Consider the following 57671-nt stretch of genomic DNA (forward strand, 5'->3'; position numbering starts at 1 on the left):
GGCTTCGCAGGAGAGCGGTCAAGTCGCCGGGAATCTCGGACACCGGCGCCACGTACGCGGCGAGCGCGGGATCGCCGGCGACGTCGCGATGGATGACGACGGCGGCCTCCCGGATGTCCGGGTGCCGCAGCAGCGCGTGTTCCACCTCGCCGGGTTCTACGCGGTGTCCCCGGATCTGCACCTGTGCGTCGAGCCTGCCGAGGTAGCCGAGCGTGCCGTCCGAACGGCGGCGGACCTCGTCGCCGGTGCGGAACCAGCGTTGCCCCGGAGCCGCCTTTCCCGGCACCGGAAGGAAACGCGCGGCCGTCTCGGCGGGACGCCGGTGGTAGCCGAGAGCCAGCCCGGCACCTCCGACATGAAGTTCTCCGGTCCCCAGAGCGGGCACGGGGTCGCCGTGCGGGGTCAGCACCTGCGTGACCACGCCGTCGATGGCGGTGCCGATCGGAACTGCGGCCGGGTCGCCGCCGGGTTCCGTTTCGTGCCCGGTCGCGTCCGCCGCGACCTCGGCGCATCCGTAGAGGTTGAGCAGCCGCCGTCCCGGCAGCCGCCGGTGGAACCGCTCGGCGAGCCCGGTGCCGAGCGTTTCGCCGCTGCTGACCCAGGTGTGCAACCGGGGCAGTTCGCGGGACAGCTCCGGCCGGTCGTCGAGGAGGATGCGCAGCAGCGCCGGAACGGCCACCAGCCGGGTCACCCGCCGGGCGGCGAGCGCGGCGACCAGTCCGGCCGGGTCCGCGGCGTCCTCGGCGCTCACCAGGACCAGCGGCACGCCGGACAGCAGCGGGCCGAAGACCTCCCAGATCGCGTCGACGAAGCCGGGAGACGTTCTCGCCGCCCAGACTTCCGTCTCCCCCGCCGGATAGGCCCGGCTCGTCCACCGGAACCGGTTCGCCAGGCCGCGATGCGTGCCGAGCACGCCCTTGGGCTCGCCGGTCGAGCCGGAGGTGTAAACCAGGTAGGCCACCGAATCGCGGTGCACGGGCCGGGAGAGCCGGTGCGCGGGACCGGACGCGAGCCGGTCTCCCAGCTCGTCCGTAATCCACAGTGGACTGTCCACTGTAGAGCATTTAGCGCGGAGCGCGGCGGTGGCGAGCGCGCACGCGGGCCGCGCGTCGGAGAGGATCCGGCGCACCCGATCCGCGGGCTGATCCGGGTCGAGTGCCACGAAAGCTGCTCCCGCTTTGAGCACCGCGAGCATCGCGAGCACCGATTCGGCCGAACGCGGCAGACAGCAGGCCACGCGGTCGCCCGGGCGCACGCCGTGCTCGGCGAGCAGTCTCGCGAGCCGGTTCGCCCGCTGGTCCAGCGTCCGGTAGGTGACCGTGCGCGCGCCGTCCACGAGCGCGACCGCGTCCGGGGTGCGGTCCACCTGGTTTTCGACCAGGGCGGCCACGCTTTCGGTGCGGTCTGCCGGCCACGCGGGCGGGGCGAGCGATGCGGCCAGCAGCTCGGCTCCGGTCCGGCTGACGTCCCGCGCGGCACCGGCGAGCACCGTGCGCAGGTGCCCGGCGAACAGCCGGATCGTGGCCTCAGCGAACAGGTCGACGTCGTACTGGAAGGAGATCCGGATCCCGCCGTCCCGTTCCCAGATCTCCACCAGCAGGTCGAACTGGGCGGCGCCGAGTTCGACGTCTTCCCGCTCCGCGGTCAGGCCCGGCAGGTCGAGGGACGGGTGCGGCTGCTGGGCCACGCAGAGCACGCGGACCGGCTGGCCGCCGCCGCCCGCTTCCCGGTGCAGTTCCAGCAGTTTCTCGTAAGGCAGCTCCTGGTGCGCCAGGCTCTGCCGCACCGATTCCCTTACCCCGAACCAGGTTTCCCGGAAACTGCGGCCGTCCGCGACGGTCAGCCGCAGCAGCACGACGTTGACGAAATACCCGACGAGGCGCTCGAACTCCGGCCGGTCGCGCCCGGACACGAGAGTGCCGACCGCGAGCTCGGACTGGCCGGTCGTCGCGCGCAGCACCACCGCCAGCGCGGTCAGCACCAGCATGAACAGCGAGCCGCCGGTCCGCTCGCGCAGTTCGCCGAGCGCGGCGGCCAGTCCCGCGCCGAGTTCGACGCTGAAGCTGGCTCCTTCTCCGCGGCTGGCCGCCGGACGCGGCCGGTCGGTCGGCAGCTCGGTCCGCGGCAGGCTCGCGATCCGCTCGCGCCAGAAGGCGGCCAGCTCCGCGAACTCCGGTCCCTCGGCCCGCTCCCGTTGCCGGGCGGCGTAATCGCGGTAACCGACGGCGGGGGCCCGCAGGCGTACCGGCCGCCCGGCCGCGAGGTCCCGGTAGCAGGCGGAAAGATCCGCCGCGAGCACGCCGTTGGACCAGCCGTCGGTGACCGCGTGGTGGACGGCCAGCAGGACCAGGTGGTCCGCCGGGCCGAGCCGGAACACCACGGTCCGGAGCAGCGGCCCGCGGCCCAGGTCGAACCCGCGTCGGGTCTCGGCGCGCACGAGCCGGTCGAGCAGCTCCCCGGCCTCGCTCAGCGGCGCGAGATCGACAAGGCGGAAGGGGACCGCGACCCGTTCGGCGACCTCGCTGGCCAACGTCCCGTCCTCGGCCTGGATCAGGGTGGTGCGCAAGGATTCCTGGCACCGCACGACCGCGTCGACCGCGGCGCGCAGTGCGACCGCGTTGAGCGGGCCGCGCAGCCGCACGGCGGTGGCGTAGGTGTAGGCGCCCGGAGCGAGTTCGCCGAGCACCCACATCCGTTCCTGCCCGAAGGACGGCCGCGCCGGGCCAGCGGTGCCGGTCAGCGCGTCCGCCGCCAGTCCCTCGCGAAGGACTCGCTCGAACACGGCCCGGCCTTCCGGGGGCAGCGCGGCGATCCGCCGTTCCAGGTCGGCGTCCGCCGTCCCGGCGAGCAGGTCGTCCACGCGCGGCTCAGTCATGACCGGCCCCCACGGTCTGCCCGGCGTCGGCGGTCATCCCGAATTCGGCGGTGAGCACGCTCGTTCCGGCCACCAGGTGCAGCAGGCGGTCGCTGCCCGTCCGCGGCTCGGCCAGGAGCCGCCGCACCGCCGCCGGATCGAAGAAAGGGTTGTCGCGCAGGGCCGAATCAGCGTCCAGCGCGCGAAGGAAACCGCGCAGCCCGGCCTCGGGCGGAGCGAAGAAGCCGCGTTTGCCGCCCGCGTAAACCTCTTCGGACAGATCGTCCCGCGCGGCTTCGCGGAGCACGTGCTTGGTGCGGCCTTCCGGCGAGTACCAGGAAAGCGCCGCGCTCCGGGCGACCGCGAACAGGCGGTGGTCGAAGAACGGCAGCCGGACCTCGACCGCGTGCGCGGCGTCCAGCCGTTCCGCGGCGAGGATGTAGTTGGCCAGCCAGCTCTTGGCGAACAGGTAGATCGACTGGTGCAGCGGCGCGCGCCCGGCGAGCTGAGCGCGCGACTGGTCGAGGAGCGGGCCGCCGGCGTCGGTCTCGTCGAGGAGCCGGGCGAATCCGGGACGTAGCAGGGACCGCGCCGGGGCCAGCACGGCGAGGTGCCGCTCGGTGATCCAGTTCGGCAGGAAGCCGATCCGGTCCAGCACGGCGCGCAGGTGCCGGGGCGCGCCGAACTCGGCGAGCTTCCGGTAGCCCGCCCTGGCCCGTTCCAGCGCCGCGGGATCCTGGCTCAGCGCCAGATCCCGCTGGAACTGCGGGTACCCGGCGAACAGCTCGTCCCCGCCCTCCCCGGCGAGCGCGGCCTTGAACCCGCGGGCGCGGATCGCGGCGCTGTGCCGGAATCTCGCCACGCCGTGCGAGTTCTCCTGCACCATCTCCCCCGCCCGGAGCGTGGCGGCCAGGTGCTCGGCGAACGACGCCGGATCGAGGTCGACGCGGTGGTTCGGCACGCCCAGCCGGGCCGCGGTGCGCGCCGCGACCGGGCTTTCGTCCAGCGCGACGTCGGCGAAGCGGACGGTGAAGGCGGTGACCGCCGCGTGCCGGGCGGCCGCCGCGGTCATCGCCGAGGAGTCGATGCCGCCGCTGAGGTGGCAGGCCAGCGGCACGTCGGCGACGGTGCGCAGCCGCACGGCTTCGTCCAGCCCCGCCCGGACCTCGGCGACGTGCTCGGCGAGCGACTTCCCCGGCCGGGCCAGTTCCGCGGCCGTCGGGTAGTCCAAGTCCCAGTACCGGTGGACGGCGATCCCGCTCGCGCTCGCCCGCAGGAAACAGCCGGGCGGGAGCTGGCGGACCCCGGCGAACAGCGTCCGGTCCGGGGGCAGCGCCAGTTGCAGGTGCGCGGCGAACGCGCCCAGATCCCACCTCGCCGGGACACCGCAGGCCAGCAGCGCTTTGATCTCCGAAGCCAGGTACAGCCTGCCGTCCAGCTCGGCGTAGTAGAGCGGTTTGACGCCGAACCGGTCCCGCGCCGCGAACAGTTCCCCCCGGCGTTCGTCCCACAGCGCGAAGGCGAACTCGCCGCGGAGTTCGGCCAGCGCGCGGCGCCCGTCCCGCTGGTAGAGGCGCAGGGCGAGTTCGCTGTCGCCCTCGGTCCGGCAGGGGTGTCCCGTCCGGGCGAGGTCGCGGCGAAGCCGCCGGTAGTCGTAGAACTCGCCGTTGACCACGACCTGGGTCTCGCCGGACTCGTCGCCGATCGGCTGGGCGCTGCCCGCCGGGTCGACCACCGCGAGCCGGGTGTGGCCGAGCACCGCCCGCCCGGACGGCGCGGCCCAGACACCGGCTCCGTCCGGTCCCCGGGGCCGCAGCACCGCCATCGCCGGAGCCACGACGGAGGCCGAAAGGCCGCCGCCCGCGAAAACGCCGATGATTCCGCACATCCCGGTCACCGCCCCGCTTCGACGGCGTGCCCGGCGGACGTACTGTCCGAAGCGGACTGTCCCGGTCGCGGGACGCGGAAGCTCAGCACGACCGCCGGTTCGGCGCCCCGGTGCCAGCGTTCCCGCTCCAGCCCGTCGTCGAAGATCAGGCAGCCGCCCTCGGGCCAGGAACCGGTCTTCCCGCCGATCCGGATCCCGCTTTCCGCCGGGACCGCGATGCCGAATTCGACCCGCAGGAACGCGTTGCTCGGCCCGCAGCTCGGCGGAAGGCGCACCGGCGGGCGCAGCTGCCACAGTTCCACGGTCGCGCCGGGGAACACCAGCGCTTCCGGGATGCCGTCGAGGACCCCGGTGGTGATCGGCAACGCTGCCGCGGCGGCGGTCCACGCGCCGTCCCGGTAGAGCAGCACCGGCGCTCCGGCCGGATCCACCGGCGCGGCGCGCACCTCCGCCGCGATCGCCTCGTGCCGCCCGGCGAGATGCGCGGTGAACCAGAAGTCCGCGGCGTCGTGGTCCGCCCGCACCGGCAGGTCGCGGCGGTACTCGACCGGGCGGTGCAGCGGAGACGACCACAGCCCTTGGCGCACGGCGAGTTCCGCGCACTCCATCGCGGCCTCGCGCTGGCCGTCGGCGTGCAGTTCGTCGATGAGCGCGCGGTAATGCCGCCGACCGCGGACCGCGGCCTCCTCGCCGACCCGCGCGCCGGTCTCCGGCGCGCTCTGCCGTCCCCGCGCGATGCGGGCCGCGAGCTTGGCGGCCTCGGCGGCCCGCTCGCGGCCGGTGCGCAGGAACAGCGCGTGGTCGGCGAAGGATTTCTCCCTCGTCATGCGGTGCCGCTGGTAGGTCTCGTCGAACGGGGCCTTGTAGTCCTGGTAGTGCCGGTGCTCGACGAAGATCCCGGAAACCGGGTACAGCCTGCCCAGCCGCTCGGCGAGGTCGAAGACCCACTGCTCGACCTCCCACTGCTGGAAGATCGTCGGCACGAAGTAGCCGAGCGTCTCGTACCAGGCCCGGCTGACGATCGGGAAGTCCCGGCCGTCGCCGGGGTACTGCGCGGCGTCGAAGTACAGGCAGAGCACGGAATCCTCGTGCAGCGCGGCGAGTTCGCCCGCGCGCCGGTCGAGGGCGGCGTCCCAGCCGTGGTCGACGTAGAGCTGGTCGTCGTTGGCCATCAGCAGGAACTCGCCGGTCGCTTCCGCGGCGAGCCGGTTCCAGGCCGCGGCGACGCCGATCGGCGGGCCCACGCGCAGTGCGCACCGCCCGAGCGGCCCGCGCCGCTGGCGCACCCCGCCGAACAGCTCCCGGTAGCCGGGCAGCGCCGGATCGTCCTCGTCGACATAGCACAGGACTTCGATCCGGCCGGGCGCCGCCGCCGTCCGCTGCACGCTGCGCAGGAACTCGGCGAGGCCGTCCACCCGGTTCCGGGTCGGGCACAGCAGCGACAGCGGCCGGGGGCGGGCCGGGACGGCCGCCGGGAACGCCAGCTTGGTCCGCAGCCGCCGCGGTTCCAGCCGCAGCGCGTAGGCCAGTTCCCGCCGGAACCGGATGGTGCTGTTCAGCGCGCCGATCATCCACGCGCGGCCGCCCTCGTCGTCCCGCAGCGCCTCGGTGACGACGTCCTGCAGCTTCCCGTCGCGGCACCGCCGGAAATGGCCCAGCAGCAGCCTGCCGAAGTCACGGGCGTTCCCGCGCGGGCTCATCGCGCGACCCGCTCTTCGGCGCGGCCGGCGGCGACTTGTTCTTCGATCCAGCGGTAGGTGCGGCGCAACCCGTCGTCGAGCGCCGTGCCGGGCTGCCAGCCGAGCAGCTCGCGGCACCGCGTGTTGTCCGAGACCCGGCCTTTCGGCCCGACCGGTTTGTCGCTCCGGTAGCGCGGGACGATCTCCTTGCCCGCGATCGCCGCGATCCGGCCGACCAGGTCGGCGATGCTCACCCGTTCCCCGGACCCGATGTTCACCGGCTCGTCCGCCGCGGACTCCGCGAGCCGGAGCAGGCCGGTGACGCAATCGTCGACGTAGCAGTAGGACCGGGTCTGGGTGCCGTCGCCCCACACCTCGATCTCGCCGCCGCGCCCGGGGACCGCGGCGACCTTGCCGCAGAGCGTCGACAGGGATTTCGCGCGCAGCCCGGTGAAACTGCCCCGCGGGCCGTAGACGGCGTGCAGCCGGGCGACCTTGATGTCCATCCGGTGGGTCCGGCGGTAGGTGGCGCACAGGATCTCGGCGGTGAGCTTTTCCCAGCCGTACTGCATGTCCGGCTCCGCCGGGAACACCGGCGTTTCGCGCAGCGGCGGGCTGTCCGGGCGGTCCTGCAGCGAGTTCGGGTACACGCAGGCCGACGAGGTGTAGACGACCGTGCCCGCCCCCGCCGCCCGGCAGGCGTCCACGGTGTTGACCGAGATCAGCAGGTTGTCGTGCAGGATCTCGGCGGGCGCGGCGTGCGTCCAGCCGATCCCGCCCATGTTGGCCGCCAGCGCGAACACGACGTCCGCGCCCGCCACCGCCTCCGCGCAGCGGGCCTGTTCGCGCAGGTCGGCGATCAGGAACTCGTCGGCCTCGCTCGGCCCGTACTCCGGAGGCCGCAGGTCCACCCCGCGCACCCGCGCCCGCGGATACCGCTCGCGCACCGCGCGGACCAGATGGCTGCCCACGAATCCGCCCGCCCCGGTCACCACCACCGTCGTCATGACCCCTCCCCCGCGTGTGTTCCGCCGATGTCCGCCGCGCCGCGCCGCCGCGCTGTCCGCAGTTGCTGTCCCGCGCTGTCCCGGCGGTCGAGGAATTCCTGCTCGCGGCTAAGCCGGTGCCGTTCGGCCAAGCGGGCGCGCAGCCGGCAAACCGGCTGCGCCGGATCGGCGACGAGCGCGTCGAGGCATCCGGTGCAGGCGTCGAGCATTCCGCGCACCTCCGCGGCGGTCAGCCGGGACGGATCGTGCCGGGCCCGCAAGCGGATCTCCGCGCCCGGAACCGCTTCGAGCACCAGCGGATAGCCTTCGTCGACGAGCGTGCGCACGTCCCCGATCGCCAGCGCGCCGGACGTCCCGCCGGTCACGGCGACGGGGAAGTTCTCGATCACGACGATGGTGTCGAACAGGGTCTCGCCGCGGTTCAGGCCGATCGCACGGGTGATCCGGGACAGCGGAAGATGGCCGTGCTCGCGCATTCCGGCCAAGCGGTCCCGCAGTTCGCGCAGCCAAGGCAGGACCGCGGCCTCGCCGGTGCAGCGCACCCGCAGCGGCAAGGTGTTGATCAGCATGCCGACCAGCTCGGTGGCACCGGGCAACGAAGGCGGGCGGCCGGAAACGGTGACGCCGAAGACAACGTCGGCACTGGCGCACAGTTCGCCGAGCAGGAGCCCCCAGACGCCGTACAGAACGGTGCTGACGGTGAGCCCGTGCCCGCGGCACAACGAGTTCAGTGCGGCGGTCGCGGATTCCGGCACGGTCACCGCGACCTCGCCGCGCCGAGGCGCGAGCACCTGGCCCCGGACGCATCCCGGCCCGGCGATCCTGGACGGCCCCGGCAGCCCGGCGAACTGCCGGCCCCAGAAAGCGAGGTCGGCGGCGGCGTCTCGCGGCCGGAGCCAGTCCAGGTAGTCCGGCATCGCGGGCCGCCGCGGCAACCGGGGTTCGGCGCCGGTCTGCAGCGCCGCGTAGCTCGCCAGGACGTCCGCGAGCACGAGCTGTTGCGACCAGCCGTCCAGGATCAGGTGGTGGTGGGTCCACACGCAACGCCATCCGGTCGCGGATTCGCGCATCAGCGCCAGCCGGAACAGCGGGGCCCGGCCGAGGTCGAACCCGCGTTCGCGGTCCCGGTCGAGGTACTCCGCCAGCGCCTCGGCCCGCTCCGGAACGCCGCGGTCCCGCCAGTCGAGGAACTCGACGTCCGGTTCGGCCGTCGCGGCGACCACCTGATGCGGCTCGGCGCGGCCGGCCCAGCCGAACGACCCCCGCAGCGCCGGGGTGGCGGCCAGCACGGCGGCCCAGGCGGCGCGGAACGCCGCCGGGTCGAGTTCCCCGGTCAGCGAACAGCAGACCTGCACCACGTAAGCGCCCGGGCCGCTGCCCCCGGCCGAGTGGTAGAGCATGCCCTCCTGCATCGGGCCGAGCGGATGCTCGGTGCGCGACGGGCCGGCCGCCACGGACGGCACCGCGCCGAGGACGGCCCGTTCGGCGACGCCGCGCACGGTGGCCAGGTCGAACAGGTCCTGCGCGGTGATCCGCAGTCCGGCCTCTTCCAGCTTGGCCACGATCACGATGGCGTGCACGGAATCCCCGCCCAGCGCGAAGTAGTCGTCGTCGCGCCCGACCTCGCCGAGGTCGAGCACCTCGCGCCAGATCGCGGCGACGGTCCGTTCGGCGCCGGTCTCCGGCGCCGCGGCGGCGGGACTGCCGGCCAGCCACCGGGACAGCAGTTCCCGTTTCGTCCCGGACAGCCGCTCGACGCGCGGATCAGGCTCGGCCATCGTGACCTCCGGCTCGCGACGGGTTCCCCGGCTCGCTCGCTTCTTCGCCCAGCAGCTGGGCCGCTTCCTCCTCGGTGAGCCGTTCGAGCCGGTCCACCAGCCGTTCCCGGTGTTCCGGCCGCAGCGCCAGCGCCGCGTGGTCGACCTTGCCGCCGCGGGTCAGCGGCAGCGCGGCCAGCCACCGGATCTCGGCGGGCACGAGCCGGGCGGGCAGCCGCCGCGCGACCCAGCTCCGCAGTTCCGCCGCGGGCCGTTCCGGTTCCCCGCTCCAGTAGGCGACCAGCCGCGGGGATCCGGCCGGCGTCTCCCGGAGCAGGACAGCGGCCAGCGCCACGGCCGGGTGCGCCGCCAGCGCGTGCTCGATCTCGCCGAGATCCACGCGGTATCCGCGAAGCTTGACCTGCCGGTCGGCCCTCCCCCGGAACACGAGCGCGCCCCCGGGGAGGCGGTGCACCAGGTCGCCGGTGCGGTAGCGCCGGGCGCCGGGACGATCCGGATCGGGCACGAACACCGCGGCGGTGTCCGCGGGCCTGCCGAGGTAGCCCCTGGTGACGCCGAAGCCGCCGACCGCCAGTTCGCCGGGCGTCCCGGGGAGCACGGTCGCGGAGGCGCCCGGGATCGGCCCGCCGATCGGGACCGGGCCGTCCGCCGCGCCGACCGGGTGCACGCAGCAGCCGACGACGGTCTCGGTCGGGCCGTATTCGTTGTACAGCAAGGCGTTCGGGACGGCGGACCGCAACGCGACGACCTGCTTTCCGTCCAGCTGCTCACCGCCCGCCACCACGGTGAGGCCGTCGAGCGCGCGAGGCCGCGCGGCGAGCTGCCCGGCCAGTGCGACCAGATGCGACGGGGTGATCTTCAGCAACGTGTGGCGGCCGGTCAGCGCCTTGCCCAGCCGGGTGACTTCGTTGCCGGGCAGCAGATGCGCGGTTCCCCCGGCGACCAGCGGGGCGAGCAGCGACGTGACGGTGAGGTCGAAGGCCGGCGCGGAGTGCACCGGGGCGACGGTGCGTTCGGTGAGCCCGTAATACGGCACGCACCAGCGCAGGTAACCGGCCAGGCCCCGGTGCGGCACGCCGACCAGCTTCGGGCGTCCGGTGGATCCCGAAGTGGGCATGACGCAGGCCAGGTGTTCTCCGCGCAGTTCCGGCCGCCGGTATCCCCGGCCGGGCCGGTGGAAGTCCGCGCGCAGCACGGTTTCCGGCTCGACGCCGCCGGGAGCCGGAACATTCGGAGGCAGCACCAGCGTGACCGCGCCCGCCTCGGCGAGCAGCGCGGACACTCGCTCCGGCGGGGTTTCCGGATCGATGGGCACATAGGCCGCCCCGGCGCGCAGGACGGCCAGCAGCGCGACGACGTACTCGACGCTGCGCTCGGCCCAGAGCCCCACCACCGTGTCCGGCCCGGCGTGGGCCGCCTGCAACGCTCCCGCGAGACGCGCCGAAGCGGTCCACAGGCCGCGATAGCTGAGCTGCTTTCCGTCTTCGAGCAAGGCGATCCGATCGGGTCCGTTGCGGACCGCCGCTTCGATCAGCTCGTGCACCGCACCGTCCGGTGGCGCCCCAGCGGGAGTCTCCGTCGGCCCAGGCTCCACCGCGGACTCGTGCGGACGCCGAGCCGCGGCATCGAGCGCGGCACGGAACAATCGGCCGATCTCCTCGGCCTGCTCGGCGGTGAGCCTGGCGGGGTCCGCTTCCAGCAGCAGGCGCAGCTGGCCGGAGAGGGCGTCGACGTTGAAATGCGCCGTCAGCGGCACGTACGTCTGGTCGGGCGCGCGCAGGTCCGACACCGCCAGATTGTCCACTGTGGACATATCGCGGTAGAGGTGGAAATGGGTGAAGACGAAGAGCGTGTCGAACAGCCGCCCGGCACCGAACTCGCGGTTCAGCGCGACGAGCGGGTAGCGGCGGTGCGGCGAGGTCCGGCGTTCGGCGCCGTAAGCGGCCGAGGCGAGGTCCGCCCAGGTGGCCCCGTCCGGCACCGCGACCCGCAGCGGGAGGATGTTGTTGAACACCCCGACCACGCGGTCCCCGTCCCGACGCTCCGGCCTTCCGTTGGTCTCCAGTCCGGTGATCGCGTCCGCGGACCCGGTCAGCGACCGCACCACCCGCAGGTGCACGCCGAGCAGGACGTGCTTGAGCCCCACGCCGAGTGCGGCGGCGAGCGCGCCGAGCCCGTCCCGGACCTCGTCGCCGATCTCCAGCACGATCCGCTGCTGCAGCACCGGCCCCCTCGCCTCCGGCGCCCGGTACGGCAGCGCGGACGGCCGGGCGCCGCGCAGTTCCGCCGCCCAGAACTCCCGTTGTTCCGGCGAGCGCATCGCGGCGCGTTCCAGTTCGACGAAGTCCGCGTAGCCGACGCTCGGCGGCGCCGGATCCCAGCTCTCCCCGCGCGCGGCCGCCCGGTATCCGCGCAGCACCTCGGTGAGCACGAGCGCGGTGCACCAGCCGTCGAGGGCGAAACTGCTGACGGTGAGCCGGAAACCGGCCCCGTCGTCGTGCGCGGTGAACCGCACGAGCGGCCCGTGGTCCAGGTCGAACTGCCGCTTGCGCTCGGCGGCCAGCCACGCGGCGAAGCGTTCCTCGCGGGCCGGATCGGCGCGCAGGTCCACCACCTCGACCGGCAGCCGGGGCACCGCCGACCACACCAGCTGCACCGGTTCCGCCTGACCGGCGAGGTCGAAAGAGGACCGCAGGTACGGATGCCGGGCCAGCACCTCGCGAACGGCCCGCGCCAGCGCGGCGGGAGCCAGCGGGAGGGCCACCGCCACGCTGGTCGCGTACACCTCGTACCCGGGGTCGTTGTCCCGGTGCGCCAGGACGGCCCGCTGCGCCATCGAGACCGGATACGCGTCGTCCAGTCCCGCGCGTCCGGCCAGCTCCGGGCACAACGCGAACGGCGGCAGGGTCGCTTCCGGTTCCGGGGCAACGGTTTCCGGCTGCGCGTCGAGGTGGGCGGCCAGTGCGGCGACGGTGGGGTTGGCCAGCAGTTCGGGCACGGTGAAACCGGACCCGGTCTCTCTCGCCGCCGCGGCGATCCGGATCGCCAGGATCGAGTCGCCGCCGAGGGTGAAGAAGTCGGTGTGCACGTCGACCGCGGGCCCGCCGAGGTGCTGTGCCCACAGTTCGGCGAGGCGGCGTTCGGTTCCGGTCCGCGCCGTGCTCGGCAGCGGTTCCGGCGCCGGTGCCGGAAGTGCTCGCCGGTCCAGCTTGCCGCTCGGGGTGACCGGCAGCGCGTCGACCGGAACGAGCTGGGCCGGGATCAGGTGGGCGGGCACCGTCCGGCGCAGCCGTTCGCGCAGCACGGCCGGGGCCGCCGGCCCGCTGACATAGCCGACCAGGCGGCCGTCCCGGACCACCGCCGCGGCGTCGGCGACCTCCGGCTGGGCACGGAGCAGTTCGGCCACTTCGCCGAGTTCGATCCGGTGGCCGCCCAGTTTCACCTGCTGGTCGGTCCGGCCGAGGAAGATCAGCGCGCCGTCCGCCCGGCGGCGGGTTCGGTCGCCGGTGCGGTAGATCCGGCCGCCCGTGCCGGACGGGTCCGGCAGGAACGCCGCCGCGGTCTGCCCCGGACGTCCGGCGTAACCGGTGGCGAGGCAGTCGCCGCCGAGGAACAGTTCGCCGGGAACCGGCCGCGGGACGGGAGCGAGCCGGTCGTCGAGCACCCGGGCCGAGGTGTTGCTGATCGGCAGGCCGATCGGCACCGGGCCGTCCTCGGACGGCGTGCAACGCCAGGCGGTGACGTCGATCGACGCCTCGGTCGGGCCGTAGAGGTTGTGGAGTTCGGTTCCCGCGCCGAACACCTCGTGGAACCGGGTCCTGGCCGCGGCGGGCAGTTCCTCTCCGCTGCAGAGCACCCGGCGCAGCGGGGACGCGTCCGGGCCGAGTCGGGCCGCTTCGGCGAGGAACGGGCCGAGCAGGCTCGGCACGAAGTGGGCGGTGCCGATTCCGGCGCGGGCGACGAAGCCGGCCAGCCCCTGCGGATCGCGGTGCAGGCCGGGCGGCGCGAGAACGACGGTGCCGCCCGCGATCAGCGGCCAGCACAGTTCCCACCACGAGACGTCGAATCCCACCGGGGTCTTGTGCAGCACCCGTTCGCCGGCGCGGAGCCGGAAGTGCTCTTGCGCCCAGCACAACCGGTTGACGATGCCGCGATGCGGGACGAGCACGCCCTTGGGCGTCCCGGTGGAACCGGAGGTGTGGAGCAGGTACGCGGGCTGCTCCGGATGGACCCGAGCCGAATACCGGCCGCCGGTGCTCCGGGCCAGCTCCGCGGTGTCCAGGGCCCGCACCGGCAACGCGGCGGCCCGGTCCCGCGATTCGCCGTCGGTGAGCAGGAATCTGGCTCCGCTGCCGGAAAGCAGCACGGCGTGCCGGGGCGCGGGGTCGTCCGGATCGAGCGGCAGCACCGCGCATCCGGCGTGCAGCACGGCGAGATAGGCGATCGGCAGCGCGGCGCGGCGCCGGTGCAGCACCGCGACCGGCTCGCCCGGCCGGGCGCCGAGCGCGCGCAGCCCGGCCGCCGCTCCGGTCGCCGCCCGGTGCAGCGCGCCGTGGCTGAGCTGGGTCCAGCCGCCGGCGGCGTCCGGCGCGAGCACGGCCGTCGTGTCCGGTTTCGCGCTCGCCGCCGCGGCCGCGAGCCGGTGCAAGCCCCCGGGATCAGGCCGGTAGCGGACCCGGCCCCACCCGTCTTTTTCGGTGTCCGGCACGGCGATCGACGCGACTGGCCGGTCCGGTTCCGCGACCGCGGCGCGCAGCAGCTCGGTGAAGTGCGCGGACATCGCCGACACCGTGGCGGCGTCGAACAGGCTGGTGCGGTACTCCCAGCGGCCGGTCAGCTCGCCGCCCAGCCGGGCCATGCTCAGGCTCAGGTCGAGCTGCGACCAGCGGCGGGGCACCTCGACCGGCGAGACGGTCGCCGCCCCGAACCCGGTCTGTCCCGTGCCGCCCCGCGCCAGCGCGAACAGCCCCTCGTCCGGTTCGCCGTACTCCTGCTGGAGCACGAACTGGCTCTGCACCAGGGTGGCGCGACCGGCGTCCCGGGCCGGAGCCAGCTCCGTGACCAGCTGCCGGAAGGGATACCGGCCGTGCTCGACCGCTTCGCGCACCAGGTTTCCGGTGTCCGCGAGCAGCGCGCGGAACGAGGTCGCGCGCGAACAGCGGGAGCGGAGCGGGACCGGGTTGACGAAGTAGCCGACGGCCCCGGCGAGTTCGGCGCTGTCCCGTCCGGCGAGGAGGGTGCCGAGGACCAGGTCCGGCTGACCGGTGTAGCGGTGCAGCAAGGTCCGGTACGCCGCGAGCAGGACGGTGAACAACGTGCAGGACGAATCCCTGGCCAGCGCGCGCAGTTCGCGGATCAGCCCGGGCGGCAGCCGGAAGTCCACAGTGGAGCCGCGGAAGTCACGGCCGGGCGAGTGGGGGCGGTCGGCGGGCAGAGCGAGGCCCGGCGGCGCGTCCGCCAGCGTCTCGCGCCAGAAGTCCCGGTCCCTGCGGTACGCCGGGGAGTCCGCGTAGTCCTTCGCGACAGCCAGCGCGAAAGCGTGCGGGTTCCGGCTTTCCGGCAGGCTCGCCGGGATCCCCGCCTCGTAGGCCGTCCGCAGCTCGCCGAGCAGGACCAGGAACGACCACAGGTCGGCGATGAGGTGGTGCGCGGTCAGCACGAGCAGGTGGGTGCGTTCGTCCCGGCGCAGCAGCGTCGCGGCGAACGGCGGCGCCGCGCTCAGGTCGAACGGCCGCTCGGCGAGGTCGAGCAGCCGGGCCGCGAGGTCTTCGCCGGGCACGTCGAGCACCTGAAGACGCGGTCCGGCCGGCACCGGCTCGCACCACGGCCTGCCGTCGCGGACCGGGAATCTGGTGCGCAGCGCCGGATGCCGCGCGACGACCGTGTCCACCGCGCGGCGCAGGGCCGCGACGTCGAGCGGTCCGTCGAAGCGCAGCACTCTGGCGAGCGTGTAAGCAGCGCCGCCGGGGTCGAGTTCGTGTTCGAACCACAGGGCTTCCTGGCCCTCGGTCAGCGGATAGCGGTCGCCGGCGCCGGGAGCCACCGGGGCATCGACCGCACCGGCCAGCACTCGCGCGGCGAGGTCGTCCGGTGCGGCGGCCAGCGCGCTGGCGCCGAGGTCCACCCGGTACCGCCGCTGGACCCGGTGCCGCAGTTCGGTCGCGCCCAGGGAGTCGAGCCCGAGCCGTACCAGCGGTTCGTCCGGCCGCACGGAAACGCTGATCCCGGCCAGCGCCGCCGCGACCCGGCCGATCGCGTCCGCCAGCACCGCCACCCGGCCCTCGGGCCCGGCCACCGCGAGTTCCGCGCGGCTCGGCAGTTCCGGGATCTCGGCCCGGCGGGCGCCGACGGCGCCGAGCACCGGCAGCTCACCGTCCAGATAGGACTGACGGCAGCGCTGCCTGCGCACCTTGCCGCTCGTCGTCTTCGGCACGCCGCCCTTGGCCACGAACACGACGAGGCGGGTTTCGACCCCGTGCCGCAGCGCGATCGCCCGCCGGACCCGCGCGGCGATCGCGGGAAGATCCGGCTCGCTGCCCGGAGAAGCGAGTTCGCCGCACAGCACCAGCTCTTCGGCGCCGTCGAAGTCCACCGGGATCGCCGCGCAGCAGGAACGCCGGAGGGCCGGGTCCGCGCGCTCGGCGGTGTACTCCACATCCTGCGGGAAGTGGTTCTCCCCGCGGATGACGACGAGATCCTTGCGCCGTCCGGTGAGATAGAGCTGGCCCGCCAGCAGGAAGCCGAGGTCCCCGGTCCGCAGCCACGGCGAGTCCCCGGTCCCGGCGAGGTGCGCGCCGAAGCTCTCCTCGGTCTCCGCGGGCCGGTTCCAGTACCCGGCCGCGATTCCGTCGCCCCGCAACCAGACCTCGCCGATCCGGCCGTCCGGCACCGGCTCGCGGGTCTCCGGGTCGACCAGCCGCGCCTGCGTGCCGGCCACCGGATATCCGCTGCTGACCAGGGTGCTGCCCGGCTCGTCCGCGGGCACCGGGGCGACCGTGCCGCGGCGGAGTCCGGCCGGGTCGGCCCGGAGCGTCGACGGCTCCTCCGCCACCGGGGCCGACGCCACGATCAAGGTCGCCTCGGCCAGGCCGTAGCAGGGAAAGTGCGCCGTCGGCGCGAAACCCGCCGCGCGGAACCCCTCGCCGAACCGGCGCATCGTGTCGTGCCGGACCGGTTCCGCGCCGTTGTAAGCCACCGCCCAGTCCGACAGGTCCAGCCCCGCCCGGTCCTCCTCGCCGATGCGCCGCAAGCACAGCTCGTAGGCGAAGTTCGGGCCCCCGCTGACCCGGGCCCGGTACTTGTCCACCGCGCGCAACCAGGCGAGCGGCGCCCGCAGGAAAGCGTCCGGCGGCATCAGCACCGAGCGGGAGCCGAGGTACAACGGCTGCAGCAGGTTCGCGATCAGCCCCATGTCGTGGAACAGCGGCAGCCAGCCGACGAAAGCGGAATCCCGGTCGTTGCCACAGGCCACCTCGATCGCGTGCTCGTTGGCGAGGATGTTGGCCTGGGTGACCAGAACGCCGCTCGGCGTCCGCGTGGACCCGGAGGTGTACTGCAGGAACGCGAGATCGCCGGAACGGGCTCCGGGATCGGTCCAGCTTTCCGCCGCGTCGTCGGGCACGGTGCGCACGTCGAGCCGGGGCAGTCCGGTCAGCGGCTCCGCGTCGTTCTCCGGCAGGCACAGCGCCAGCGCGGGCCGGGCGTCCGCGCGGATCGCGGCGAGCCGTTCCGCGCCGGGCCCGCTCTGTCCCGCATCGCACGGCACCGCGACGCTTCCCGCGTACAGGCAGCCGAGGAAGGATTCGACGTACTCCATGCTCGACGGGTACGCGATCAGCACCCGCTCGCCCCGGCATCCGCGCGCCGCGAGTTCCGCCGCGATCGCCCTGGCCCGCCGATCGATGCCGCCGAAGTCACGGCTCGCCGATTCGGTCGTCCCGTCGGCGAGGAAAAGGTACGCGGGACGGCCGGGCGCGGTTTCGGCGTGCGCGCGGGCGATGTCGACGATGCTCCGCGCCGTGCGGGCGGTCATCGCGCCTCCTCCCGTCCGACGGCTTCGGCCTGCCGCAGCGCTTCCCGGATCAGGTCGCGGCGCCGCTCGGCCCGGAGCCGGTCCACCGTGGCGGCCAGCGCCGCGACGTCCGGCGCCTGGTACACCTTCCGCACCGGCAGGTCGATCCCGAACTCGGCGACCAGCCGGAAGTGGAGCCGGGTGACGAGCAGCGAATCGCCGCCGAGGTCGAAGAAGTTGTCCTGCCCGCCGATCCCGGCGGGGCCGGGCCAGCCGAGCACCTCGGCGAGCAGCCCGGCGACGGTCCTCTCGGTCGGGGTGACCGGGGCCCGCCCGCGCGGCCCGTCCGGTTCCCCCGGCGGTTCGGGCAGCGCCGCCGAGTCGAGTTTCCCGTTCCTGGTCAGCGGAATCCGGTCCAGCACGACCGAGCGGGCGGGGACCAGATAGCGCGGAAGCGCGTCCGACAGGAAATCCCGCAGCGCTCCGCTCGACAGCTCCGAAACCGTCGTCCCCGGCTCGGCGACGAGGTACGCGACCAGCTGCCGCCGGTCGCCCGAGCCGTGCGGGACCACCGCGCAGTCGCGGACGCCGGGATGCGCCAGCACGGCGGCCTCCACTTCGGCGGGCTCCACCCGGAACCCGCGCAGGGACACCTGTTTGTCGATCCGGCCCAGGTAGTCGAGGTCGCCGGGCAGGACCCGGACGAGGTCGCCGGAGTGATACCTGCGCGCGCCCGGCCGGTGCGGCCCGGGCCGGAAGCGGTCCGCGGTCAGCCCGGGACGGCCGAGATAGCCCCGCGCCACCCCCGCTCCGCTCACCACCAGTTCGCCTTGGCCGCCGACCGGCAGCGCATGTCCTTCCGGGGCGAGGACTTCGACCCGCTGGCCGGGCAGCGCCCGCCCCAGCGGGCTGGCGACCGGACCCGCGATGTCGGCCTGCCGCAAGCGGCGGACGGTGACGTGCACCGTGGTCTCGGTGATGCCGAACATGTTGACCAGGACCGGAGCCTGGTCGCCGTGCCGGTCGAACCAGGGCGCGAGCCTCGCCACTTCGCAGGATTCGCCGCCGAAGACGACTACGGACAGCGGCAGGCCGCGCCGCGGCGCGGCGGGCAGCAGGGCGCGGAACGCCCCCGGGGTCTGGCTCAGCACGCTGACCCGCTCGGCCAGCAGCGCCGCCCCCAGCTCGTCCGGGGCGCGGACGACCTCCGGCGGCACGATCAGCAGCCGGTCCCCGCCGGTCAGCGCGCCCCAGATCTCCCAGGCGGAGAAGTCGAACGCCGGGGAATGCAGCATCGCCCAGGTCTGCCGTCCGCGCAGCTCCGGCAGCGCGGCCCGGCACCCGGCCAGCACCGAGGTGATTCCGGCGTGGCTGACCAGCACGCCCTTGGGCGCGCCGGTCGACCCCGAGGTGAACACGACGTAGGCCAGATTGCCCGGGCTCACCGGCGCCCGGACCGGCGCGCGGTTCCCTGCCCCGTCGATGTGCAGAACCTCGACGCCGAGGTCCGGCGCGTGCCGCACCTCCGGCCGGGTCAGCAGCACCGAGATCCCCGCCGCGGCGGCCAGTTCCGCCCGTCGCCGGGGCGGATCCGCCGGGTCCAGCGGGACGTAGGCCGCGCCCGCCTTGAGGATCGCCAGCATCCCGGTCACCAGGTCGATCGACGGCCGCGCGCACAACCCGACCAGGGATTCCCGGCCGACGCCCCGGGCCCGCAGGGCCCGCGCCTGTCCGTTGGCGCGCCGGTCGAGCTCCCGGTAGCTGACCTGGCGCCCGCCGTCGCTGACCGCCACCGCGTCCGGTCGTGCGGCGGCGATCCGCTCGAATTCCTCGTGCAGGCACCCGCTTCCGGCGGGCGCCTCGGCGACCGGCCCGGACGGAACCGCCGCGGTCCAGCGGATCTCCGACACCGGCCGGTCCGGCTCCGCGCTCGCGTGTTCCAGCGCGGTCACCGTCCGGGTCACGATCTCGGCCGCCGTCGCGGGGTGCAGGCGGGTCTCGTCGAACTCCAGTTCCAGGTCCAGCCCCTCGGTTTCGGGAGACACCGTCATGGTGAGCGGGAACTTCGCCGAGACCGGCGGCGAAGGCAGCACGGCCGCGGCGAGCCCGGGCAACGCGATGTGCGGCGCGGGAGTGTTCTGGAACGCGAAGGCGAGCTGGACGAGCGGGGTGTCGGCGAACGACCGTTCCGGGCGCACCGCCTCGACGATCCGCTCGAAGGGCACCTCCTGGTCGTCGAGCCCCTGTCGGACGACTGCGCCCGCCCGGGCCGCCAGCTCCGCGAAACCCGGGTCGCCGGACAGGTCGATCCGCAGCGGCAGCAGGTTCGCGAAACACCCGGCCAGCGGCAGCAGTTCGCGCCGGGTGCGGCCCGCCACCGGAGCGCCGATCACCAGATCGCGCTGTCCGGCGAGGCTGCTCACCGCCAGCGCGAACCCGGCGAGCAGGACCGGGAACAGGGTCATGCGCCGCTGGGCGGCCAGCCGCCGGAGCCGGCCCGAAAGCTCTTCGCCGACCCGGGACCGCACCAGCCCGGCCGGGCGGCCGGTTTCCGCGGCGGACGCACGGCCCAGCAGGTCCAGCCGGGCGGGCGCGCCCGCGAGCGCGGCGGTCCACCGGGCGAGGCGCTCGGCGAATTCCGGGGTTTCGGCCCGATTTCGCTGCCAGGCCGCGAAATCGCCGTACTGCACGGCGAGACCGGCCAGCCGCGCGGGCGTCCCGCCGGAGTGCGCGCGGTACAGCTCGGCGAGGTCGGCCAGCAGGATTCCCAGCGACCACCCGTCGCTCGCGATGTGCTGGCGGACCAGTACCAGGTCGTGGTCTTCCGGGCGCCGCCGGAACAGCACGGCCCGCAGCACCGGACCGGTCGCCAGGTCGAACGGCCGGGTCGCCAGCGCGGCGGCCATCCGGCGGCTCGCCCGCGACGCGGGAACGCCGACGAGGTCCACCAGCGGCAGCTCCGGGCAACCGAGGGCAGGATCCGCCTCGGCGACCGGTTGCCCGTCCACGACCGGGTAGCGCGTGCGGAGCACGGCGTGCCTGCGGACCAGGCCGCCCAGTGCCGTGCGCAGAGCGGGCACGGCCAGCGTTCCGGTCAGCCGGACGCGCAGCGGGAGGTTGTACGCGCTGGCTTCGGGGTGGAACCGGTGGGACAGCCACAGCCGTTCCTGGCCGAAGGACAACGGGAACCGCGTCCCGCCGAGCGCCGGGATCGTTCCGGCGTCCCGCAGTTCGCGGAGGATCTCCGGTTTGCGCGCGGCGATTTCCGCGCGAAGCTCCGCGGTGAGGACGCCGTGCGGCGCGGAGCAGCGCAGCCGATCGCCCTCGGCGGCGACGGTGATCCCTTTGCCGCGCAGCTCCGCGAGAAACTCCGGAGTGTCCACAACAGACTCGGCAGAGGCGTTCACAGCAGCACCTCCTCCTGGTCCCCGCCCGCGGCACGGCCGATCGCCGCGGCCTGGGCCGTGATCGTCGGCGCGTCGAACAACTGCGCCATCGACAGTTCGACCCCGTACCGTTCCCGCACGACCGACAGCAGCCGGAGCGCGATCAGCGAATCGCCGCCCAGTTCGAAGAAGTCGTCGTGCACACCGATCGCGTCGTCGCCGAGCAGGCTCGCCCAGCAGGCGGCCAGGCCCCGCTCCAGCGACGAACCGGGGGCCCGGTATTCGGCGGACAGCGCGGCGCGGTCCCGTTTCGACGGCGCGATCCGCAGACCGGCGACCGCGGCGCGGTGGTCGTCNCTCGCCAGCAGCGCGGCCAGGTCCTGCTTGCAGACCAGCACCCGCGGCGCCGGGCGGCCGGCGAGGACGCGGGCGAACAGCTCGGTCCCTTCGGCCCGGCTGATCCCGCCGAGCAGGTCTCCGCCCGGCCCGGCGACGTCCGGGCCCGGCGCCTCGTAGCGGGCGGTCAGCCGTTCCTGCGCGGAGGCCCACATCCCGGCTTCGGTCCAGTCGGTCCACCCGATCGACACCGTCCGGCCGCTCCGCCTGGCCGCGCGGTAGGCGGCGAACGCGTCGAGGAAGTCGTTGCCCGCCACGTATCCCACTTCGCCGAACTTCAGCTTGTGCAGCACGCTCCCGATCGAGGAGCACAGCACGAAGAACTCCAGCGGACGGTCGCCGAGGACGGCGTCCAGCACGACCGGCCCGAGGACTTTCGACGCGATCGCCTCGTCGGTCGCCCGCCGGTCGCGCCGCTGGATCATGCCCGCGGTGTCCGGGGTCCCGGCCGCGTGCACGACGCCGGTGACCGGCCCGAACCGCCGTTCCGCCTCGGCGACGACCGCCCGCATCCCGGCCTCGTCGGTCACGTCGGCCTGCCGGATCAGCAGACCGGTGCCGTCCGCGGTCAGCGCGGCGAGCCGGTCGATCAGCCGCGTGGTGTCGTCGCCGTCCGGACGGGCCGCGCGACAGCCCGGCCATGCGTCCGGCTCGGGGAACGGGGTGCGCCGGGTCAGCACCAGCGCGCGAGCGCCCGGCGCCAGGTATTCGGCGAGGCTGAGGCCGATTCCGCCGAGCCCGCCGCAGATCAGGTAGACCCCGTCGCCGCGCGGCGCGCCCGCCGGGTCGAGCCGCAGCGGCTCATAGCCGCGTTCGAACCGTTGCCGCCCCCGGTAAGCGATCTCGGCGGGCGCGGCCGGGTCCAGCAGCTCCGCGACGATCCGCTCCGCCAGTTCGGCACAGCCGGTTTCGGCCGTCCCCAGGTCGATCGCGGTGCAGGACAACGCGGGCAGCTCCCGGGGGATCACCTTGACCGCGGAGGCCACCGTCGCGTGTTCCGGATGGTCCAGGTCGCCGAGCACCGGCTGCGCTCCCCTGGTGACCGCGACCAGCCGGACCGGCCGGTCGCCGGGTTCCGCGCCGAACGCCCGGGCCAGCTCCAGCAGGCTGTGCAGCCCGGCGAGCTGTCCTTCGCGCGCCGAGTCCGGATCGAGCGGCCGCCCCGGCTCCGCCGCCTCGAACGGCCGGAGATGCACGACCAGCTCCGGCGCCCGGCCTCGCGCGGCCAGCAGTGCGCGGAAATCGTCGTGCCGAGCCGGACCGAAGACCGCCTCGACGCCGAGCGCGCCGAGCCGTTCCGCGACCGCCGTGCCGAGCGGGCCGTCGGCCAGCAGCAGGCAGGTCCGGCCGTCCTGCGGGCCCGGTGCGGGCGCCGGGGCCGCGTGCCGCCAGCCGGGCAGGTAGACCCAGTCGCCGGGATCCTCGCGGGACAGCGGATTCCCGGCGGTTCCCGGCGAGGCCGTTGTCCCGGGCCCGGTATCCGGCTGCCTCCCGTTTCCGGGCCCGGCCTGGTTCGGCTGCCCCGCCGTCGCGGCCTCGGCCAAGATCAGCGCTGCGTCCGGCTGCCGCTGCGCCGCGGTGCGCACCGCGGCGGCGAAACCGGCGTCCGCGAGCGCTTCCCGCCAGCGCGGGACGTCGAGCAGCGGGCCGTGGTCGCGGAATCGGTCCGAGTAGCTCCACCAGCCGGTCGTCAGCCCCCAGATCATCGGCAGCCACCGGTCCTGCCGCACCGTCTCGACCAGCGCGAGCACCCCGCCCGGAGCCAGCAGGGACTTCAGGTGGCGCAGGCTTGCCCGCACGTCCGGGGCGGCGTGCACGACGTCCAGCCCGCACACCAGGTCGTATCCGCCGGAAACGCCCTGGGCGGCCGGATCGCGGGCGATGTCGAGCACCCCGGTGGTCAGCGGCACGCCCCGCGCCGCGGCGGCCTCGGCCAGTCCGGCGGCGAACAGCGGCGAAACGTCGGTGGCGTGGTACCGCAGCCGGTCCGGGCCGAGCCGGTCCGCGAGGCGCTGGGTGAGCGTGCCTTCCCCGGCTCCGGCCTCCAGCACCCGCACCGGACGGTCCAGTTCGGCGGCGAGCCGTTCGAGGGCGTCGCCGAGAGTCCGCAGCAGCGCGTCGACCGACCGGTGCCCGGCAGTCCGCTCCCCCAGTTCCCGGCGCAGCAGCGCGCCGTCCGCGCCGGGGTAGAGCACGCCGAGCGCCGTCCGCGGATCCCGCAGCGCCTCCGGGTACGCCTCGCCGCAGCGCATCAGCAGGTCGGCGAGCCCGGCGAAGCCGGGGTGCTCGCGGACCAGCCGGGCGTGCACGGCCGCGGACTCGTCGGTCCGCACGGGAAGGAAGACGATTTCGTCGCCGTCGCGGCGCGCGACCGCGTCCTCGGCGAGCACGGCGAGCGCGAAGTCCGGGAACCGCGAGAACTCCGCCGCCACGCCGAGCGCGGCGCGCAGTTCGGCCACCTGGTGGCGCGCGCCCGGCGCCGTGGAAATTCCTACCGCGCCCAGATAATCCAGCAGGAGCGCCCGGCACAGCAGGTCGAGTTCGGCGCGCAGCCCCGGATGGCTGTCGATGCCCGGCGCCTCGCCCGGCACCACCGGATCCGGCAGCAGACCCGCCAGTCGCCCCGGCTCGCCCGGCGCGTCGATCCAGTACCGCCGGTGCTGGAACGGATATCCCGGCACCGATGTCCGATTCGGCCGCTGCGGCCGGTGGAAAGCCGCCCAGTCGACCGCGCACCCCGCGGCCCAGGCGCCGGCCGCCGCGCGCACCAGGTGCCCGGTCTCCCGCTCCGGTACCGGAGGCAGGCAGCTCGCGGCGAAGCTCGTGCCGGGACAGAGTTTGCGGGCCGCCAGCCGGGCCAGCCCGGCACCGGGGCCGAGTTCCAGCACCGCCGCCGGGGGCGACTCGGCCAGCCGGTCCAGCGCGGCGTCGAAGAGCACCGGGCCGCGCAGCTGGGCCAGCCAGTACTCGGGACGGGCCACGTCGGCCGGATCAGCCCAGTCCCCGGTGACCGTCGACAGGAACGGCAGCCGTGGGACGCCGAATTCCGCTCCGGCCAGTGCGTCCCGGAACCGGCCGAGGATCCCGTCGACCGCCGCGGAATGGAAGGCGTGCCGCACGGCCAGCAGTCTGGTCGGCACCCCGTCGCCGGATAGCCGGGCGGCCAGCGCCGACACCGCGCCGGGAGGCCCGGAGACCACGCACCGGTCCGGAGCGTTGACAGCGGCCAGCGCCACGTCGTCCCCCAGCATCGGCCGCAGTTCGCCCGCGCCGAGCGGCACCGCCAGCATCCGGCCGTCCGGAAGAGCGGACTGCGCCTCGGCGCGCGCGACCACCACATCGAGCGCAGTGGACAGCGAGAACACCCCGGCCACAGTCGCCGCGGCGTACTCACCGACGCTGTGCCCGAGCACGGCGCTCGTCTCGACACCCCAGCCGGTCAGGGTGCGGGCCAGCGCGTACGACACCGAGAACCCGGCGATCTGGTCCATGGGCGTCGCACCGGGCGCGTCGATCAGCTCGCGCAGCTGCACACCGCGCTCCGCCAGCAGCCGGACGCAGTCGCCGAAATGCCGCCGGAACCCCGGATCGCCAGCGCACAATCGGGTCCCCATGCCCGGATAACCGTTGCCCTGCCCGGAAAACAGGAACGCCGCCCGCGCCTCGGCGGCAGCGGTCCTCGGCGGTGCCTGCTCGGACAGCGCCGCGGCGGCTTCCTCGGCGGTCGCGGCCACCACGAAGCGCCGATGCCGATGCGCGCGCCGCCCGGCGAGCGTCGCGGACACGTCGGCCAAGTCGGTCTCCGGGTTGTCCCGCAACCATTCCGCCAGCTCGACGCCTGCCTGCTCCAGCGCCGCTGGCGTGCGCGCCGAAAGCAGCAACGGCTGGACCGGCCGCCGTTCCCGTTCGACCGGCACCGGCGCGGGCGGCTGTTCCAGCACCACATGAGCGTTCGTGCCGCCGACGCCGAACGAGCTGACCCCGGCCCGGCGCGGGGCGCCGGTCTCCGGCCACGGGACGGTGGAAGCGTTGACGCGGAACGGAGTGCTCGCGAAATCGATCGCCGGGTTGGGCGCGCGGTAGTGCAGGCTGGCCGGGAGCACGCCGTCCCGCACCGCGCCGACCGCCTTGATCAGCCCCGCGATGCCCGCCGCCGCGTCGAGGTGCCCCACGTTCGTCTTCGCCGAGCCGAGCGCGCAGAACCCCGTGCGGTCCGTGGTGAGCCGGAAGGCCGCCGTGAGCGCCTCGACCTCGATCGGGTCGCCGATCGCCGTGCCGGTGCCGTGCGCCTCGACGTACCCGATGCTCCCGGCGGAGACTCCGGCCGCCGCCTGCGCCTCGACGATCACGTCGCGCTGGCCCTGAACGCCCGGCGCGGTGTAGCCCGCCTTGTGCCCGCCGTCGTTGTTCACCGCGGACCCGAGCAGCAGCGCGTGCACCCGGTCGCCGTCCCGGCGCGCGTCCGACAGCCGTTTGAGCAGCACCAGCCCCACTCCGCTGCCGCCGACCGTGCCGGAGGCCGAGGCGTCGAACGCCGCGCACCGGCCGTCCGGCGAGTAGATCCCGTCCTCGGCGTACACATAGCCCTGCGCTTGCGGCACCTGCAGCGAGACCCCGCCCGCCACGGCCAGGTCGCATTCGAAGGATTCGAGACTGCGCACGGCCAGATGCACGCCGACCAGCGACGAGGAGCACGCCGAGCCGACGCAGACGCTCGGTCCGGTGAGGCCGAGCTTGTAGGAGATCGTGGTGGCCGCGAAGTCCTTGTCGTTGTGGATCAGCAACGGGAAACCGCCGAGGTCGCGCAGCAGCGCGGCGTTCGGCAGCAGGTTGCGCACCAGGTACGAGCTGAGGCTCGCGGAGAGGAACACCCCGGCCGGGACGCCCAGCGCCGCCGGGTCGTACCCGGCGGTGTCGAACAGGGTCCACGCCGCTTCCAGGCAGATCCGGTGCTGCGGATCCATCACCTCGGCCTCCCGGCGGGAGCAGCCGAAGAACTCCGCGTCGAAGCCCGCGATGTCCCCGAGCACGCCTTCGGCGCCCACGAAACGCGGGCGGGATTCCGGCGCGGGATCGGGGAACCGGGCGATGCTCTCGGTTTCCGCGCGAAGTCCCGCCCAGAACCGCTCGACGGTGTCCGCGCCGGGGAACCGGGCGGCCAGCGAAATCACCGCGACGGGTTCGGGGCCGGGCGCGCGGTCCTCGGGCAGCGAGTTCCCGGGCGACGGGCTGGGGGGTGACGGAGTGAGGGTCATGGCCGCCGCTCCGGTCCCCGCCCGGCGAGCTGCCTGCGGCGACGGCCGCGGGCCTGAGCCGGGTCGGCGGGCCGCGCGTGCGGTCCGGGTTCCGCGGGCCGGTCGAGATGCCCGGCGAGACTGGCGATGTCCGGGAACCGGAACAGATCCACCAACCGGAGTCCGGAATGGACGGTGCTCGCCAGCGCGTGGTGCAGGCGGAGCACGCCGAGGGAATTCCCGCCGAGGGCGAAGAACCCTTCGTGCACCCCGACTCGCTCGATCCCGAGCACCCGCTGCCATTCCCGCGCGATGTCCCGCTCCAGCGCGGTGCGGGGAGCCTGCCCCGGACGGCGGTCGCGGTGCGCGGCGGAAGCACGGTGCGCGAGCGCGGCCCGATCGAGTTTTCCGTTGGCAGTGTGCGGAAGTTCCGCCAGCACGACCATCGCCGAGGGGATCATCACCGCCGGGAGGAGCGGATGCAGCGCGGCCAGCGCCCGTTCCGGCGAAAGCCGCTCCCCCGGCACCGCGCTGGCGAACGCCACGAGCCGCCGGTCCCCGGCCGTCTCCCCGTCGGCCAGGACGACCACGTCGCGGATCGGAGCCACCGTGCGGAGCACCTGTTCCACTTCGCCGAGTTCGACGCGCACCCCGCGCACCTTGACCTGGGTGTCGCGGCGCCCGGCGAAAACCAGTTCGCCGCCGGACCGCCGCCGCACCAGGTCGCCGGTGCGGTAGACGCGGCTGCCGGGAGCGCCGAACGGATCGGGCACGAACGCCTCCGCCGTCCTCGCCGGAAGACCGTGGTAGCCGCGGGCGAGCGCGGGCCCGCCGATGCGCAGTTCGCCGGTCACCGTGTCCGGCACCGGGCGGCCGCGGTCGTCGGCCGCCCACGCGCGGACCGTGCCGACCGGAGTGCCGATGGCCGGCGGACGGCCGTCGGCGGCGACCACTCCCGCGGTGGCGTAGGTGGTGGCCTCGGAGGGCCCGTAGAGATTGCGGACCACGATCCGGCGGCGCTGAAGCCGGTCGGCCAGCTCCCTCGGCAACGGTTCCCCGGCCAGGTTCACCGCGTCGACCGAAGCGGGAACGCCGTTGACGTCCAGCAGCGCGGCGACCGCCGACGGGACGGAGTTCAGCAGCGTCGCACCCGTCGCGGCGGGCATTCCCGGCACCCGCAACGCGTCCTCGGCCAGCACCGCGGTCCCGCCGTGGGCCAGCGGCGCGAACAGCTCGAAGAACGCGAGATCGAAGCCGATCGAAGTGGTCGCGAGGACGCTCCGGAGCCCGTCCGGCCCGAACTCCCGCCCCGCCCAGCGCAGGAACGCCGCCGCGCTGCGGTGTTCGATGGCCACGCCCTTCGGCCTGCCGGTGGATCCGGAGGTGTAAAGCACGTAGGCGAGCGCCCTCGGCGAGACCGTCGTCCGACGCGCCGGGCCCGGCCCCGGTGCGGGGACCCGGATCGCCTCCGGCAGCGCGACCGTCGCGGCTCCGCGCCGGGCCAGCAGTTCGTCGTCGCCGAGCACCAGCCGGGAACCGGTTTCGGCGAGCATCAGCCGGACCCGTTCCGCGGGCTGTTCGGTGCCGATCGGCAGGAAGGCCGCGCCCGCTTTCAGGACGCCGAGCACGGCGGCGACCAGCGCCGGAGTCCGCGGGAGCCAGACCCCGATCACCTCGTCCGGCCGGCTGCCCCGGGCGCGCAGGTCCGCGGCGATCCGGTCGGCCCAGGCGTCCAGCATCCGGTAGCTCAGCCGGGCTGAGCCGTGTGCGACGGCCACCGCGTCGGGCTGCCGCGCGGCCGCGGCTTCCACCAGGCGGTGCACCAGTTCGCCTTCGCCGGGGTCGATCGCGGCCGGGGCGCGCAGTGCCCGCCGCTGTTCGGGGGTCGTCAGGTCCAGCCGCTCCACCGGCCGGTCCGGTTCGGCGAGCGCGGCGGCGAGCAGAATCCGGAACCGGCGGCAGCACTCGGCGAGGTCCGGCTCCGCACAGGAACCGCCGTCCGCCTCGAAGATCAGCTCCAGCCCGTCGGCGGTGTCGGCCGCGGTGACCGTCAGCTCGTACTTCGCGGCCGCGGCGGGCACGTCGATCAGCCGGGCCGCGATCCCCGGCAGGCCAGGCGGTTCCGGCGGCCGCTGATAGGCGAAAAGCACCTGGAAAAGCGGCGTGCTCTCCAGTTCGCGGGGCACGCCCAGCTCGTCGACGATCCGTTCGAACGGCAGCCAGCGGTGGTCGAGCGCGTCGAGCAGCGCGTTCCTGGCCCGCCGGAGCACCTCGGCGAATCCCGGCTCGCCGTCCAGCCGCAACCGCAACGGCAGCATGTTGATCAGCAGGCCGACCGTCCGCGCCGACCGCTCGCTCTCCCGCAGCGCGACCGGCGAGCCGAGCACGACGTCGCGCTGCCCGCTGTACCGGCCGACCCAGCAGCCGAGCACGGCCAGCAACGCCATGAACGTGGTGCTGCCGGTGCGGCGGCACAGCCTGGCCAGCGCGGCGAGTTCGCTCGGGCCCAGCCGCACGACCTGCCGGGACACCCGCACCGGCTCGCCGCCCCGCGCGTTGCCGAAGGGAGAGCTGCGCGGCGGCGCGGCGGCCAGTTCAGCACGCCAGAACGCCCGCGAAGCGGTGTCCTGGTCGCTGAGTTCCTGTTGCCGGGAAACGAGATCCCGGTAGTCCGCCGCGGGCGGCGGCGGCTGCGCCGGCACTCCGCTGACCGCGGCGCGGTACCATGCTTCGAGTTCCTCGCGCACGACTGCCAGCGAGCCGCCGTCGAACACCAAGTGGTGCAAGGAAAGCACCAGCACATGCCGTCGCGGAGCTGTCCGCAGGAGCAGCCATTCCACCGGCGGCCCCGCGCCGAAGTCGGCCGGGCGGGCGGCGACGGCGGCGAGCAGCCGGCGCAGCTCCGGTTCGCCCGCGGCGGCCTCGATCAGCCGCAACCGCGGCGCGGCGGAAGCGATCCGCTGCCCCGGACCGGCGCCGTCGTCGGCGAACACCGCGCGCAGCATCTCGTGNCATCTCGTGGCGGTCGCCGATCCGGGCGATCGCCCAGCGCAGCGCGGCCGGGTTGAGCGGCCCGGCGAGATCGATCGCCGTGCAGATGGTGTACGCCGGATTGTCCGGAGCCAGCCGCTGCAGGAACCACAACCGCTGCTGAGCGGCGGCGAGCGGCCCGGACGCCGCCGGCAGGGTCATCCGCGGCCTCTTCCGGGCCCCGCGCCGGACAGCTCGGCCCCGCTCCGCGCCCCGTCCACCACGAGCGCGAACTCGGCGATGGTGGGCGCGTCGAACAGCTTCCGCACCGACAACGCGATCCGGAAAAGCTTGTTCGTCGCGGCGATCACCTGCATCGCGCGCAGGGACTCGCCGCCGACGTCGAGGAAATGGTGGCGCACCCCGACCCGGTCGAGCTTGAGCACGGCGGCCCAGATGTCGGCCAGCAGCTGTTCGGTCTCCGTCTGCGGCGCGGTGTAAGGCAGTTCCTGCGCCGGACCGGGTTCGGGCAGCCGGGCCCGGTCCACTTTCCCGGTGCTGGTCAGCGGCACCGCGTCGAGCACGACGCAGGCACTGGGCACCAGATACCGCGGCAGCCGGTCCCGCACGTACTGCTGCAGCTCCGCCTGGGCGGGCTGCTCGCCGCTCTCGGGCACCACGTACGCGACGAGCTGTTTGTCCCCGTCCTCCCCGCGCGCGATCACCACCGACCGCCGCACCGCCGGATGGGCGTCCAGGACGACCTCGACCTCGGCCGGTTCCACCCGGAAGCCCCGGATCTTGACCTGCTGGTCGGTGCGGCCGAGGAACTCGACGTCGCCGGACGGCAGGAACCGGCCCAGGTCGCCGGTGGCGTACCGCCGGGAGCCGGGAGCCGGGCTGTCCGGGTCGGGCCGGAACACCGCCGCCGTGGCGGCCGGGTCGCCCAGATAGCCGCGGGCCACCCCGGCGCCGCCGATGTGCAGTTCGCCCGCCACCGCGACCGGCGCGATCCGGCCGTGGTGATCCAGCGCCCTGACCCGGGTGTTGGCCACCGGGCGGCCGATCGGCAGCTGCGGCGACCCGGTGTCCCCGGCCCCGGTCCACACCGTGCTCCACACCGTCGCCTCGGTGGGCCCGTACTCGTTGGACAGCAGGCATCCGGGGGCCTTGCTCCGGCATTCGCGCGCCAGCGCCGCCGGGGCCGCCTCCCCGGCGGTGATCAGCCGGACCAGCGAGGCGAGTTCGCCCGGGCCCGCCTGGTCCAGCAGCGGTGCGAGCAGCGACGGGATGCCGAGGGTGTGGGTCGGCCGCGACCGGGCGATCGCGGCGACCGCGGCCGGCGGGTCGAGCTGGGCGCCCTCGGGCGGGAGGATCAGCGTGCCGCCGGCAGTGAGCGTCCAGAAGATCCCGGCCACCGAACTGTCGAAGGCGAACGACGACAGCAGCAGGAACCGCTCGACGGGCTCCTCGTAGGCGGCGCTCCGGGCCTGGAGCGAAGCCAGCACGTTGCGGTGCTCGACGACGACGCCCTTCGGCTCGCCCGTCGACCCCGAGGTGTAGATGACGTACGCGGCGTTCGCCGGATCGGTCTCCGCCGCGGGTTCCCCGCCCGCCGGGCCGGGATCCCGGCCCGGAACGAACGGTTCGGCGGCCGCCGGGATCCGGGATTCCAGCTGCCGCTGGGCGAGCACGACCGTCGCCCCGCTGCCCGCCAGCACCGCCGCGGTGCGATCGTCGGGTTGCGCCGGATCGAGCGGCAGATAGGCCGCGCCGGCCTTGAGCACCCCGAGCAGGAACGCGATCTGCTCGGGCGAGCGTTCGGCGAAGACGCCGACGAGGTCCTCGCGGCCGATTCCCCGCCGCCGCAGCCCGTGCGCGATCCGCCCGGCCCAGCGGTCGAGCGCCCGGTAGCTGAGCGCGCCGCCCTCGGACTCCACCGCGATCCGGTCCGGGGCCGCCGCCGCCTGAGCCGAGAACGCCTCGTGCAGACTGCGCCGCGGCGAGGGCGCGGACCCGCCGTCGGCGAACCGGTCGAGCAGCGCGCGGTCCCGCGCGGGCAAGTGGTCGAGGGTCTCGAACCGGCCCGCCGGATCGTCCGCGATCGCCTCCAGCACCCGCACGTAGCAGTCCCGGACGCTTTCCATCACCTCCGCGGAGAACTGGAGGCTGTCGTACTCGATCCGGACCTCCAGCGCGCCGGACTCGCGGTTGAGCCGGAAGATGCCGCAGAACGGGAAGGTCGACTCGCCGTACAGCTCGTTCGCCACGTGCGCGACCCCGCGCCGGATCCACCGGTCCAGCACCCCGAACACGTGGTAGTTGGTGAAGAAGAACAGCGTCTCGGCCAGCGGTTCGTTGCCCTGGTGCCGTTTCAGCTCGGCCATCGGCAGCCGCCGGTAGGGCATCGACTGCCGCTCGGAGCGCAGGGTGTCCTCGATCAGCCGCTGCCAGCTGCCGCCGTCCATCCGGACCCGCAGCGCCAGGCTGTTGACGAACAGCCCGATGGCGGTGCTGCCGTCGGCGACCTCGGGCCTGCCGTTGGTCACGGTGTAGGTCAGCGTGTCGGCGTTGCCGCCGTAGGCCGACATCACGGCGAGGTGCGCGGCCAGCAGCACGCTCTTCAGCGGCACGGCGAGCCCGGTCGCCACGCGCTTGAGGGCGTCGGACAGCTCGCCGGGCACCGGCACGGCGATCCGGACGATCTCGCGGGCGCCCTTGTCGGCCGCCGGGCCGGAACCGGTCCTGGGCAGCCGCATGAGCGTCGCGCCGTCGAGGTAGGCATTCCAGAAGTCGTAGTTCTCCTGCCGCGCCAGTGCTTCCAGCTCGAGCGCGACGGCGTCGCGCATCCCGGATTTCGGCGGCTTGATCGCGATCGGCTCGTCGAACACGAGCGAGAAGTAGTGGCTGAACAGCTCGGTGATCATCAAGGCCTCGCTCCAGCCGTCGACGATCTCGTGGTGGAAGCCGTAGGTGAACTGGAAGTCGCCGTCGCCGCGGAGCTGCACCATGAACCGGATCAGCGGATAGTCGTGCAGTTCGAACCCGCGCAGCTTCTCCCGCTCGATCCACCCGGCGACCTTGCCCTCCTGCTCCGGCTCCGGCAGCCCGCGCAGGTCCTCGAACACCAGCGGCGTCTCGAACTCGCTGTGCACCAGCTGCAACGGCCTGCTGTAGGCGGTCATGTCGAACGACGTGCGCAGCATCGGATGCCGCTCGACCAGTTGCCGCACCACCGTGCGCAGAACGTCCAGATCGAACGGGGCGCGCAGCCGGACCGACGCGATGGCGTGGTAAACCGCCGATTTCGCGGCGAAGTCCCGGTGGAAGATCATCCCTTCCTGCAGCAGGTTGAGCGGGAAGGCGTCCTCCACCTCGGCGGGCAGCCGGTCCCGGTCCGGCACGCTGATCAGCGCGAACGGGCTGGTGACCGGCGGATCCGCGACCGGCTGGCCGCGGTCCAGCTCGGCGGCGCAGTCCTCGATGACCGGGTTGTCGTGCAGCGTCGCGACCGTGACGTCCAGCCCGCTGGCCTGCGCCCGGCTGGCGACCATCACGCTGCGGATGGAGTCGCCGCCGAGCACGAAGTAGTTGTCTCCCATGCCGACCCGGTCCACGCCGAGCACCGTGGCGACGGCCCCGGCGAGAATCTCCTCGGTCTCGGTGCGGGGAGCCACGTACTCGACCGCCGACCCGCTTTCCTTGGCCGGCTTGGGCAGCGCGGCCCGGTCGAGCTTGCCGTTCGCCGTCGTCGGAAGCGCGTCGAGCACCACGAACGCGGCCGGCACCATCGGCTCGGGCAGCTGTTCGCGGCAGTACCCGGCCAGCGCGGCCGAGGCCGTGCCGCTTCCCGGGCCGGGCACCACGTAGGCCACCAGGCGGAGTTCCCCCGCGAGCGGCGACGAACCGCCGGGGTCCTCGTCTTGCCGGGCGAGCACCACCGCGTGCGCGACCCCGGGATGCGCGCGGAGCACCCCTTCGATCTCCGCGAGTTCCACACGCACGCCGCGGATCTTGACCTGCTCGTCGGAGCGGCCGAGGAATTCGAGGGTTCCGTCGGCGCGGCGGCGGGCGAGATCCCCGGTCCGGTACATCCGGGCGCCCGGAGCGCCGAACGGATCCGCGACGAACCGCTCCTCGGTGAGCCGGGGTTGCGCGAGATAGCCGCCGGCCACGCCCGCGCCGCCGATGAAGATCTCGCCGATCGCCCCTTCCGGAACCGGCCGCTGGCGCGGATCCAGCAGACAGACCCGCGCGTTGGCGATCGGCGTCCCGATCGGCGCCATGCCGTGCCGCGGGGCCGACTCGTCGATCCGGTGCGCGGTCGCGCCCACTACGGTCTCGGTCGGGCCGTATTCGTTGACCGNGTTGACCGTCTCCGCGCCCGCGTCGAGGAACAACGCGGCGCTCCGCATCCGAAGCGCCTCTCCGCCGACCACGACCGTGTTCACGCTGCCGGAGATCTCGTCGGCGGCGACCAGCTGGCCGAGGACATCCAGATGGGTCGGCGTCAGCTTGACCATGGTGAGATCCCGCCGCGTGCGCAGCGTCGCCGCGAGCCCGGTGATCCCGGCGCTCTCCGGCAGCAGAACGACCCGCTGGCCGACGAGCAACGGGCCGAGCAGCCCGGTCAGCGTGAGGTCGAAACTGATCGAGGTGTGCACCACCGCGCCGTCGCCCTGGTCGAGCCGGTACGCGGCCGAAGCCCAGGACAGGTAGTTGACCAGGCCGCGATGCGGTACGACGACGCCGTTGGGCTGGCCGGTGGTGCCCGAGGTGTAAAGGACGTACGCCGGGTCTTCGGCACTGACCGGCGCGCCGACCGGCGTCTCCGGCTGCCCGGCCACCTCGGCGGACTGCCTGTCCAGCGCCAGCGTCGGCACCGCGCAACCGCCGAGCCGGTCGAGCACCTCGCCGGTCGCCAGCACGGCTTTCGGTTCCGTTTGCTCGATCGCGAGAGCCAGCCGGGCGCGGGGGTAGCCGATGTCGACCGGGACGAACGCCGCCCCGGCTTTGAGCACCCCGAGCAGCGCGACGAGAAGTTCGGGAGACCGCCCGACCGAGACGACGACCTTGTCGCCGCGAGCCGTTCCGGAGGCGCGGAGGTAATGCGAGAGCTGGTTGGCTCTGGAGTCCAGTTCGCCGTAACTGAGTTCGAGGTCCGCACAGCAGACCGCGACCCGGGCGGGGTGTTGCGCGGCCCGCTCCGCGATGAGTTCGTGCACGGCCTGATCCGGCACCGGCACCACCGGCCCGCACGCGGCTTCGAGCACGGATTCCCGTTGTGCGGCCGAAAGAATCTCGACGGCCCCGATCCGCACGGCGCCATCGGCCAGCCCCGCGCGGAGCACCGCCGCGAACGTGTCGGCGAGCGCCCGCGCGGTGGCCGGGTCAAGCAGACCGGGGTCGTACCGCACCGCGGTCTGGAGGGTCCCGCCGGACCGCACGCAGGTCAGCGCCGGTCCGGGAGTGTCCGGCTGCTCCAGCCGGGTCACTGTCCACTGTGGCTCTTCGGTGCCCGGCAGCTCGCCTGCTTCGCGGAAGTCGAACCGGGGAAGCACTTCCGCGCGGAGGCGGTCCACCAAGACCGGGTCCAGATGGTCGACCCGGTGCTCCGCCGACCGAAGCCACTCGGCCGCCGTTCGCGCGACCGTCAGGAACTCCTGATCCGCGGTGAACTCGCAGCGGAACGGGACTTCGCGTTCGTAGGGGCCGACCGCGTCCTCGAGCGCGGGGTAGCTCCGGCCGGGCGTCGTCAGCAGGACGAGGCGGTCGCTTTCCCCGCCCACGCGCCACACCGCCACTTCGAACGCGGCCGCCAGCACGGATTCGGCGTCGAGTCCGTGCGCCGCGGCGAATGTGTCCACCGCCGCGGCCAGTGGTTCCGGATCCCGCAGATACGTCCGCGGACGCCCGGACCGTTCTCCGGCCCCGGTGCGCAGCGCCGCACCGCCGTCGCTGCCGTCGAGGCATTCGGCCCAGGCGGCTCGCTCGGCGATATCGTCGGCCGCGGCGAGCAGATCGTTGTGCCAGGCCGAGAAATCCGCGTACTGAAGGACTGCGCCGGTTCGCGAGAGCGCTTCCCCCGACCGGTATCCGGCGGCCAGTTCCGTCGCGACCTGATACAGCGAGCGCAGATCGGCGTTGAGCGAATGCGCGGTCAGCAGGAGTGCCGGCCCGTCGCCAGATTCAGCCAGCACGGCACGGAACCCCTCACCGGGTCCCGTGCCTATCTCGTTCCGCTCCGCGTTCGCGAGTTCGGCCAGGTCACGCAGTTCCGCCGTGCGCAGTTCGATCGCCGCGGGATCGCCGACGACCTGCGCGGGCTCGGGCCAGCCGGCTCTGGAGACGAAACTCGTGCGCAGCGCTTCGTGCCGACGGGCCACCGCTCGCAGCGCGGAATACAGCCGCGTCCGATCGATCCCGCCGGTCAGCGAGACCCACATCTGCACGGAGCTTCCGGGCGCGGACGACCCCGGCCACAATCCGCGCTGGCGAGGCGAAACCGCGAACTCCGAAATTTCCTGCGCAACCACCAGTCACCTCCGCTGTACGTGGCGCCGACGGACCGCCGCCGGAAGGCGCCCCTCGAATGTCTCCGGGGGCATCAACGACTCCGGCATTCCCGCGCGCGACGCCGGACGAGGCCGCCGTCCGCCAGCGCCTACGACTCGATCCGCGATTCCCCGGAATACCACACGGAGCTTTCTTCGAACAACCACTAATTGCACAAAAAACATGCGACATAACGTTGAACAACCGCTCGCGGCCACTCCTGAAACCTGCTGTATTCCGCGTAGATCTCCACGGTACCAGCTACCGTGAACTTTTCGCGAAAAAGCGGCCGTCTGAGTGACGGACCGGAAGCGGTGTCACGTTCCGTCGACAGAATGAAGAAACCCGCGCCACCATTTCTCGCCGAGGGGACGCGTTCGGTCGGATCGGACGCGGACGGGGACTGCTCGGCACGAACGCTACGCCCCGGAGACAACAGCGGTCCGCAGGTTCGGGTCGGCCAGAATCGCCGGCTCGGCGAACAAGCAGTCCCGGACCGCGCCGCGGGCGAACAGCGCCTGCTGGTCGGCGAAATGCGGGGAGGCCGGGTCGCTCGATTCGGAGAAGGTGAGCAGCCCCTTGGCGACCGGACCGCGTCCGGTGAACTGGACCGCGAGCAGCATGCTCGTGCCGGTGTTCACCGGGTAACCGGCCTTGGTCAGCCCGCCGCCGGCGCCGGGCGGGACGACCGGCTCGGTCGTGGTTCCGGGTTCCGCGGTGTACTCGGCCACGTCGAGCGCGCCCAAGGTGTCGGGCGCGCCCGGCACCGGAAAGTCCCGGCCGCGTTTCTCACTGTGCTGCACCGCGCCGAGCGCTACGTCGAGCGGGAACCCGGCTGCTTCCAGCGTCCGCCGCGCTTTGTCCAGCGCTTGGCCGAGCACCTTCGGATCAGGCTTCGGCCCCCCGGGGGTATGCACGGGATCACGCGGATCGAAGGCGGAACTCAGCAACGGCCCCGGCGCGACCAGCGCGTCCGGATACGCCGCCAGCACGCCCGCCATAGTTTCCCTCCACAGGACCGAACCCCTGCTCTGCACGGAAAACCGGCCATCCCAGCCATCCAGCACCGCGCACGCTTTGACCACGTCGCGCCAGCCGTCCCCGGCCGACCCGGCGTGCTCGCGGCACAGGTCACGCACCGGCCCCAGCAGCAGCCGCGAACTCAGCGTTTCGTTGGAAAGGACCGCCGACACCAGATCGCCGAGGCCGAATCGCCGGTGCGGCCCGGGATCGGCGAGCAGCATGGCGTTGAACCGAGCGCGCGCGGGCAGTGCCGCCCGTTCTTCGCCCAGCTGCGCGGGAAATCCTTCGATCGGCTGCCGAGGATTCGCGATCCACGGACTGTTGTTCGCGTTGAAGACGTAATCACGCCGGGTCAGCCGCGGCCAGCGCGAGGCGGGCAGCAAGCCCGGTGCCGCCGCCCCGGGCTCGATCAGCCAGTCCTGACCGGGATCACTGCCGTCGAGCAGGCCGATCGGGCTCACCAGCCACGCCGCGGTCGCCGCGGGCGAGAGATCCGGAGTGCTCGCCGCGTCGCCGTACCAGGTCGCCCCCGCGCGGTCCGCCGCCACGGTGTTCAGCCACGCGGTGCCGTACTTGGCGTTCAGGGCGGCGACTTCGGCGACACTGCTGGATTTCGCGACAGCGAGCCAAAAGTCCAGCTGCCGGACGTTGCCGGCGTTCGCGTCGCGGTACTCGACGGCGCTGGTCGTGCGCCAGCCGTATGCGGGATCCAGCGAGGACAGGTCCACGATGGGCCCGTGCGCGCCTGACCACATCGTCCGGGTCAGCACGACGGTCCCTCCGTCCGGCTCCCGGACCGGCACGGACACCGTCTTCGCACGCATGCGCAGCACCCGATCGCCGACGCGGTAGCTCGTTGGGTCTCCCGGCGTCAGCTTGAGCTCGGCGAACGTGTACCTGGCACCCGGAGCGACAGTGTGCGTCCAGGCCACTCGTTCGTTGAAGCCGATCTGAATCCCGGGCAGGCCGCCGACCCCCGCGCCGTAAACGTCCAGCACTCCGGGAACGGTGAGCTGGCTCTCCCACAACCGCAGCTCGCCCTGCCAGGGGAAGTGCGGATTGGCCAGCAGCGCACCCCGCCCGCTCGCCGATCGTTCGTCGCCGATCGCCCAGCCGTTGCTGCCCACACCCGCAGTGGCGCCTTTCGCCGCGACCAGTCTCCTGGCCGCGTTGGCCACCACGTCCGGCGGGACATGCACATCCTTCGCCCCTCCGGCACCCGGCGGCTGTGCCACAGCGATCGCGGGAAGCAGTGCACGCCCGCTCGACACCAGAGCCAGATCCTGCTGATAGGCAAGGAGATCCACGGGCGAAATGGGGCCGATCCACTGCGCTCCCGCACACCATCCGCGGACCGCCGCGGGTCCGACGGTCCTCAGGTACCGGTTGTATCCTGCGGCGTAACCCGCGAGCATGGCCCGGGCGCCGGCCGACAGCTTCGGCAATTCCTGCCCGGCCCGGTCCGTCAGGCCCAGCGTCCGGTACGCGATGTCCGACGACAGGTACCGGTCGCCCGGACCGCGACCCAGCCACCGCGAGCGCTCTCCACGCACCTTGACGACCTGGTCGGCGAGATCGCACAGCCGGTCCTCGGCATAGGCCCAGCCCTGCCCGAACGACACGCTGCCCACATCCGCGGCCAGAATGTGCGGTACCCCGTAACTCGTTCGCCGGATCTCCGCCCGGTAGCCGATTTCGGAAACAGGCTCCGGCCGATTCGATGGAATTGCGGCAAACGCAGGCGTTGCCACTGCGGAAACCGCAGCCGGGGCCGCGATTTCCAGCGCTCCGATCAACAACGAAACGATGCCGCACGCGACGACCTTCATCATCTGGCAACACCCTGTCTCTCGCACTGGGCGAAACGTCTTGCGCACAGCCGGCAACCGTCTGAGCATTTCACGCGCACGCGGCGGCCCGAGCCATCCGCACCAACGCGCGGGCCGCCGGAAACGGAGGTCCGCCGCAGCCGAACCGAAGGCGAAGTTCGACGACTTCCCAGTCGCACCCTAGAAGTGCCCGGCATCCCAGGGCAAGGCTCAGCGTCGCGAGTCGCGCCCTGCCAGCGGCATCGCCGGTGACGCGCCGCGCTCGCCAAGGGGTACATGCGCACGTCCGCGAACGATCGGTCCCCTGCGCAACTCCTGCGCAGTAACGATCGGCCGGTTCGCCGGTCGAATCGTGACTGCTCATGCCCAAATTGCCGCCGATTGGGTTAATTCCCGTTCAGAGCCTTCGGAAATCCAGTCGATCGGTCGGGCTACCGACCGGCTGCTGGTCTAAGCTGCACCACCGGACCCTCACCCCGGTCATCGTCCGCCCCTCGTCCAGCAGCATGGACGACTTCACCCGCGGACGGCGTGCCTGCCGATCGGCATGCCATTGCGCCACCGAGGCCCGGTAGTCCAGGCGCCCACATCGGGTGGCCGCGTCGCGGCGTAGTTCACGCGAGATCGTCGAGGCGCAGCGGCCGATTCGGCGGGCGATCTCCCGGACCCCGCATCCCTTGGCGCGTAACAGTGCAATCTCCCCGCGTTCGGCGAACGACAGATACCGGCCCGATGATGGGTCAAGGCTGATCGATGGCATGCCGCCACCCTCAGAGGGTATTTCGAAACCCGCGTGGTCAGTCGCTGAATCCGTGTGTTACGCGGAAGCTTGCACACAACCGCCCAGCGAACGGCGCGCCACGCCGATATCACAGTCAACGCCCCCGACCACGCCACCGGGTTTCGAAACACCCGCTCAGGGTTCCCCTCACCGACCTCCCGCTGGCCCCAGCGGCGGGTACGGCAGGACGCTGCTCGCGTGATCGGCCACCCGCAGCGGGCGGCCGATCGCCGGGAACGCGCGCTGCGGGCACGCCGGGCGTTCGCACACTTTGCACCCCATGCCGATCGGCGTCACCGCCGCGTCCTTGCCGAGCGCCAGCCCGNCCAGCCCGTCCGAGTACACGAGCCGGTTCGCGTGCCGCAGTTCGCAGCCGAGGCCGATCGCGAACGTCTTGCCCGGTTCGCCGTGCCCGCCCGCCGCACGCGTGACGGTACGGGCGAGCCAGAAGTACTTTTTGCCGTCCGGCAGTTCGGCGATCTGCGTGACGATGCGACCCGGCGACGAGAACGCCTCGTAGACGATCCACAGCGGGCAGGAGCCGCCCGCGCGGGAGAAGTGGAATCCGGTGGCCGACTGGCGTTTCGACACGTTGCCCGCGCGATCGACCCGCACGAACGAGAACGGCACCCCGCGTGCGCCGCGCCGCTGCAAAGTGGACAGCCGGTGGCATACGGTTTCGAAGCCGACTCCGAACTCTCCGGAAAGCAACGTGACGTCGTAGCGAAGTCGTTCCGCCGCGCCGAGAAACGCCCGATACGGAAGCACCAGGGCGCCCGCGTAGTAGTTGGCGAGGCCGATCCGCAGCAGCCGTCGCGCGGTCTCGCCGGCGAACCCGCCGCTCGCGGCGAGCCGGTCGATCTCGGCTCCGGATTCCAGCATCGCCAGCTCGGACCCCAGCCGGAACGCGACCTGCCCCGGCCGGAGCATCGGCGAGAGCCGCAGCACCTTGCGGCGACGGTCGAAGAAATGCTGTCCAGTACCGAGTTCTTCAGTGACCACCCGTACACCGTGCCGTTCCTCCAGCGCGGCGACCAGGCCCGCGCGCACTTCGCCGGGATGCAGCCGCAGCGCCGCCGAAAGGCCTTCCGCGGCTTGGTCAAGCGTGCCGACGTGATTGTTGCGGGCGTAGAACCAGTCGCGGACCTTCTCGTGCGGCTGCTGCACCGACGTCTGGTCCATCCCCTGCTCCGCGGTGAGCGCGGCGATGTTCTCGACCGCTTCGCGATAACGGCGGTGCAGCGCGACCATCGTGCGGGCGACGCCGGGCAGTTTCGCGGTCAGTTCGTCCACTTCGGCCGGTGAGATCGCACCGTCCACAGTGTCGTCGGCGAACACCTCGCGCACGTCCGCGACCAAGCGGGCGGTGTCCTGCGGCGCGAAGAACTCGGCGTCCACGCCGAAATGCTCGGTGAGCTTCAGCAGCACCGGCAGGGTCAGCGGACGGCCGTTGTGTTCCAGCTGGTTCACGTAGCTCGGCGAGATTTCCAGCAGCCGCGCGAGGTCCGACTGCGACAGCGACCGGTCCTCGCGCAGCTGGCGCAGCCGCGCCCCGGCGTACAACTTCTCCACAGGCCAACTTTAACAACTATTACAAGCCCCAGGAAAACCTTCACAACACTTCACCGGCCGCAGGGCTGGCTGAGCGTGCGACCGGGTGCCAGGCTGACTCTCATGCCTCACAATGTTCACAGCAGCGGCGAGATCGCCCGGGTCGGCGTGGCCGGGGCCGGGCAGATGGGCTCCGGGATCGCCGAGGTGTGCGCACGGGCCGGGCTGGACGTCGTGGTCTGCGAGGCGGACGCGCCGTCCGCCGAAGCGGGCCGCACCCGGATCCTCGCCTCGCTCGACCGGGCCGTCCGCGCCGGGAAACTGGACCGGCCCGCCGCCGAGCGCGCCGCCTGGCGGCTGCGGTTCACCGCCGACGTCGGGGAACTGGCCGACCGGCAGCTGGTGATCGAAGCGGTCGCGGAGGACGAGCGGAGCAAAACCGAACTGTTCGCCGCCCTGGACAAAGCGGTCGCCGACCCGGGCGCCATCCTCGCGCCGACCACGTCCTCGATCCCGATCATGCGGCTGGGCATGGCCACCGGCCGCGCCGCGCAGGTCGTGGGCCCGCACTTCTTCAACCCGGCCCCGGTGCTGCCGCTGGTCGAGGTCGTCGGATCGCTGCTGACCAGCCCGGACACCGTCGACCGCGTTCAGCGCTTCGCCACCGGAACGCTCGGCGAGCAGGCCATCCGGCCCGCGACCGGTCCGGGTTCGTGGTCAACGCGCTGCTCGTGCCGTATCCGCTCTCGGCGATCCGGATGGTCGAGTCCGGGTTCGCCGCGGCCGCCGACGTCGACCGCGGCATGGAACTGGGCGCCGCGCACCCGAGGGGCCCGCTGCGGCTGGCCGACCTGATCGGCTTGGACACCGTCGCGGCCATCGCCGAATCCCGGTACGCCGAATTCAAGGAACCGCTCCACGCACCCCCGCCGCTGCTGCCGCGGATGGTCGACGCCGGCCTGCTGGGCAGGAAGTCCGGCCGCGGGTTCTACGTCCACGAAGGAAAGTGATGACCGACCACACCGTCCGCACGTACCGCTCCGCCGAACCGCTGCCGCGCGAGGAGCAGCTGGCCTGGAAGCTGGCGTCCGTCGCCACCGATCCGGTGCCGGTGCCGCCCGAGGTCGCCGACATGGTGGTCAACCGGGTGATCGACAACGCCGCGGTCGCCGCCGCCTCGCTGTCCCGGCGGCCGGTGTCCGCCGCCCGCGACCAGGCGCTCGCCCNCGCCCATCCGGCGAGCCCCGGCGCGGCCGTGTTCGGCGTCTCCGGCCGGTACTCCCCGGAGTGGGCCGCGTGGGCCAACGGCGTCGCGGTGCGCGAGCTGGACTATCACGACACCTTCCTCGCCGCCGACTACTCGCACCCGGGCGACAACATCCCGCCGATCCTCGCCGTCGCGCAGCACGCCGGCCGCACCGGGGCCGATCTGGTCCGCGGGATCGCCGCCGGCTACGAGCTGCAGGTCGACCTCGTCCGCGGGATCTGCCTGCACGAGCACAAGATCGACCACATCGCGCACCTCGGCCCGTCGGTCGCGGGCGGGCTCGGCGCGCTGCTGCGGCTGGACACCGAAACCGTGTACCAGGCGATCGGCCAGGCGCTGCACACCACGACGACCACCCGCCAGTCCCGCAAGGGCGAGATCTCGTCCTGGAAGGCGTACGCCCCCGCGTTCGCCGGGAAGACCGCGATCGAGGCGGTCGACCGGGCACTGCGCGGCGAGGGCGCGCCGAGCCCGATCTACGAGGGCGAGGACGGTTTCCTCGCCTGGCTCCTGGGCGGACCGGACGCGCGGTACACCGTTCCCCTGCCCGCGCCCGGCGAGCCTAAGCGGTCCATTTTGGACACCTACACCAAGGAACACTCGGCCGAGTACCAAAGCCAGGCGCTCATCGACCTCGCCCGCAGGCTCGGCCCGCGGATCGGCGAACTGGGCAAGGTGGAACGGATCGTCATCCACACCAGCCACCACACGCACTACGTGATCGGCTCCGGCGCGAACGACCCGCAGAAGTACGATCCGAACGCCAGCCGCGAAACGCTCGACCACTCGATCCCGTACATCTTCGCGGTCGCGTTGCAGGACCGCAGCTGGCACCACGAAGCCTCTTACGCCCGGGAACGCGCGACCCGTCCGGACACAGTGGAGCTGTGGCAGAAGGTGTCCACTGTGGAGGATCCGGAGTGGACCCGGCGCTACCACGAGCCGGAACCGGCGTTCGGCGGCCGGGTCGAGGTCACGCTGGCCGACGGGACCGCGATCACCGACGAGATCGCCGTCGCCGACGCCCATCCCGCCGGGGCCCGGCCCTTCGCCCGCGAGCAGTACGTGGCGAAGTTCCGCACCCTCGCCGACGGCGTGCTCGCACCGGCGGACCAGGACCGGTTCCTCGGCACCGTGAGCCGGCTGTCCGAACTGGACGCCGACGAGGTCCGCGAACTCGCCCTGCCGTCGGCGATCGCCGCGGCCCCGAAGACGAAGGGGATTTTCTGATGCTCCACGCCGCTGCCCCAGCCGCGGAGAAGCGGACTGGGTTCCGCGAGGCTCTGAACTCGGGCCGGCTGCTGCGCCTGCCCGGCGCCTTCAACCCGCTCAGCGCGAAACTGATCGAACGACGGGGCTTCGACGGCGTCTACCTCTCCGGCGCGGTGCTGTCGGCCGATCTCGGCCTGCCCGACATCGGGCTGACCACCGTCACCGAGGTGGCCGGGCGTGCCCAGCAGATCTCGCGGGTCACCGCGCTGCCGACGCTGGTCGACGCGGACACCGGCTTCGGCGAGCCGATGAACGCCGCCCGGACCGTCCAGCTGCTGGAGGACGCCGGAGTCGCCGGGATGCACCTGGAGGACCAGGTGAACCCGAAGCGGTGCGGCCACCTCGACGGCAAGGACGTCGTGGACCGCGAGACCGCGGTGAAGCGGATCAAGGCCGCGGTCGGCGCGCGCCGCGACCCCAGCTTCGTCATCGCCGCGCGCACCGACGCCAAGGCCGTGCACGGCATGGACGAGGCGATCATCCGCGCGAAGGAATTCGCCGACGCGGGCGCGGACCTGCTGTTCCCGGAGGCGATGGCCGACGCCGCCGATTTCGAGAAGCTCCGGAAAGCGGTCGACATCCCGATTCTCGCGAACATGACCGAATTCGGGAAAAGCGAACTCCTCGATGCGGAAACGCTCGAATCCGCGGGCGTCAACGTGGTCATCTACCCGGTGACCTTGCTGCGCCTGGCCATGCACGCCGCGGAAACCGGCCTGCGCACGATCGCCGAAGAGGGCAGCCAAGTGTCGCTGCTCGAACAGATGCAGCACCGTCGCGATCTTTACGACCTGCTGGACTATTCCGAATACAACGCTTTCGACGAGAACGTTTTCACCTTCCGCGTCTGACCCGGCGCGCATTCTTTACAGGGGACACCTATGTCTGCACCCGCTATCCACAAAGGACTCGCCGGAGTCGTCGTCGACACCACCGCGGTCTCGATGGTCAACCCGGACACGAATTCGCTGACCTACCGCGGCTACCCGGTCCAGGACCTCGCCGCGCACTGCGGCTTCGAGGAGGTCGCCTATCTGCTGTGGCACGGCGAACTCCCGACGCCGGACCAGCTGGCCGAGCAGAACGCGGTCGAACGCGCCCACCGCGCGCTGCCGCACGACCTCGTCCTCACTTTGCTCGCGCTGCCCGAGTCCGCGCATCCGATGGACACCCTCCGCACCGCGGTGAGCATCCTCGGCGCGAACGACCCGGACGAGGACGACAACAGCCCCGCCGCCAACCAGGCCAAGGCGCTCCGGCTGTTCGCCGCGCTGCCGACGGTCGTCGCGCTCACCCAGCGCCGCCGCCGGGGCCTGCTCCCGCTCACGCCGCGCGACGACCTGGGCTACGCCGAGAACTTCCTTTACCTGGCACTGGGTTCGGTACCGGAACCGGCGATTGTCCGCGCGTTCGAAACCTCGCTGGTGCTCTACGCCGAACACAGCTTCAACGCGTCCACCTTCACCTCGCGCGTCGTGACGTCGACACTGTCCGATTTGTACAGTGCGGTGACGGCCGCGATCGGTGCGCTCAAAGGACCGCTGCACGGCGGCGCCAACGAAGCCGTGATGGAGACCTTCGAGGAAATCGGTTCCGCGGACAACGCCGGGAAATGGCTCAAGACGGCGCTCGCGGAGAAGCGCAAGATCATGGGCTTCGGCCACCGCGTGTACAAAAAGGGCGACTCGCGCGTCCCGACGATGCGCCAGGCCTTGCAGGTCGTCGCCGAACTCCGCGACGGGCACCGCCTGCTGGAGCGGTACGAAGCCCTCGCGCGGGCGATGTACGCGGAGAAGGGCCTGCACCCCAATCTCGACTATCCCGCCGGACCCGCGTATCACCTGATGGGCTTCGACACCCCGGTGTTCACGCCGATCTTCGTGGCCGCGCGCATCNCGCGCATCACCGGCTGGACCGCGCACATCACCGAACAGCTCGCGTCCAACAGTCTCATCCGGCCGTCGAGCACCTACAGCGGCCAGGCACAGCGCGCCGTCGGCCGAGCCTGACCCGGGAGCTGCTCACCCCTGGACGTCGCGGAATTCGACCGGCGACTCGAACGCGGCTCGGCGCGCGGCGCGGCGCAGCGTCGCCAGGACCAGCGGGCCGAACACCGCGATCGCCACGACGTTGGTCACCGCGCGGCCGGTGTCCCAGCCCAGCGAGGTCGCCGCGTCGAAGAGCAGATAGCGGCCGAGGTTGGCGAGAGCGGAGGCGTTGGGGTCGAAGGACAGGGCGGTGTGCGCGCCGAGCGCGAACGGCCAGAACGACAGGTTCAGCGCTAGCCCGTAGGCGAACGCGGACACCGCGCCGTAGGCCGCCAGCAGGACGATTTCGAGGCGGCCGCTCGCCCGGGGGAGCAGCCCGGCACCCAGGCCGACCCAGGCGCAGCCGAACATCTGGAACGGGAGCCACGGCCCGATCCCGCCGGTCAGCAGCGCGGACGCGAACAGGGAGACCGTGCCGAGGGCGAAGCCGAATCCGGGGCCGAACACCCGCCCGGCGAGCACCAGCAGGAAGAAGACCGTCTCGATGCCGCCGGCCCCGGCCCCGAGCGGCCGCAGTGCCGCGTTCACCGCGGCCAGGACTCCCAGCAGCGCCAACGCCTTCGCGTCGATCCCGCCGTCGCCCAGTTGGGCCAGCAGGACCCCGAGCACCAGCACCAGAAGGAGGCCGAACAACAGCGGCGCCTCGGCGGCGGCACCGGCCAGCAGCGCACCGGGGGCGACGAAGAAGGGCCAGCAGAACGCCGCGACGCCCAGGACCGAAGACACCGCCAGCATGACCGTCGACCAGCGGCCGACGCGCACCGGGCTCACCGCAGCGCTCCGGCCACCTGGCCGACGGTCAGCCAGCCGCCGCCGAGGATCTTCGCCACCTGCGGAGCGAACAGCGGAGAAGACGTCACCACGTCCGCGGTAGGCCCGTCGGCGACCACTTCGCCGTCGGCGAGCACCACCGCCCGGTCGCAGGTCTCGGCCGCGAATTCCACGTCGTGCGTGGCGATCAGGACCGCGCCCGGAAAGGCGCGCACCAGCGCGGTGAGCCGGTGCTTGCCGGGGTAGTCCAGGCCTCGGGTCGGTTCGTCCAGCAGCAGGACGGCGGGCTCGGCGGCGAGCTGCACGGCGAGCGCGAGGGCGAGGCGCTGGCCTTCGGAAAGGTCGCGCGGATGCGAGTCCGGGTCGATGCCGGGGGCCAGTTCGTCCAGGATCTCGCCGGCCCGGTCCGTGGCCAGCTCCTCGCCGACGGTCTGCAGGTACAGCAGATCCGCCGGCGACTGCGGGACCAGCGCCGCGAGCATCCGGCGCGGCACCGGTTTCCGGCCCGCCGGATCCGTCCCGCGGATCGTGACCGCGCCGCTGTGCCGGGGGCCGCTGCCCTGCAACGCCCACAGCAGCGAAGATTTGCCGGAACCGTTGCGTCCCATCAACGCCACCGTTTCACCGGCTGCCACGCTCAGCGACACCTCCCGCACCGCAACCGTGCCGCCGTAGCGGACCACGACATCCCGGCACGTCAACGTCTCGGCGCCCGGCTCGATCGGCGCCGGCACTGGCGCTCCGGGAAGTTCGGCGCGCAGTTCCGGAGCCCGGCGGCGGGCGTCGCGGACCGACAGCGGCAACGGATCCCAGCCGGCGAGGCGCCCCAGCGCGACCACCGGCGGGGCGATCGGCGCGGACCGCATCGCCTGCGCGGGTTCGGCGGCGCTCACCCGGCCGTCGTGCACGGTCAGCACCCGGTCGGCGTACTGCAGCACCCGCTCCAACCGGTGCTCGGCGATCAGCACGGTGATGCCGAGGTCGTGCACCAGCCGGGTCACCGCGGCCAGGACCTCCTCCGCCGCACCGGGATCCAGCGCGGAAGTCGGCTCGTCGAGGACCAGCACCCGCGGACCGGCGGCCAGCACCGCGCCGATCGCCACCCGCTGCTGCTGTCCGCCGGAAAGCGCGCGGAGCGGACGGTCCCGCAGCTCCGCGATGCCCAGCAGGTCCATCGTCTCCTCGACCCGCTTGCGCATCGCGGCAGCGGTCACGCCCAGCTGTTCCATGCCGTAGGCCAGTTCCTCCTCCACCGAGTCGGTGACGAATCCGGCGACCGGGTCCTGCCCGACCACCCCGACCGTCGCGGCGAGTTCGCGCGGGCGGTGCGTCCGGGTGTCCCGCCCCGCCACGGTCACCCGGCCGACCAGCCGCCCGCCGGTGAAGTGCGGCACCAGCCCGTTCACCGCGCCCAGCAGCGTCGATTTCCCGGACCCGGTGCGGCCCACCGCCAGGGCCAGCTCTCCCTCGCCGATGTGCAGGGAAACCTCCCGCAGCACCGGCGTTCCCTGATAGGCGATGCTCACCTCGGAGAACTCGATCACCGCAGCTCCCCCGGCCGGTACCGCGCGGTCAGCGCCGGCGGGGGCGGGGCGGCGACCGCGGGCAGCGCCCCGGCCAGCATCCCGGCCAAGGCCAGCAAGTCCATCCCCGGCGCCAGCAACGGCGGGGTCAGCACGACCGGNCCCGGCGCCAGCAACGGCGGGTTCAGCACGACCGGATCGGCCACCGCGACCAGCACGGCGACCACGGCACCGGACGCCGCGACCGCCCACTCCGGCGCCGACCAGGGATCCGGCCGGTAGCGGGTCCGCTGGATCCGCCTGCCGCCGAGGTACAGCCCCAGGCAGCACACGGCCGCGCCGGCGACCAGCATCGCCGGCCCGTAGCCGTGCTGGTCGGCCGCCAGCAACCCGTAGCTGCCCACGCACAATCCGAGCAGACCGGCCAGCATCAGCACCGCCGCGCTGCGGCGAGCCGCCGCGGACCGCTCCCAACGCTGCCCGTAACCTCGCGAGTCCATCGCCGCGGCCAGCGCGATCGCCCGGTCCAGCGCGTCGGCCAGCACCGGCAACGCCACCGTCCGGAAGAGTTTTCCGGTGACTCCGCGCAATGCGCGCGCACGCATGATCCGCTGACCGCTCTCGATCAGCTGCGGCGCCACCGTCAGCGCGATCACCACCGTGGTGCCGATCTCGTACAGCGCGCCCGGCAGCATCCGCAGCACCCGCTTGGGATTGGCCAGAGTGTTCGCCGCGCCCACGCACACCAGCAGCGTGGCCAGCCGCAACCCGTCGTAAGCGGCGCTGAGAATACCCTCCAGCTCGACCGGTCCGCCGAGGCGCACCCCGGCCATCCAGTGCGGCAACGGGATCCGCGGCACGGTGAACAGCAGATGCCCTCCCCCGGTGAAGGCGGAACCGAGCAGGATCCGGAACAGCACCCGGAAGCCGATCACCACCAGCGCCAGGATCAGGTACGCGCGGAACCCCTTGGCCCACGGGGCTTCCCCGCGCCGGGCGGCCACCACGACCCCGGCCACCGCGAGCACCAGAGCGAGCAGCAACGGGTTCGTGGTCCGGCTCGCCGCCGTGGCCATGCCGAGCGCCCAGATCCACCACGCCGCGGGATGCAGCATCCGCGGCAGCGCGGCGGCGCCGATCATCCGGCCTCCCGCTTGCGGCGGCGCCGGACCAGGACCGCGGCAAGGATTCCCAGCAGCCAGATCGCCCCGAACGCCACCACCGGGAGCGTCGGGAATCCTGTCGTGCCGGCGTTTTCGGACGCGGCCGCCGCCGGTTCCGGCGCACTGCCCGCCGCCGATGGCCGGGAAGACCCCGCCGAGGCCGTCGCCGATGGCGCCCGCTCTTCCGGCCTGGCGACGCCGGAGCTTCGCGGGGGCGGCTGTGCTCCGGCGGATGCCTGCTGCGGCGGTGCGCTGTCGCCTGCCGCCGGGCCCCTCGGAGCGTCCGGGCCTGCCGCGCCGCCTTGCGGTCGCGGCTGTCCCGGCGGGGCGATCAGCGCGGTCACCGCCGGGTGCGGCGGCTGCCCACTCCCGAAAGACCATCCCTCGATCTGACCCGCCCGCGGGGTGGCGCTCATCGCGCCCTCGTTGCTGTACTCCCACCGGTTCGTCCCGGCGTTGCCGTCCCAATACGACCAGTACGCCGTCGTCGGCGGAGTGTCCGTGCACGGCTCCACCGCGGGCGAGGGCCGGTCGTCGATGCGGCACACGAAAGCCGGGCCGTCGTGCACGGTGCCGGCGGTGCGGAACCCCGCCGCGCGCAACGCGTCGTACCCGGTGTCCGGCGGCGTGCCCAGGCAGCGCTGCACCACGCCGCCGCCGAGGGAACCGAAGTCCACCACCACCAGCACCCCGGAAGTCGTCGTGCACGCCGGTGCCGCGGCCGCGACGGGAGCCGCGGCGACGGCGCCGCCCAGTGCCAGAAGCCCGGCCGCCAGCGCGGCCGTCCACCGCCTCACGAGCGGGATCCCTTGCGCCGCACCAGGAACCAGAAAGTGCCCGCGGCGAACAGCAACCCGGCCAGTACCGCGGCCGCCATTCCCTTCGGGCCCTCCCAGAACGACACCGGGCGAGGCTCCAGTGCCCGTGCCTGCCCGATCCGCTGCGGAGCGGCGGTTCCCGGCACCGGCTGCGCGCTCGGTGCCGGGGCAGGCGGTGCGCTCGCAGGCTCCTTGGCGACCGTGGCCGGGTTTTGCGGCGCGGCAGCCGTCCGGGTGCCTGGTGTGCTGGCCGCCAGCCCTGGTGCGCTGCGGACCGGGATGCCCGGCGGCGAGCCGTCGCCGGGCGTTTTCCCGTCGCGCGGCGGGTCGCCGGGAGGGCGGGGCGGCGCCGGATCGGGCACCGCGGCAGCCAACCCCAGCAACGCCTGTGCGCTCGCGCGGCGCAGGCCGTCCTGCTTGCCCAGGTTGTCGGCACCGCTGGACTTGAGCCAGAACGCCTTCGCGTCCCGGTTGATCGCGTCCAGGTCTGCCTGGCTCTTCGCGATCGCCCCGGCCATCGCCGGGACCGGGACGCTGCCGGGCACCTGCATGGCGGCCAGCCATCCGGTCGCCCGGGAGGCCGCCTTGCCGTCGCCGCCGAGCGCCAAGGCCATCGCGGCCAGCCCGGAGGAGTTGGTGTTGACCTGCGCCGGGCTTTTCGGATCCGCGCTGAACGCCCCGGTCGCCGGGTCCTGGTGCGCCCGCAGCCACCCCAGCGCACTGGACACCTGCGGCTGGTGGCCGCCGATCTCGACGAGCGCCCACACTCCCATCGCGGTGGTGTCCGCGCTGACCTCGGCGTCCGACGTGCACCGCGCGGTCGCGCCGCTGTCCGGCAGATTCAGCCGGAATCCTCCGCCCGGGCATTGCTGGCGCACCAGCGTCGCCGCCCCGGCGGAGTTGCCGATCCCCGCCTTGTGCAAGCCGATCAGCGCCAGCGCCTGGCCGAACACGTTGGACGGGGTGCGGGTCCCGCTCGCCGCGGTGTCCTCGAAAACGCCCGCGGAATTCTGCGCCGCGCCGAGCCGCGCGACGAGGTCGATGTTCTTGCCCGCGCTGTCGTTTCCCCACTGGCGCGGATTCACGCCCTGATCGAGCGCCACGATCAGGTCCTTGCCCATGACGCCCGCGGAGACGATCGTGGCGCTGAAGAAGTTCGCGCGCAGTTTCGCGGTCGCCTTCGCCTGGACAGCCGGCTCGACTCCCGCTCTGTGCATGGCCAGCAGCGCGTCGGCCATCAACCCCGCGTCGTTGTTGCCGGGCGAAGCCGGGCTCGGATAGCCGTCGCCGAGCCGAGTGAACTCATGCGCCAGGAACTCCGCGGCAGCCACGGCCGCCTCCGGCGCGCGCGTCTCCGCCGCGGGTGCCGGAAACGCCGCGGCCAGCAGCACTGCGCTGGCCACCGCACCGGCACCCCAACTCACGAACCGGTCCAGTTCGGGTCCTTGGCCTGCGCCAGCGTCAAACTCATCTGGTTCGGGTCCGTCGCCGTGCCCGCGCCGAAGGAGAACCCGAGCACCGTCCCCGGAGCGGGGTCCGAGGTGTCCACACCGTCCTCGGCATAGGTCCAGTCGGCGTTCTGCACGTCCGGCACCCAGTACGCCCAGTACGGCGCGTTCGCCACGAACCCGGTGCACGGGTCGGCGGTGCCGGACGGACGGGCGTCGATGCGGCACAAGTACTGGTAAGGCCCCTGCTGGCCCTGGCCGGTCCCGTGCACGGGAGCGAAACCGGCCTCGCTGAGCGCCTCGAAAGCGGTGTCCGGGTCACCGGCGACACAACGGCGGGTCACCCCGGCCCCGGCGAAATGCGTGGCGTCCACGACGACTGTCACGCCCGAACTGCCTTGGCACGGACCGTCGGTGTACGAAGCGGGCGCGGCGGCAGCCGGGGAGGAAACGAAAAGGGGAACCGCGAGCACACTGATCGCGGCAGTCTTGGCCAGGGAGAACATAGCGATGTCCTTTGCGGTGAGTGGTCTGAACGCGACCCGTCACCGCGACACCCCAGTCAAGCGCACGCGCGGCCGGGCCCGTTCCGTAGTCTTCGACGGCAGGAGCCACTCGTGACCGTCAGGCATTCCGGCTTGCCCGCCACGAGGCGAGCCTACGGTTGCGAGTCAGCGCCGGCTCTTGCCCGGCTTCCCCTGACGATCACGGTATTCGGTTGTACAGCGAGCAAACGCTAGCACTCGGGCGTCGAGATCCACACCGCTGACCAGGTATCTCACCGGGAGCGAGGAAACGGTGACGCTGCGGAACTCGCGTGCCCTTCGAGATCGGGGACTTCCGCGACCGCCCCCAGTGCGCCGGTCCCGCCGCCCGCTCCCCCGGCTGCCGGGAACACGTGCGGCGCCCATGCGCCGGCGGCCGCGGCTTCTGGCTTCGCCTGGCAGCAACGGCCGCGTTCGCGGACTTCCCGGTCGTCGCTTTCCGCTTCCAGCGGCACAGCACGGTCTCCGCCGGCCTGATCCCGGTCTTCTCCGCGGTCGCGATGGCCGTCCGCAGCGGGGTTCGCTGCTGTTCGGCCGCTTCGGCATCCGGCTGCTGACGATCGTCGCGACCGCCTACGGTCCGCCGGTTTTCCCAGGCGGGTTCTGGCCCGCGCTTATTCCGGCTTCCGTGGCGCCCATGGTCGGGTCCGGCGAGATGGCCTTCGAGCGCGGCAAAGCAGGAGTCGTCCAGTTCGTCGAAGATCATCGTGAAGAACCGGCGGAACCCGGCGTGCTCGCCGACGAGCGCGCACCGCTAGCACTTTCAGCATCTGCACGGACCGGTGCGGATGGTCTCCGGCGACGAGTGCGGGAGAATCTCGAACCCCGCTTTCCGCGGCTCCCGCACCGCCATCGCCGCCTCGGTCCTATTTCCGGCTCGCGTCGGAAAGCTTCGGGGTCAGCTGGCCCAGCGCCCATTCCAGGCTCACCGACGAAGGAAACGCGATCGCCTGGGCGAGAGCCGGCTGCAGCGGCAGGTACGCTCCCCGCTTCACCGCGGGCAGGTCGGTGAAGCCCGGCGTGGCCTGGGCGAGCTTCAGCGAACTCGGCGAACCGGTGGCCAGCAGCAGGTTCGCGTCGAGCTTCGACACGTTCTCCCAGCTGACCAGCGTGCGGCCGGGAATGGAGGAGTCCGGCATCGAGCGCACCGCCGGGCTCAGCGAGAGGCCGAGCTGGTCGAGGAACTGCGCCGAGACGTCCGCGGTGGAGTTCACCGCGTGCACTCCGGCCGCCTGCGGGGTGACCAGGAAGTTGTAGGTCTTCCCGGCCAATTCGGGGTGGGTCTTCTTCGCGGCGGCGATGTCGGCGGTCGTCTTCGCGATCGTCTGGTCCGCCTGGGCGCTCTTGCCCAGCGCCTTGGCGATGCCGCGCGTCGCGTCCTGCCAGGAATCGCTGTTGGGCGCCTTGGCGTAGGTGACGACCGGGGCGATCTGCGACAGCTGCTGGTAGCTCTCGCCGAGGTTGTAGTCCTTCGTCGCCAGGATCAGGTCCGGTTTGAGCGCGGCCACCTGGTCGATCGGGTCCCCGCTGTCGACGGAGAACAGCTTCGGGGAGTTCGCGCCGAGCAGCGGCTTCGTCCACGGTTCGATCCCGCCGTCCGCGGTGGCCACCTTCGCCATGCCGACGGGGGCGACGCCGAGCGACAGCGCGATGTCCGCCGACGTCCAGTCCATCGCCACGACCCGCTTCGGCGCGGACGGCACCTGCGCGGCGCCGAACTTGCCCGGCACGCTCACCGGGAATCCGGCCGACGCCGGCTGCGCCGCGTCGCTGTCCGCGGAATTGTTGGTGCACGCCGAAAGCGCGACGGTCAGCGCGCACGCCAGCGCGAACGGAATCGTCTTGATCAGTTTCACGGTTTGCTCTTTCTTTCTCTTCGAGGCTCGTTCGCCGCGGTCCGGCGAAAGCTCAGGTCCCGGCACGCGGCCGATCAGCGCCAGCAGTCCGCCCAGCGCTACCGGTTCGCCGACCACGCCCGCCACAATCCGGCGTAACCACCGCCCGCGGCCACCAGTTCGGCATGCGTGCCGACTTCGGCGACCCGGCCGTGCTCCAGCACCACGATCCGGTCCGCGCACGCCAGCGCGAACGGAATCGTCTTGGTCAGTTTCACGGTTTGCTCTTTCTTTCTCTTCGAGGCTCGTTCGCCGCNCGACTTCGGCGACCCGGCCGTGCTCCAGCACCACGATCCGGTCCGCGCGCGCCGCCTGCGTCAAACGGTGCGCGACCACCAGCGCGGTCCGCCCGGCCAGTGCCTTGTCCGCGGCGGCTTCCAGCACTTTCGCGCCGGTGCTGCCCGCTTCGGCGGTCGCCTCGTCGAGGATCGCGATCGGCGGGTCGGCCAGCACCAGCCGGGCCAGCGCCAGCTGCTGGGCCTGGGCCGGGGTGAGCGGATGCCCGCCACGGCCGAGCACAGTGGACAGTCCGTCCGGCAGCGCGGCGAACCACCCCGCCGCGCCGACCTCGGCCAGCGCGGCGGTCATCTCGTCCTCGGCCGCGTCCGCGCGGGCGAGGCCGAGGTTGGCCGCCAGGGTGTCGGCGAAGACGTGCACTTCCTGGCTCAGCAGCACGCACTTCCGGCGCAGTTCGGCCGTGTCGTGCCGGGCGGTGTCCACCCCGCCCAGCTCCACTCGCCCGCGCTCGGCGTCCAGCACTCCGGCAATCACCTTCACCAGCGTGGTCTTCCCGGCTCCCGAGGCCCCGACGATCGCCAGCCGTTCGCCGGGACCGACCGTGAGGTCCACTTCGGACAGCACCGGCCGTCCGGCGTCGTAGGCGAAGGACAAGCCGGACACGGTGACCGTTCGGTCCGAAGTGGACGGTCGTGGAGCGCGGCGCGGCGGGTCCGGCAGATCGGCGACCCCGACGAGACGGGCGAACGCGCCGGACGCGGCCTGCGCGCTGTCGAAGCTGCCGAGAATCGCGTTGAACTGGTCGAAAAGCCGGTGGAAGTACAGTGCCGCGGCCGAAGCGGCGCCGAGGGTCGCCGTGCCCGAGCGGACGAGGAGGAAACCCGTCGCGAGGATCGCCGCCAGTCCGGCGAGTTCGCCGTAGTTGAGCCTGCCGAAGAAACGCCGCTGCACCGCGGCCATCCGGATCGACAGCTTGCGCGCGCGGTCCGAGGCCGCGGCGACCCGGCTGAGGTGTTCGGCTTCGACGCGCAGCGCGCGGACCGTCGCCGCGCCGTCGATCGAGTCCAGCAGTTGCTGAGCGCGCGCTCCTTCGGCCACTCGCTCCCGCGCGATCACCGGCACCGCGACCCGCAGATACCACCGCACCGCGGCGATCTGGAACGGCACGGCGAGCAGAGCCGCGACCGCGAATCGCCAGTCGAGCAGCACCAGGGCCGCCGCGGTGAACACGATGGCCAGCCCGGCGTCGATGAGGGTCGGCAGCACCCCGCCGACCGCTTCGTTGACCGCTTCCACGTCGCCCGACAGCCGGGCCAGCACGTCGCCGCTGCCCGCCCGCTCGACGCGTTCGGCCGGGATCCGCAGCACCTTCCGCACGACCGTCTCGCGGACGCCGGCGATCGCGGTCTGGCCCAGCCGCGCGACCATCGCCGAGCCCAGCGCCTGGAACCCGCCTTGGGCGAGCGCGACCAGGGCGAGCGCCGCGGCGATCGGGAGCACGGCCGTGCCGTCCCCGCGCACCACCAGGTCCACGATGCCGCCGAGCAGCCGCGGGGCGAGCAGGCCGACCGCTGTCGCGAGCACCAGCACCAGCAGCGTCGCCGCGGCGAGACCGCGATGCGGGCGGAGCACTCGCCACGCCGCCTGTCTGGTCCGAGCCGCGGTCGCGGTCGGCAGCAGGACCTCCGCCGCCGGATCCGGTCCGGCCGGTGCGCCGGTCTGAGTCATGCGGTCACCAACTCCCGGTAATCCACGTCGGAGCCCAGCAAATCGGCGTGACTGCCACTCGCCGCGACCGCGCCGCCGCGGACCACCACGACCCGGTCGGCCGCGGCGAGCAGCGCCGGGCTGGCCGAGATCACCAGGGTGGTGCGGCCGGCCCGCAGTGCGCGCAGGTTCGCGGCGATCTCCGCTTCGGTGACCGCGTCGAGCGCGGTCGTCGGTTCCTGCAGCACGAGCACCGGCGGTTCGGCGGCCAGCGCGCGGGCGAGCGCCACCCGCTGGCGTTGGCCGCCGGAGAGGGACCGGCCGCGCTCGGTCAGCACCGTGTCCGCGCCCTCGGGCAGCATCGCGGCCGCGTCCACGCACTCCAGCGCCCGGCCGACCGCGCCCGGATCGGCCGCCGCGGCGGACACGTTGTCCCGCACCGTGCCGCCGAACAGCACCGCGTCGTGCGCGGCGACCAGGACCACCGAGCGCACGACGTCCGGGTCCAGGTCGCGGGCGGGCACGCCGGCCAGCAGGATCTCGCCGGAGTCCGGGTCCTGCTGGCGGCCGAGGCACCGCACGAGCGTGTCCGCCGCCGCCAGGTCGTCGACCACCACCCCGACGAACTCGCCCGCGGCCGCCGCCAGGTCGAGACCGGACAGCCCGGGCCCGGACAGCCCGCGGATCCGCAGGTCCGCCCCGGCGGGCGGGTCGGTGCGCCCGCCCTCGGCCAGCGGCGGCGCGGACAGCACCTTCGCGATCCGCTCCGCCGACGCCCGGGCACGGGCGAACTGGGCGCCCACCATCGCGATCCGGGTGAACGGCCCGATCAGGAACTGGGCCAGGGTGAACGCGGTGACGAACTGCCCGACGGTGATCGCGCCGCCGGCGGCCAGCCGGCCGCCCAGCCACGCGACCGCGGCCAGGAACACGCCGGTCAGCAGGATGATCAGCCCGGACCGCAACGCCACCAGCCGGGCCGCCCGGATACCCGCGGCGCGCGCCTGCCCGCTGGCGTCCCGATACCGGCCGAACACCACCGCCTCCGCGCCGAGCCCCTTGATCGCGCGCAGCCCTTCGACGAGATCGGCCGCGACCCCGGCGGCGTGCGCGACCGCCGACTGCTCGGCGGAGCTGCGCCGCACCAGCGGGGCCGAGATCGTCCGGGTCAGCAGCACCACCGGGATCAGGCCGAGCAGCACCACCAGCCCCAGCAGGACCGAGGCGCGCAGCAGGATCACCGCGGCCACCACGAGCGCGCCGAACGCGCCCGCGGAGGTCCACACCGCCGCGTTCACCATGCCGACCCGTCCGGCGTCCGAGGTCGCCGTGGACAGCAGCACGCCGCTGCGCGTCCCGGCCCGGTCGAAGCCGCGGGTGTCGAGCACCCGGCGGGTCAGCCGCATCCGCAGCTCGTGCCCCGCGCCCTGGGTGGCGTGCCGGACCAGCCTTCCGCCCAGCCGCATGGACGCGGTCAGCACGGCGAACAGCACCGCCAGCAGCACGAGTGTCCACAGCAGACCGGATCCGCTGCCGGGCGCGATCGCGTGGTCCACGATCAGCCCGATCATCAGCGGGACCGCCGCCTCGCACCCCTGGTGCACCGCGGCCAGCGCCGCCGCGGGCGCCAGCTGCCGGGCCTGGCCGCGGATCGCGCGGCGGATCAGCTCCCGTGGTTCGTTCACCGCTTCCCCGTCCTCCATCGCCTGCTGAGCAGCCAGCCCAGATAGACCCCGCCGACCGCCGCGGTCGCCACCCCGGTCGGCAGCTCGGCCGGGAACGCCTGCCGCGCCAGCGCGTCGCCGGCCACCAGGATCAGCGCTCCGGTCAGCGCCGCGGTTCCGGCGCCGGTGCCGGGCTCGCGGGTCAGCCTCCTGGCCAGCTGCGGAGCCGCGAGCGCGACGAACGAGATCGGCCCGGCGGTCGCGGTCGCCGCGGCCGCCAGCGCGACGCCGACCGCCAGCGCGCCCAGCCGGGCCGTCGCCGGGCGGACGCCGAGCGCCGTCGCGGCGTCGTCCCCCAGCTCCAGCACCGC

Annotated in this window: 24 protein-coding genes and 4 pseudogenes (1 of these 28 only partly in view); 5 read left to right on the top strand and 23 right to left on the bottom strand. The window is 73.2% G+C overall.

Annotated features, from left to right (window positions below):
- The 13 genes and pseudogenes from A4R44_RS52865 to A4R44_RS41555 form a co-directional block, all read right to left on the bottom strand.
- A pseudogene (locus tag A4R44_RS52865) lies at positions 1 to 2875 on the bottom strand (amino acid adenylation domain-containing protein); the annotation flags it as partial.
- Complete coding sequence (gene asnB, locus A4R44_RS41505; protein ID WP_067594141.1) at positions 2868 to 4742, bottom strand: asparagine synthase (glutamine-hydrolyzing); 1875 nt, start codon at positions 4740 to 4742, stop codon at positions 2868 to 2870. The pseudogene A4R44_RS52865 and the gene asnB, both read right to left, overlap by 8 nt.
- A 5-nt stretch (positions 4743 to 4747) precedes the next feature.
- A complete protein-coding gene (locus tag A4R44_RS41510; RefSeq protein ID WP_067594031.1) occupies positions 4748 to 6442 on the bottom strand; it encodes an aspartyl/asparaginyl beta-hydroxylase domain-containing protein in 1695 nt (564 codons plus the stop codon).
- The gene (locus tag A4R44_RS41515) at positions 6439 to 7428 is read right to left on the bottom strand and encodes an NAD-dependent epimerase/dehydratase family protein (protein ID WP_067594034.1); all 990 of its coding nucleotides are present in this window, start codon (positions 7426 to 7428) and stop codon (positions 6439 to 6441) included. The genes A4R44_RS41510 and A4R44_RS41515 overlap by 4 nt, the downstream gene beginning before the upstream one ends.
- Positions 7425 to 9206, bottom strand: a complete 1782-nt coding sequence (locus tag A4R44_RS41520) for a condensation domain-containing protein (RefSeq protein WP_067594038.1) — start codon at positions 9204 to 9206, stop codon at positions 7425 to 7427. Before A4R44_RS41520 ends, A4R44_RS41515 begins: the two co-directional genes overlap by 4 nt.
- Positions 9193 to 17238 (bottom strand): non-ribosomal peptide synthetase, encoded by an 8046-nt coding sequence (locus A4R44_RS41525; protein WP_067594041.1) that lies wholly within the window; start codon positions 17236 to 17238, stop codon positions 9193 to 9195. The genes A4R44_RS41520 and A4R44_RS41525 overlap by 14 nt, the downstream gene beginning before the upstream one ends.
- Positions 17235 to 20624 (bottom strand): non-ribosomal peptide synthetase, encoded by a 3390-nt coding sequence (locus A4R44_RS41530; RefSeq protein WP_095213946.1) that lies wholly within the window; start codon positions 20622 to 20624, stop codon positions 17235 to 17237. The genes A4R44_RS41525 and A4R44_RS41530 overlap by 4 nt, the downstream gene beginning before the upstream one ends.
- On the bottom strand, positions 20621 to 26254 hold the full coding sequence (locus A4R44_RS41535; protein WP_067594047.1) for a type I polyketide synthase: 5634 nt from the start codon (positions 26252 to 26254) through the stop codon (positions 20621 to 20623). The genes A4R44_RS41530 and A4R44_RS41535 overlap by 4 nt, the downstream gene beginning before the upstream one ends.
- Positions 26251 to 29346, bottom strand: a complete 3096-nt coding sequence (locus A4R44_RS41540; protein ID WP_369806059.1) for an amino acid adenylation domain-containing protein — start codon at positions 29344 to 29346, stop codon at positions 26251 to 26253. The genes A4R44_RS41535 and A4R44_RS41540 overlap by 4 nt, the downstream gene beginning before the upstream one ends.
- 75 nt (positions 29347 to 29421) lie before the next feature.
- Positions 29422 to 35739 carry a non-ribosomal peptide synthetase gene (locus A4R44_RS41545; RefSeq protein WP_067594053.1) on the bottom strand — a complete coding sequence of 2106 codons (6318 nt, stop codon included), beginning with the start codon at positions 35737 to 35739 and terminating at the stop codon, positions 29422 to 29424.
- A gap of 438 nt (positions 35740 to 36177) precedes the next feature.
- Positions 36178 to 38613 (bottom strand): penicillin acylase family protein, encoded by a 2436-nt coding sequence (locus A4R44_RS41550; protein WP_095213947.1) that lies wholly within the window; start codon positions 38611 to 38613, stop codon positions 36178 to 36180.
- Positions 38614 to 39130: 517 nt separating this feature from the next.
- A pseudogene (locus A4R44_RS47025) lies at positions 39131 to 39376 on the bottom strand (helix-turn-helix domain-containing protein); the annotation flags it as partial.
- A 162-nt stretch (positions 39377 to 39538) separates the two neighbouring features.
- Complete coding sequence (locus A4R44_RS41555) at positions 39539 to 40963, bottom strand: short-chain fatty acyl-CoA regulator family protein (protein WP_067594056.1); 1425 nt, start codon at positions 40961 to 40963, stop codon at positions 39539 to 39541.
- Positions 40964 to 41065: 102 nt separating this feature from the next.
- On the opposite strand from A4R44_RS41555, the pseudogene A4R44_RS41560 reads away from it, so the two are divergent.
- The 4 genes and pseudogenes from A4R44_RS41560 (at position 41066) to A4R44_RS41575 (ending at position 45490) form a co-directional block, all read left to right on the top strand.
- A pseudogene (locus A4R44_RS41560) lies at positions 41066 to 41952 on the top strand (3-hydroxybutyryl-CoA dehydrogenase).
- Positions 41952 to 43439, top strand: coding sequence for an MmgE/PrpD family protein (locus A4R44_RS41565; RefSeq protein WP_067594059.1), 1488 nt, complete (start codon positions 41952 to 41954; stop codon positions 43437 to 43439). The pseudogene A4R44_RS41560 and the gene A4R44_RS41565 overlap by 1 nt, the downstream one beginning before the upstream one ends.
- Positions 43439 to 44332, top strand: coding sequence for a methylisocitrate lyase (prpB, locus tag A4R44_RS41570; RefSeq protein ID WP_067594062.1), 894 nt, complete (start codon positions 43439 to 43441; stop codon positions 44330 to 44332). The genes A4R44_RS41565 and prpB overlap by 1 nt, the downstream gene beginning before the upstream one ends.
- Positions 44333 to 44362: 30 nt before the next feature.
- Positions 44363 to 45490, top strand: coding sequence for a bifunctional 2-methylcitrate synthase/citrate synthase (locus A4R44_RS41575; RefSeq protein WP_067594064.1), 1128 nt, complete (start codon positions 44363 to 44365; stop codon positions 45488 to 45490).
- A gap of 12 nt (positions 45491 to 45502) precedes the next feature.
- Here the strand turns inward: A4R44_RS41575 and A4R44_RS41580 are convergent, their stop codons facing one another.
- From A4R44_RS41580 to A4R44_RS41605, 6 genes are all read right to left on the bottom strand, one after another.
- Positions 45503 to 46300 (bottom strand): ECF transporter S component, encoded by a 798-nt coding sequence (locus A4R44_RS41580; protein ID WP_338080424.1) that lies wholly within the window; start codon positions 46298 to 46300, stop codon positions 45503 to 45505.
- Positions 46297 to 47844 carry an ABC transporter ATP-binding protein gene (locus A4R44_RS41585; protein WP_067594067.1) on the bottom strand — a complete coding sequence of 516 codons (1548 nt, stop codon included), beginning with the start codon at positions 47842 to 47844 and terminating at the stop codon, positions 46297 to 46299. The genes A4R44_RS41580 and A4R44_RS41585 overlap by 4 nt, the downstream gene beginning before the upstream one ends.
- Positions 47841 to 48965 carry an energy-coupling factor transporter transmembrane component T gene (locus A4R44_RS41590; protein ID WP_107648961.1) on the bottom strand — a complete coding sequence of 375 codons (1125 nt, stop codon included), beginning with the start codon at positions 48963 to 48965 and terminating at the stop codon, positions 47841 to 47843. Before A4R44_RS41590 ends, A4R44_RS41585 begins: the two co-directional genes overlap by 4 nt.
- The gene (locus tag A4R44_RS41595; protein WP_067594070.1) at positions 48962 to 49783 is read right to left on the bottom strand and encodes a hypothetical protein; all 822 of its coding nucleotides are present in this window, start codon (positions 49781 to 49783) and stop codon (positions 48962 to 48964) included. The genes A4R44_RS41590 and A4R44_RS41595 overlap by 4 nt, the downstream gene beginning before the upstream one ends.
- On the bottom strand, positions 49780 to 51207 hold the full coding sequence (locus A4R44_RS41600; protein WP_067594073.1) for a terpene cyclase/mutase family protein: 1428 nt from the start codon (positions 51205 to 51207) through the stop codon (positions 49780 to 49782). The genes A4R44_RS41595 and A4R44_RS41600 overlap by 4 nt, the downstream gene beginning before the upstream one ends.
- Before the next feature lie 17 nt (positions 51208 to 51224).
- Positions 51225 to 51758, bottom strand: a complete 534-nt coding sequence (locus A4R44_RS41605; RefSeq protein WP_067594076.1) for a hypothetical protein — start codon at positions 51756 to 51758, stop codon at positions 51225 to 51227.
- Positions 51759 to 52069: 311 nt separating this feature from the next.
- Between A4R44_RS41605 and A4R44_RS41610 the strand changes: the two genes are divergently transcribed.
- On the top strand, positions 52070 to 52354 hold the full coding sequence (locus tag A4R44_RS41610) for a hypothetical protein (RefSeq protein WP_067594079.1): 285 nt from the start codon (positions 52070 to 52072) through the stop codon (positions 52352 to 52354).
- A 309-nt stretch (positions 52355 to 52663) separates the two neighbouring features.
- Here A4R44_RS41610 and A4R44_RS52870 read toward each other — a convergent pair whose 3' ends face one another.
- The 4 genes and pseudogenes from A4R44_RS52870 to A4R44_RS41625 all read right to left on the bottom strand — a co-directional run.
- The gene (locus tag A4R44_RS52870) at positions 52664 to 53470 is read right to left on the bottom strand and encodes an ABC transporter substrate-binding protein (RefSeq protein ID WP_237440311.1); all 807 of its coding nucleotides are present in this window, start codon (positions 53468 to 53470) and stop codon (positions 52664 to 52666) included.
- 642 nt (positions 53471 to 54112) lie between these two features.
- Positions 54113 to 55657: pseudogene (locus A4R44_RS52875) on the bottom strand (ABC transporter ATP-binding protein); the annotation flags it as partial.
- Entirely contained in the window at positions 55654 to 57321 is a 1668-nt protein-coding gene (locus A4R44_RS41620) for an ABC transporter ATP-binding protein (RefSeq protein WP_232792012.1), read from the bottom strand. The pseudogene A4R44_RS52875 and the gene A4R44_RS41620, both read right to left, overlap by 4 nt.
- A protein-coding gene (locus A4R44_RS41625) for an iron chelate uptake ABC transporter family permease subunit (RefSeq protein ID WP_067594153.1) crosses the window boundary here: on the bottom strand, positions 57318 to 57671 show its 3' end. 681 nt of this gene lie beyond the right edge of the window; only the last 354 of its 1035 coding nucleotides appear in the window; its start codon lies beyond the right edge, outside the window; it ends in the stop codon at positions 57318 to 57320. The genes A4R44_RS41620 and A4R44_RS41625 overlap by 4 nt, the downstream gene beginning before the upstream one ends.

The sequence above is a fragment of the Amycolatopsis sp. M39 genome, from assembly GCF_001651785.1.
Classification (GTDB): Bacteria; Actinomycetota; Actinomycetes; order Mycobacteriales; family Pseudonocardiaceae; genus Amycolatopsis; species Amycolatopsis rubida.

Excerpts from the sequence above, each read along its gene's own strand:
- asnB (WP_067594141.1), bottom strand. The coding sequence starts at position 4,742 with ATGTGCGGAATCATCGGCGTTTTCGCGGGCGGCGGCCTTTCGGCCTCC.
- A4R44_RS41525 (WP_067594041.1), bottom strand. The coding sequence starts at position 17,238 with ATGACCGCCCGCACGGCGCGGAGCATCGTCGACATCGCCCGCGCGCAC.
- A4R44_RS52870 (WP_237440311.1), bottom strand. The coding sequence starts at position 53,470 with ATGGACTGGACGTCGGCGGACATCGCGCTGTCGCTCGGCGTCGCCCCC.
- A4R44_RS41510 (WP_067594031.1), bottom strand. The coding sequence starts at position 6,442 with ATGAGCCCGCGCGGGAACGCCCGTGACTTCGGCAGGCTGCTGCTGGGC.
- A4R44_RS41605 (WP_067594076.1), bottom strand. The coding sequence starts at position 51,758 with ATGTTCTCCCTGGCCAAGACTGCCGCGATCAGTGTGCTCGCGGTTCCC.
- A4R44_RS41550 (WP_095213947.1), bottom strand. The coding sequence starts at position 38,613 with ATGATGAAGGTCGTCGCGTGCGGCATCGTTTCGTTGTTGATCGGAGCG.
- A4R44_RS41515 (WP_067594034.1), bottom strand. The coding sequence starts at position 7,428 with ATGACGACGGTGGTGGTGACCGGGGCGGGCGGATTCGTGGGCAGCCAT.
- A4R44_RS41520 (WP_067594038.1), bottom strand. The coding sequence starts at position 9,206 with ATGGCCGAGCCTGATCCGCGCGTCGAGCGGCTGTCCGGGACGAAACGG.
- prpB (WP_067594062.1), top strand. The coding sequence starts at position 43,439 with ATGCTCCACGCCGCTGCCCCAGCCGCGGAGAAGCGGACTGGGTTCCGC.